The 57,671-nt window shown below is 60.4% G+C and carries 54 protein-coding genes (2 of these 54 cut by a window edge); 14 read left to right on the forward strand and 40 right to left on the reverse strand.

The genetic code is table 11. From position 1 onward, the window contains the following. The 3 genes from OP495_RS02355 to OP495_RS02365 form a co-directional block, all read left to right on the forward strand. Positions 1-33: the 3' end of an agmatine deiminase family protein gene (locus tag OP495_RS02355; RefSeq protein ID WP_280566942.1), read on the forward strand. The gene continues 1,050 nt to the left of window position 1, outside the view; the window shows 33 of its 1,083 coding nt (coding positions 1,051-1,083); its start codon lies beyond the left edge, outside the window; its stop codon occupies positions 31-33. A 4-nt stretch (positions 34-37) separates the two neighbouring features. Beyond that, positions 38-937 carry a carbon-nitrogen hydrolase gene (locus OP495_RS02360; RefSeq protein WP_280566944.1) on the forward strand — a complete coding sequence of 300 codons (900 nt, stop codon included), beginning with the start codon at positions 38-40 and terminating at the stop codon, positions 935-937. 139 nt (positions 938-1,076) lie between these two features. After that, positions 1,077-1,937, forward strand: a complete 861-nt coding sequence (locus tag OP495_RS02365; protein ID WP_280566946.1) for a DNA replication terminus site-binding protein — start codon at positions 1,077-1,079, stop codon at positions 1,935-1,937. Positions 1,938-1,942: 5 nt separating this feature from the next. On the opposite strand, the gene OP495_RS02370 is transcribed toward OP495_RS02365, so the two are convergent. From OP495_RS02370 to OP495_RS02420, 11 genes are all read right to left on the reverse strand, one after another. Next, the gene (locus tag OP495_RS02370) at positions 1,943-2,227 is read right to left on the reverse strand and encodes a YrhK family protein (protein WP_280561329.1); all 285 of its coding nucleotides are present in this window, start codon (positions 2,225-2,227) and stop codon (positions 1,943-1,945) included. 132 nt (positions 2,228-2,359) lie between these two features. Further along, on the reverse strand, positions 2,360-3,778 hold the full coding sequence (gene sthA / locus OP495_RS02375; protein WP_280561330.1) for a Si-specific NAD(P)(+) transhydrogenase: 1,419 nt from the start codon (positions 3,776-3,778) through the stop codon (positions 2,360-2,362). 174 nt (positions 3,779-3,952) lie between these two features. Further along, positions 3,953-4,210: a (Na+)-NQR maturation NqrM gene (gene nqrM / locus OP495_RS02380; protein ID WP_280561331.1), complete on the reverse strand. Its 258-nt coding sequence runs from the start codon at positions 4,208-4,210 to the stop codon at positions 3,953-3,955. Continuing rightward, complete coding sequence (locus tag OP495_RS02385; RefSeq protein WP_280566948.1) at positions 4,207-5,259, reverse strand: FAD:protein FMN transferase; 1,053 nt, start codon at positions 5,257-5,259, stop codon at positions 4,207-4,209. Before OP495_RS02385 ends, nqrM begins: the two co-directional genes overlap by 4 nt. Continuing rightward, on the reverse strand, positions 5,256-6,488 hold the full coding sequence (nqrF, locus tag OP495_RS02390; protein WP_280561333.1) for an NADH:ubiquinone reductase (Na(+)-transporting) subunit F: 1,233 nt from the start codon (positions 6,486-6,488) through the stop codon (positions 5,256-5,258). Before nqrF ends, OP495_RS02385 begins: the two co-directional genes overlap by 4 nt. A 22-nt stretch (positions 6,489-6,510) precedes the next feature. After that, positions 6,511-7,131: an NADH:ubiquinone reductase (Na(+)-transporting) subunit E gene (nqrE, locus tag OP495_RS02395; RefSeq protein WP_280561334.1), complete on the reverse strand. Its 621-nt coding sequence runs from the start codon at positions 7,129-7,131 to the stop codon at positions 6,511-6,513. Continuing rightward, positions 7,131-7,805 carry an NADH:ubiquinone reductase (Na(+)-transporting) subunit D gene (locus OP495_RS02400; protein WP_280561335.1) on the reverse strand — a complete coding sequence of 225 codons (675 nt, stop codon included), beginning with the start codon at positions 7,803-7,805 and terminating at the stop codon, positions 7,131-7,133. Before OP495_RS02400 ends, nqrE begins: the two co-directional genes overlap by 1 nt. Before the next feature lie 2 nt (positions 7,806-7,807). Continuing rightward, positions 7,808-8,584 carry a Na(+)-translocating NADH-quinone reductase subunit C gene (locus tag OP495_RS02405; RefSeq protein WP_280561876.1) on the reverse strand — a complete coding sequence of 259 codons (777 nt, stop codon included), beginning with the start codon at positions 8,582-8,584 and terminating at the stop codon, positions 7,808-7,810. Continuing rightward, positions 8,581-9,816 (reverse strand): NADH:ubiquinone reductase (Na(+)-transporting) subunit B, encoded by a 1,236-nt coding sequence (locus OP495_RS02410; protein WP_280566950.1) that lies wholly within the window; start codon positions 9,814-9,816, stop codon positions 8,581-8,583. Before OP495_RS02410 ends, OP495_RS02405 begins: the two co-directional genes overlap by 4 nt. Before the next feature lie 2 nt (positions 9,817-9,818). Further along, positions 9,819-11,168, reverse strand: coding sequence for a Na(+)-translocating NADH-quinone reductase subunit A (locus OP495_RS02415; protein WP_280566953.1), 1,350 nt, complete (start codon positions 11,166-11,168; stop codon positions 9,819-9,821). Positions 11,169-11,487: 319 nt separating this feature from the next. Beyond that, positions 11,488-12,942 (reverse strand): glyceraldehyde-3-phosphate dehydrogenase, encoded by a 1,455-nt coding sequence (locus tag OP495_RS02420; RefSeq protein ID WP_280566955.1) that lies wholly within the window; start codon positions 12,940-12,942, stop codon positions 11,488-11,490. Between the two features lie 274 nt (positions 12,943-13,216). On the opposite strand from OP495_RS02420, the gene mfd reads away from it, so the two are divergent. Both mfd and OP495_RS02430 read left to right on the forward strand, forming a co-directional pair. Then, entirely contained in the window at positions 13,217-16,669 is a 3,453-nt protein-coding gene (mfd, locus tag OP495_RS02425; RefSeq protein ID WP_280566957.1) for a transcription-repair coupling factor, read from the forward strand. 159 nt (positions 16,670-16,828) lie between these two features. Then, complete coding sequence (locus OP495_RS02430) at positions 16,829-17,986, forward strand: L,D-transpeptidase family protein (RefSeq protein ID WP_280566959.1); 1,158 nt, start codon at positions 16,829-16,831, stop codon at positions 17,984-17,986. Here the strand turns inward: OP495_RS02430 and OP495_RS02435 are convergent. The 7 genes from OP495_RS02435 to OP495_RS02465 form a co-directional block, all read right to left on the reverse strand. Then, complete coding sequence (locus OP495_RS02435; RefSeq protein ID WP_280566961.1) at positions 17,968-18,504, reverse strand: L,D-transpeptidase; 537 nt, start codon at positions 18,502-18,504, stop codon at positions 17,968-17,970. The two genes, OP495_RS02430 and OP495_RS02435, sit on opposite strands and share 19 nt — an antisense overlap. A gap of 259 nt (positions 18,505-18,763) precedes the next feature. Further along, a complete protein-coding gene (locus OP495_RS02440) occupies positions 18,764-19,027 on the reverse strand; it encodes an Lpp/OprI family alanine-zipper lipoprotein (RefSeq protein ID WP_280561342.1) in 264 nt (87 codons plus the stop codon). A gap of 381 nt (positions 19,028-19,408) precedes the next feature. Then, entirely contained in the window at positions 19,409-20,521 is a 1,113-nt protein-coding gene (locus tag OP495_RS02445; RefSeq protein WP_280566963.1) for a cobalamin-independent methionine synthase II family protein, read from the reverse strand. A 189-nt stretch (positions 20,522-20,710) separates the two neighbouring features. After that, on the reverse strand, positions 20,711-20,956 hold the full coding sequence (locus OP495_RS02450) for a hypothetical protein (protein WP_280561344.1): 246 nt from the start codon (positions 20,954-20,956) through the stop codon (positions 20,711-20,713). A gap of 99 nt (positions 20,957-21,055) precedes the next feature. Beyond that, positions 21,056-21,517, reverse strand: a complete 462-nt coding sequence (locus OP495_RS02455; RefSeq protein WP_280566966.1) for a DUF6586 family protein — start codon at positions 21,515-21,517, stop codon at positions 21,056-21,058. Then, the gene (gene topA, locus OP495_RS02460) at positions 21,514-24,147 is read right to left on the reverse strand and encodes a type I DNA topoisomerase (protein WP_280566969.1); all 2,634 of its coding nucleotides are present in this window, start codon (positions 24,145-24,147) and stop codon (positions 21,514-21,516) included. The genes OP495_RS02455 and topA overlap by 4 nt, the downstream gene beginning before the upstream one ends. A 138-nt stretch (positions 24,148-24,285) precedes the next feature. After that, on the reverse strand, positions 24,286-24,417 hold the full coding sequence (locus OP495_RS02465; RefSeq protein ID WP_280566972.1) for a hypothetical protein: 132 nt from the start codon (positions 24,415-24,417) through the stop codon (positions 24,286-24,288). 144 nt (positions 24,418-24,561) lie between these two features. Here OP495_RS02465 and pyk point away from each other — a divergent pair, with 144 nt between their 5' ends. After that, positions 24,562-26,031: a pyruvate kinase gene (pyk, locus tag OP495_RS02470; RefSeq protein ID WP_280566975.1), complete on the forward strand. Its 1,470-nt coding sequence runs from the start codon at positions 24,562-24,564 to the stop codon at positions 26,029-26,031. A gap of 145 nt (positions 26,032-26,176) precedes the next feature. Here pyk and oadA read toward each other — a convergent pair whose 3' ends face one another. Then, positions 26,177-27,991, reverse strand: a complete 1,815-nt coding sequence (gene oadA / locus OP495_RS02475) for a sodium-extruding oxaloacetate decarboxylase subunit alpha (RefSeq protein ID WP_280561348.1) — start codon at positions 27,989-27,991, stop codon at positions 26,177-26,179. 13 nt (positions 27,992-28,004) lie between these two features. Beyond that, entirely contained in the window at positions 28,005-29,420 is a 1,416-nt protein-coding gene (locus OP495_RS02480) for an acetyl-CoA carboxylase biotin carboxylase subunit (RefSeq protein ID WP_280566978.1), read from the reverse strand. 176 nt (positions 29,421-29,596) lie between these two features. On the opposite strand from OP495_RS02480, the gene OP495_RS02485 reads away from it, so the two are divergent. The 3 genes from OP495_RS02485 (at position 29,597) to lipA (ending at position 33,000) form a co-directional block, all read left to right on the forward strand. Beyond that, positions 29,597-30,571, forward strand: coding sequence for a LysR family transcriptional regulator (locus OP495_RS02485; protein ID WP_280566981.1), 975 nt, complete (start codon positions 29,597-29,599; stop codon positions 30,569-30,571). Positions 30,572-30,659: 88 nt separating this feature from the next. Next, on the forward strand, positions 30,660-31,682 hold the full coding sequence (locus tag OP495_RS02490; protein WP_280566984.1) for a zinc-binding alcohol dehydrogenase family protein: 1,023 nt from the start codon (positions 30,660-30,662) through the stop codon (positions 31,680-31,682). A gap of 265 nt (positions 31,683-31,947) precedes the next feature. Beyond that, positions 31,948-33,000 carry a lipoyl synthase gene (gene lipA, locus OP495_RS02495; RefSeq protein ID WP_280561353.1) on the forward strand — a complete coding sequence of 351 codons (1,053 nt, stop codon included), beginning with the start codon at positions 31,948-31,950 and terminating at the stop codon, positions 32,998-33,000. Between the two features lie 134 nt (positions 33,001-33,134). On the opposite strand, the gene lipB is transcribed toward lipA, so the two are convergent. The 11 genes from lipB to OP495_RS02550 all read right to left on the reverse strand — a co-directional run bounded on the left by lipB (position 33,135) and on the right by OP495_RS02550 (position 43,510). Beyond that, entirely contained in the window at positions 33,135-33,791 is a 657-nt protein-coding gene (gene lipB / locus OP495_RS02500) for a lipoyl(octanoyl) transferase LipB (RefSeq protein WP_280561355.1), read from the reverse strand. 6 nt (positions 33,792-33,797) lie between these two features. After that, complete coding sequence (locus OP495_RS02505) at positions 33,798-34,091, reverse strand: DUF493 domain-containing protein (protein WP_280561356.1); 294 nt, start codon at positions 34,089-34,091, stop codon at positions 33,798-33,800. 118 nt (positions 34,092-34,209) lie between these two features. Continuing rightward, positions 34,210-35,412 carry a D-alanyl-D-alanine carboxypeptidase family protein gene (locus tag OP495_RS02510; RefSeq protein WP_348521290.1) on the reverse strand — a complete coding sequence of 401 codons (1,203 nt, stop codon included), beginning with the start codon at positions 35,410-35,412 and terminating at the stop codon, positions 34,210-34,212. A 24-nt stretch (positions 35,413-35,436) separates the two neighbouring features. Beyond that, positions 35,437-36,354: a septal ring lytic transglycosylase RlpA family protein gene (locus tag OP495_RS02515; RefSeq protein WP_280561357.1), complete on the reverse strand. Its 918-nt coding sequence runs from the start codon at positions 36,352-36,354 to the stop codon at positions 35,437-35,439. After that, a complete protein-coding gene (mltB, locus tag OP495_RS02520; RefSeq protein ID WP_280567008.1) occupies positions 36,351-37,382 on the reverse strand; it encodes a lytic murein transglycosylase B in 1,032 nt (343 codons plus the stop codon). The genes OP495_RS02515 and mltB overlap by 4 nt, the downstream gene beginning before the upstream one ends. A 58-nt stretch (positions 37,383-37,440) precedes the next feature. Beyond that, on the reverse strand, positions 37,441-38,538 hold the full coding sequence (gene rodA, locus OP495_RS02525) for a rod shape-determining protein RodA (protein ID WP_280561879.1): 1,098 nt from the start codon (positions 38,536-38,538) through the stop codon (positions 37,441-37,443). Between the two features lie 34 nt (positions 38,539-38,572). After that, positions 38,573-40,474, reverse strand: a complete 1,902-nt coding sequence (gene mrdA, locus OP495_RS02530) for a penicillin-binding protein 2 (protein WP_280561359.1) — start codon at positions 40,472-40,474, stop codon at positions 38,573-38,575. Positions 40,475-40,537: 63 nt separating this feature from the next. Then, positions 40,538-41,005 (reverse strand): 23S rRNA (pseudouridine(1915)-N(3))-methyltransferase RlmH, encoded by a 468-nt coding sequence (gene rlmH / locus OP495_RS02535; RefSeq protein WP_040243747.1) that lies wholly within the window; start codon positions 41,003-41,005, stop codon positions 40,538-40,540. Beyond that, positions 41,002-41,373 (reverse strand): ribosome silencing factor, encoded by a 372-nt coding sequence (gene rsfS / locus OP495_RS02540; protein WP_280561360.1) that lies wholly within the window; start codon positions 41,371-41,373, stop codon positions 41,002-41,004. The genes rlmH and rsfS overlap by 4 nt, the downstream gene beginning before the upstream one ends. A gap of 141 nt (positions 41,374-41,514) precedes the next feature. Beyond that, the gene (gene nadD, locus OP495_RS02545) at positions 41,515-42,174 is read right to left on the reverse strand and encodes a nicotinate-nucleotide adenylyltransferase (RefSeq protein WP_280561362.1); all 660 of its coding nucleotides are present in this window, start codon (positions 42,172-42,174) and stop codon (positions 41,515-41,517) included. Continuing rightward, entirely contained in the window at positions 42,161-43,510 is a 1,350-nt protein-coding gene (locus tag OP495_RS02550) for a glutamate-5-semialdehyde dehydrogenase (RefSeq protein ID WP_280561363.1), read from the reverse strand. Before OP495_RS02550 ends, nadD begins: the two co-directional genes overlap by 14 nt. Positions 43,511-43,573: 63 nt before the next feature. Between OP495_RS02550 and OP495_RS02555 the strand changes: the two genes are divergently transcribed. The 3 genes from OP495_RS02555 to OP495_RS02565 are packed head-to-tail and all read left to right on the forward strand — an operon-like array spanning position 43,574 to position 46,777. Continuing rightward, a complete protein-coding gene (locus OP495_RS02555) occupies positions 43,574-44,443 on the forward strand; it encodes a hypothetical protein (RefSeq protein WP_280561365.1) in 870 nt (289 codons plus the stop codon). Then, positions 44,436-45,371 carry a diguanylate cyclase gene (locus OP495_RS02560; RefSeq protein WP_280561366.1) on the forward strand — a complete coding sequence of 312 codons (936 nt, stop codon included), beginning with the start codon at positions 44,436-44,438 and terminating at the stop codon, positions 45,369-45,371. The genes OP495_RS02555 and OP495_RS02560 overlap by 8 nt, the downstream gene beginning before the upstream one ends. Before the next feature lie 2 nt (positions 45,372-45,373). Further along, a complete protein-coding gene (locus OP495_RS02565; RefSeq protein ID WP_348521291.1) occupies positions 45,374-46,777 on the forward strand; it encodes a bifunctional DedA family/phosphatase PAP2 family protein in 1,404 nt (467 codons plus the stop codon). Between the two features lie 25 nt (positions 46,778-46,802). Here the strand turns inward: OP495_RS02565 and OP495_RS02570 are convergent, their stop codons facing one another. Genes OP495_RS02570 through mpl form a run of 3 tightly spaced genes read right to left on the reverse strand, consistent with a single transcriptional unit; the run spans position 46,803 to position 49,409 of the window. Beyond that, on the reverse strand, positions 46,803-47,426 hold the full coding sequence (locus tag OP495_RS02570; RefSeq protein WP_280561368.1) for a LysE family translocator: 624 nt from the start codon (positions 47,424-47,426) through the stop codon (positions 46,803-46,805). Next, on the reverse strand, positions 47,423-48,049 hold the full coding sequence (locus OP495_RS02575) for a flavin prenyltransferase UbiX (RefSeq protein ID WP_280561370.1): 627 nt from the start codon (positions 48,047-48,049) through the stop codon (positions 47,423-47,425). The genes OP495_RS02570 and OP495_RS02575 overlap by 4 nt, the downstream gene beginning before the upstream one ends. Next, positions 48,039-49,409 (reverse strand): UDP-N-acetylmuramate:L-alanyl-gamma-D-glutamyl-meso-diaminopimelate ligase, encoded by a 1,371-nt coding sequence (gene mpl, locus OP495_RS02580; protein ID WP_280561372.1) that lies wholly within the window; start codon positions 49,407-49,409, stop codon positions 48,039-48,041. Before mpl ends, OP495_RS02575 begins: the two co-directional genes overlap by 11 nt. Positions 49,410-49,551: 142 nt before the next feature. Between mpl and OP495_RS02585 the strand changes: the two genes are divergently transcribed. Then, complete coding sequence (locus OP495_RS02585) at positions 49,552-50,811, forward strand: 6-phosphofructokinase (RefSeq protein ID WP_280561373.1); 1,260 nt, start codon at positions 49,552-49,554, stop codon at positions 50,809-50,811. Between the two features lie 125 nt (positions 50,812-50,936). Here the strand turns inward: OP495_RS02585 and OP495_RS02590 are convergent, their stop codons facing one another. From OP495_RS02590 to hemA, 6 genes are all read right to left on the reverse strand, one after another. Next, a complete protein-coding gene (locus OP495_RS02590) occupies positions 50,937-51,482 on the reverse strand; it encodes a glycine zipper 2TM domain-containing protein (RefSeq protein ID WP_280561375.1) in 546 nt (181 codons plus the stop codon). A gap of 246 nt (positions 51,483-51,728) precedes the next feature. Further along, positions 51,729-52,499, reverse strand: a complete 771-nt coding sequence (locus OP495_RS02595) for a HesA/MoeB/ThiF family protein (protein WP_280561881.1) — start codon at positions 52,497-52,499, stop codon at positions 51,729-51,731. A gap of 56 nt (positions 52,500-52,555) precedes the next feature. Next, positions 52,556-53,053, reverse strand: a complete 498-nt coding sequence (locus OP495_RS02600) for an Lrp/AsnC ligand binding domain-containing protein (RefSeq protein ID WP_280561377.1) — start codon at positions 53,051-53,053, stop codon at positions 52,556-52,558. Between the two features lie 152 nt (positions 53,054-53,205). Continuing rightward, entirely contained in the window at positions 53,206-54,063 is an 858-nt protein-coding gene (prmC, locus tag OP495_RS02605; protein WP_280561378.1) for a peptide chain release factor N(5)-glutamine methyltransferase, read from the reverse strand. Further along, positions 54,063-55,148 carry a peptide chain release factor 1 gene (gene prfA / locus OP495_RS02610; protein ID WP_280561379.1) on the reverse strand — a complete coding sequence of 362 codons (1,086 nt, stop codon included), beginning with the start codon at positions 55,146-55,148 and terminating at the stop codon, positions 54,063-54,065. The genes prmC and prfA overlap by 1 nt, the downstream gene beginning before the upstream one ends. Continuing rightward, positions 55,145-56,419 (reverse strand): glutamyl-tRNA reductase, encoded by a 1,275-nt coding sequence (hemA, locus tag OP495_RS02615; protein WP_280561381.1) that lies wholly within the window; start codon positions 56,417-56,419, stop codon positions 55,145-55,147. Before hemA ends, prfA begins: the two co-directional genes overlap by 4 nt. A gap of 257 nt (positions 56,420-56,676) precedes the next feature. On the opposite strand from hemA, the gene OP495_RS02620 reads away from it, so the two are divergent. Continuing rightward, on the forward strand, positions 56,677-57,671 hold the 5' portion of the coding sequence (locus OP495_RS02620; RefSeq protein WP_280567011.1) for a tetratricopeptide repeat protein. 784 nt of this gene lie beyond the right edge of the window; the window shows 995 of its 1,779 coding nt (coding positions 1-995); its start codon is at positions 56,677-56,679; its stop codon lies beyond the right edge, outside the window.

Here is a 57,671-nt window from a genome sequence, read left to right on the forward strand (position 1 = left end):
CCCCATGACAACGTTACCAATAACAAGGAGTGACGCCATGCCTTCGACGCTCAAGGTAGGACTCGTTCAGCAACGATCCTGGCCCGACAAGGCCCGTAGTCTGCAAGAAAGCGACGTTGGCATTCGTGAGCTGGCGGAGAAAGGCGCCGAACTGATCCTGCTTCAGGAACTGCATGCCACGCACTACTTCTGCCAAACCGAAGACGATAGCCTGTTCGATCTGGCCGAACCACTCGACGGCCCCAGCGCCCAGCATCTCGCTGCCCTCGCCGCCGAACTCGACGTCGTGCTCGTCGGATCGCTTTTCGAACGCCGCGCTGCGGGACTCTACCATAATACTTCCGTGGTATTTGACCGCCAGCGAGGCCGCGTGGGCCACTATCGCAAGATGCATATTCCCGACGATCCAGGGTTCTACGAAAAATTCTATTTCACGCCCGGCGATGCCGAAGAAAATACCGGATTCGAGCCCATCGAGACGTCCGTCGGCCGGCTCGGTGTCTTGGTCTGCTGGGATCAATGGTACCCGGAAGCCGCGCGCCTGATGGCCCTCGCCGGGGCCGAGCTCTTGCTCTATCCCACCGCCATCGGCTGGAGCCAGTCCGATGACGACGCCGAGAAGCACCGCCAGAAAGACGCCTGGACATTGATTCAGCGCTCGCATGGCGTGGCCAATGGCCTACCGGTCTTGGTCGCCAATCGCGTCGGTCACGAAGCAGACCCTTCGCATGCGACGTCGGGCATCGACTTCTGGGGCGGTAGCTTCATCTGCGGTCCACAGGGCGAGATATTGGCCCAGGCCGGCGATGAAACGACGCATCTATTGGCCGAGCTCGACATGACACGTAGCGAACAAGTGCGGCGAGCTTGGCCATACCTGCGTGACCGACGCGTCGATGCCTACGCCGATCTCACCAAGCGTTACCGCGACCGTTGAGTGGCGGGCCGTACTGGCCCGCCATCCATGGGCAGGCGCGGCCCATCTCACACGACCGACATTGAACGCCAGGCATACTTGCCAAGACGCACCAAGCTTGCCACTATAGGGCCATTAGAATGGATATAACGGTATAAAAATGGAGCGGCAATATCACCTCCTGGCCCGACTCGAGCACGACTTCGATCATGTGATCGAAGCCTGCGAGGCACTCATCGAGCATGTCGAACACGCTCCCCCGAGAGGCTGGGTACTGGGCGATACTCCCTTCGATATCGCATGGCTACGCCATGCACTACTCGACTTCTGGTATCAAGATGGACAAGACGGTCGCGCGACGCGCAATTACATCGGCCTGATCGCCGCCACCCCCACATTGCTGGCATACGTCGCCGACATCAATCACGCCAAGCAGACATTCGCGGCGACACTGGCCGAGATTCGTCAAGACGCACCGAACCTGCTCCACGAGATCAAGGCCGTGCTGCCCTTTCGTCATCCCACACTGCACAGCCATCTACGCGGCCAAGGCTTGGCACGTCTGCACCTCAAGCAATGCTGGCGACACCTACCCGTGGCGGACGCGCCGCTGTCGCGCGTGCGTCTCGCCTGGTATACCAGCGGGCGCTCCATCAAGCGCTTGAGCGTACGTGATGCCGAACGGCGGCTTTTGGAAATGGATACCGAAAGCCCACATATTCGCATTCAGCTACGCCACTTGGCGGATATTCCCGACGGCGAGCCATTGGCACAGGTACAAACTCAGGCCCCCGTCATGCGCGCCAACCTGTTCTTTCATGAAGCGCTGGCCGATGGGCGCATGCGTCGTGCCATGAATCTACCACTGCCTCTATTCATTCCCAGCGAAGACGCTCGCCTGCCTTCGCACAACGCTCCGAAGGCAAAGCCGCCCGACAAGCGAACTCGCGCCCAACGTGCCGACACGAAGCTCGAAGACACGCCCTTCCTGCCCAGCTTGCGGGTCTATCGCTACCGCTAGTCGCTTCAGAATTCCTGACTACTTGCAGGCAACTGCTTGAGCGTGATCTGGCGATGCAAACGAATCAACGGACGGATAAGCAGTTGCACGCTGCCCAACACGAATAGCCAGACGCCCGCCTCCTTGACGCTGCCTTGGTAGAAGAAACATACGCTGCCGATCGTGAACCACAGCCCCAGCAAGAGGTCGTTTATCGTGCTGGCCAATTCGTGGCGATGGTGGATGGTCAACTCTTCGCGTCCCAACGTAAACGTCGTTTCGTCGCTATGCTGCTTGTCCTCCCGATACATAAAACCTCCTTGTGCTCATGTGACGATAGATGCCCCAATGCAACGAGCCGGCAAAAGTGCCGGCTCGTCGAATGCCGATCCAGGCCGGCAAATGCCCGAGGCCTTCGACCGCAAGCCCCCTATTGGCGCGTATCAGAATATACGATTCAGTCCGTTTTGCGCCGCAACGCGATACGCCTCGGCCATGGTCGGATAGTTGAAGGTGGTATTGATGAAATACTTCAGGGTATTGGCCTCGCCCTTTTGCTGCATGATGGCCTGGCCGATATGCACAATCTCGGAAGCCTGGTCGCCGAAGCAATGAATGCCCAGAATCTCGAGTGTCTCGCGATGGAACAGAATCTTGAGCATCCCCACCGTGTCCCCGGTGATCTGCGCACGCGCGGTGTCCTTGAAGAACGCCTGCGCTATCTCATAAGGCACCTTGGCTTCGGTCAACTCGCGCTCGTTCTTGCCTACCGAGCTGATCTCGGGAATCGTGTAGATACCGGTGGGGATATCCTCGACGAAGCGGAAGTCTTCTTCCAGGAAGTCATCGCTGGCACTACGCCCCTGGTCGTAGGCGGCACTGGCCAGACTCGGCCAACCGATGACATCCCCCACGGCATAGATATGCGGCACCATGGTGCGATAATGGTCATCGACCTGTAGCTGCCCGCGCCCATTGGGTTCGAGCCCGATGTTTTCCAGCCCCAATTGATCGGTATTGCCGGTACGCCCATTGGCCCACAGAAACGCATCCGCGCGCAGACGCTTGCCGGACTTGAGCTTGACGATCACCCCGGACTCATCGCCTTCGATGCTTTCGTATTCTTCGTTATGGCGCACCAATACACCATTCTGGCGCAGATGGTAGGAAAGCGCGTCGCTGATCTCATCGTCGAGGAACGACAGCAAACGCTCGCGCATATCGATCAAGTCGACCTTGACACCGAGTCCTGAAAAGATCGACGCATACTCGGAGCCGATGACCCCGGCCCCGAAGATGATCAAGGTACGGGGCGTATGAGAAAGCCCCAGGACGGTGTCCGCGCAATAAATGCGTGGATGCCGGAAGTTGATATCGGCGGGACGATAAGGGCGAGAGCCCGTGGCAATCACGAACTGCTGAGCGCACAACTCCTCGACGCCTTCCTGATTGTCTCGCACGATCAGAGTGTGCTCGTCACGGAAGTTCGCCACGCCGAAGAAAAGATCGATGCGATTGCGTGAATAGAACTGGGTGCGCATCTCGACCTGCTGGTCAATGGTCACCTTGGAACGTTCGAGCACACGAGGAAAGGAAAACCAGCGCGGTTCGCCGATATCGCGGAACATGCGGTTGGTATTGAACTGCATGATCTGCTTGACCTGGTGGCGTAGCGCCTTGGAGGGAATCGTGCCCCAGTGAGTGCAGTTGCCGCCCACCGCTTGTTGCTTCTCGACGATGGCCACACGCTTGCCATGCTTGGCCGCGTTGATCGCCGCGCTTTCTCCTGCGGGGCCCGAGCCAATCACCACCACATCATAATTGTGAACTGCCATTAGGTTCGCCTGCTCCTCTCGATGCATGAGGAACCGCTGCGATAAGCCTCAACGCAAGACTGGCCACGGCAAGCGGGAATGACGGGACGTGCCGCCTACAGGGCGCATACCCGGATTTCCCGCGATATCATGTCGGGACACGCCCTAAGGCGCCTTGGACTCAACCAACGATTCCACGTCAGTATTGATTGACGAGTGCAATCAGCGTCGAACGGCGTCGTAGCCGAGGTCGGCGCCCCGATTCTCGTCGCTGGAACGACGCCCACTCTTGCGGCGCTTTTGATTCTCTTCTTCGCAGGCCTTGTCGTCCCCGCCACAGATATCGCATCCCTCCTTGAGGCCCAACTGATTGAGTCCCCCGCACGAACCTGCGATGGGCTTACGGCCGAGAATGACGCCGATGGCCATGCCGGCCAACAGCAACAGCATCAATGCGAATACCAAAAGCCATACTGTCATTGCTTTTCCCCTTCGGACGACTCATCCGCAAGATAGGTATGAAACGCCTCGCTGAGCTCTGTCTTGAAACCCTCATCGGTTTTGACGATGAAATACGCCGCAATATCCTCGCGGTTGGCCAACGCCATGCCTTTTTCGGGCCCCAGGACCTCCAGAGCCGTCGCCAGCCCATCGGCCGTCGCACTACGCTCGGAAACGACCGTCACCGAGGCAAGGTGATGCGTGATCGGGCGACCGGTACGCGGATCGATGGTATGCGAAAAACGCTGCCCATCTTCTTCGTAATAATTGCGGTAATCCCCCGATGTCGCCACCGCCACGTCTTCGAGTTCGAGCACGCGTTGTACGCTACGTTCCCGAGAAACCGGTTTTTCCACGGCGATACGCCAAGGCTCGCCATTGGGCTTTTCCCCCCGCGTGCGGATCTCGCCGCCGACTTCCACGAGATAAGACGTCACGCCCAGCGCATCCAGGCGAGCCGCCACTTGGTCGACCCCGAACCCCTTGGCGATGCCCGAAAGATCGACATACACTGGCTTGGTCTTGGTCAGGTGATTGCCTTTCAACTTCAACGCCTGGTAATCGACCTTGTCCAGCGCCTGGGCGATTTTATCATCGCTGGGCACTTCGTCCGGACGCATCTCGGGACCGAAGCCCCACAGGTTGACCACGCTACCGATGGTGACATCGAAAGCGCCATTCGAGAGATCGCCGATGTCGATGGCTTCCCCGATCACGCTGGCCGTCGACGATGACAGCTCGAACGGTTCATCCACTGGCGCGGCATTGAAACGCGACAACTCCGAGTCGGCCTTGTAGGTCGACATCAAGTTGTCGACCTTGTCGAGCGACTCCTTGATTCCATCATCCAGCGAGGCAAGTTGCTTATCGCTGAAGTCGCCATAGACGGTCACATGATACCCCGTCCCGAAGATGGGGCCCTCGAAGCGATGCGCCTGCGGCGGTTGATCGCAACCAGCCAGCACCAATAATACAAACAGGACCAGCCCTTTCCAGGCCGGCCCTGCACAGTGTGCTGTCAGTCTCATCCGCCGAAGTCATCCAGCATGATGTTTTCAGGCTCTACACCCATGTCGGTCAGCATCTTGATGACGGATGCGTTCATGATCGGCGGGCCGCACATATAGTATTCGCAATCTTCCGGCGCCGGATGATCCTTGAGGTACTTCTCGTAAAGTACGTTATGGATGAAGCCGGTGTCGCCTTCCCAGTTATCCTCTGGCAAGGGGTCGGAGAGCGCGAGATGCCATTCGAAATTCTCGAACTCTGCAGCCAACTGATCGTATTCTTCATTATAGAAGGTCTCACGCCAGGAGCGGGCACCGTACCAGAACGAGATCTTGCGCTTCGATTCAAGGCGCTTGAGCTGATCGAAGATATGGCTGCGCATGGGCGCCATGCCTGCACCACCACCGATGAAGATCATTTCCGCATCGGATTCCTTGGCAAAGAACTCACCGAAGGGTCCCATCACCGTCACCTTGTCACCCGGCTTGAGCGCGAAGGTATACGTCGACATGACCCCAGGGGGATGATCGGTATTGGGCGGCGGCGTAGCGATACGAATGTTGAACTTGAGGATACCCTTTTCATCCGGGTAATTCGCCATCGAGTACGCGCGGATGATCTCCTCGTCGCTCTTGTGGGAGGTATCGAAGAGATTGAACTTGTCCCAATCGCCGCGATATTCATCTTCGATCTCGAAGTCAGAGAACTTGATGTCGTAAGGCGGCGCCACCAGTTGGACATAGCCCCCGGCCCGGAAAGCCACATCCTCGCCTTCAGGAAGCTTGAGGTTGAGCTCCTTGATGAAGGTGGCGACGTTGGGATTCTCGGTGACCTCACATTCCCACTTCTTGACGCCGAAGACCTCCTCGGGAACCTCGACCTTCATGTCCTGCTTGACCGGGACCTGACAAGACAGCCGCCAGCCCTCCTTCTTCTCACGCAGGGTGAAGTGAGACTCTTCGGTGGGCAGAATCGAGCCCCCGCCATCCGCCACGCGGCATCTGCACTGTGCGCAGGAACCGCCACCGCCGCATGCGGAGGAAAGAAAGATGCCATTGGCGGCCAGCGTTTGCAGCAACTTGCCGCCTGCCTGGGTCGTCAAGGTGTTCTCGGGATCGCCGTTGATCTCGATGGAGACGTCGCCACTGCTGACCAGACGACTGCGCGCCGTCAGGATCACGACCACCAGACCAAGCACGATCACGGTGAACATGACGACGCCGAGCACGATGATGGATGTATTGACCATGTCGGTTTCCTATTTCCGTTGCCTAGAGCTGGATGCCGGAGAAGGACATGAAGCCCAGTGACATCAGTCCGACGGTAATGAAGGTGATCCCCAACCCTTGGAGGCTGGCCGGCACGTCACTGTACTTGAGCTTTTCACGAATCCCCGCCAATGCAGTGATCGCCAGCGCCCAGCCGAAGCCAGCCCCGGCACCGTAGATCACAGACTCGCCGAAATTATAGCTACGTTCGACCATGAACAGTGAAGCGCCGAGAATCGCGCAATTCACCGTAATCAACGGCAGGAAAACCCCCAGCGCGTTATAGAGCGAGGGGACGAACTTATCGAGAAACATCTCGAGGATCTGCACCAGTGCTGCAATGACCCCGATATAACTCAAAAGTCCCAAAAACGACAGGTCGATATTTTCGGCGCCTTCAAGGCCCGTCCAGGTCAGAGCCCCTTCCTTCAACAGATACGTCAGGATCAGGTTATTGACCGGCACGGTGATGGTTAGCACCACCACGACCGCGATCCCCAGCCCGATGGCCGAGGAAACTTTCTTGGAAACGGCAAGAAACGTGCACATGCCGAGAAAGAAAGCCAGTGCCATGTTTTCCACGAACACTGCCTTGACGAAGAGGCTCAGGTAATGCTCGAACATCACACGGACTCCTTAATCTTAGCCTTGCTGTTGGCCACGATTCGGTACTCGGCTTTTTCGACCTGCTCGGTACGAATGCTCCGCAGAACCCAGATCATCAAGCCAATGACGAAGAATGCCGAGGGCGGCAACAGCATCAGGCCGTTGGGCACATACCAGCCACCGTCCTGCACCGGCGTCAGCACAGTGAAGCCGAAGACGCTACCGGACCCGAACAGCTCACGGAAGAAGCCGACAACGAGCAGAATCATGGCATAACCCAAGCCGTTACCGACCCCATCGAGAAAGCTCATGACGGGGCCATTTTGCATGGCATAGGCCTCGGCACGGCCCATGACGATGCAGTTGGTGATGATCAGCCCGACGAAGACCGACAACTGCTTGGACATCTCGTAGGCATACGCCTTGAGCACCTGATCGACCACGATGACCAGCGAGGCAATGATGGTCATCTGCACGATGATGCGGATCGACGACGGAATATGCTGACGAATCAATGAAACGAACAGGTTGGAACACGCCGTGACCGCGATAACGGCCAGGCCCATGACCAACGACACACTCATGGAGTTGGTCACCGCCAGTGCCGAACAAATCCCCAGCACCTGCAGCGCGATCGGGTTGTTCTTGAAGACCGGCGAGAGAACAACGTCTTTTACGGAATCAGCAGCCATGTTCACGCTCCTTCGGAGTTGCCGTGGAAGCGGGCGAGATAGGGGCCGAAGCCACTCTCGCTCAGCCAGAAATGCAGCATATTGGTCACGCCGCGGCTCGTCAGCGTCGCCCCCGACAAGGCATCGACTTCATACTTGCTCTCGGCACCGCCCTTGACCAGGGAGATGTCGGGATTCATGCCATCTTCTGCATAAATCTTCTTGCCTTGCCACTTCGCCTTCCAACGGGGATTGTCGACCTCGCCGCCAAGCCCCGGCGTTTCGGAATGAGAGTAGTAGGACAATCCGACGATGGTGTTACCATCGCCTTCAATGGCGAAGAAGCCACGCATCAGCCCCCACAGCCCTTGTCCACGAATCGGCAGAATAATCTGGTCCGGGTCATCGGGGTCGTCACCCACCAGATAGACCGTCGAGTACATCTCTTCACGCCCGATGCCAGCGCTATCCTCTTCACCGGACAAGGTGCGTGATGTCGCCGGGTCTTTGGCGGCATCGAACTGATCGTAACTTTGCGGATCGAAACGATCACTGTACTCGCCGGTCTTCAAATTGATCACACGCGAGGTAATCAACTCATCGAACGCATCGTCGACGTCCATCCCCGGCTCATAGAGATTGGCCACCTGCAGGATGTTGCTCTTGCGGTCGAGCTCCTGGTTCTTCTGCTGGGTAGGCTGCAAGACCACAGCAGCAGTCGATACCACCACCGAGCACACGATGCAAAGCGCGAGTGCGACCGTTAGCGTCTTCTTGATGGAATTGTTACTGGCCATCAGGTGGCCTCCTCGGTCGTCGCGGTGGAGTACGCGGCATCACGCTTCTGGCGGCGCTTGATATTGGCCTGCACGAAGAAGTGATCGATCATCGGCGCGAACAGGTTGGCGAACAGAATCGCCAGCATGATGCCTTCCGGAAACGCGGGATTGACCACGCGGATCAATACCGTCATCACCCCGATCAAGAGGCCGAACAGCAACTTGCCACGATCAGTCATCGACGCCGATACCGGGTCGGTGGCCATGAACACCATACCGAAGGCGAAGCCGCCAAGCACGAAATGCCAGTACCACGGCATACCGAACATCGGATTGCTATTCGAGCCGATGGTGGTGAACAGCATCGCGGTCAGCGCCATGCCCACGAACACGCCCAGCATGATACGCCACGAGGCGATACGCGTGATCAGCAAGACCACCGCGCCGATGAGGATCGCCAATGTCGAGGTTTCCCCTACCGAGCCAGGGATGAAGCCCAGGAAGGCGTCCCACCAGCTATATGCCTGCTGCACGGCACCCATGCCGTTCTGGGCCGCCGCGGAGAGCGCGGTAGCGCCGGTATAACCGTCGGCAGGGACCCATACGCTATCGCCGGAGATCTGCGCCGGATAGGCGAAATACAAGAAGGCGCGCCCGGTCAGCGCCGGATTCAGGAAGTTCTTGCCGGTGCCGCCGAAGATTTCCTTGCCGATCACGACCCCGAAGGTAATCCCCAAGGCCACCTGCCACAATGGAATAGTCGCCGGCAGGATCAGCGCATACAGCACGGAAGTGACGAAGAAGCCTTCATTGACCTCGTGGCCACGCTTGACGGCGAACAGTACTTCCCAGAACCCGCCGACGACGAAGGTCATCAGATAGATAGGCAGAAAATAAGTGGCACCCAGTACGAAATTGGCCCAGATGCTGCCGGGATCGTGACTCCCCGCCAGCGCCATGGTGATGGCTTCACGCCATCCGCTCAGCGCACCGAAGCCGTCGCCGATTGCCATGTTGGCCTGCAGGCCGGCGTTGTACATGCCGAAGAACATCGCCGGAAAGGTACACAGCCATACCGTGATCATGATGCGCTTCAGATCGATGCCATCACGCACGTGCGCCGTGCTCTTGGTCACGTCCGGGGGGGTATAGAAGATCGTATCGACCGCTTCGTACAGCGCGTAGAACTTCTCGTATTTACCACCCTGGTGAAAGTGCGGCTCGAGCTTGTCGAGCGTATTACGAATTCCCATCGTCAGACCTCTTTCTCGATCATGGTGAGGTTATCACGCAGGATGGGGCCGTACTCGTACTTGCCGGGGCAAACGTAGGTACAAAGCGCGAGATCTTCTTCATCCAGCTCCAGACAGCCAAGCTCCATCGAACTCTCGATGTCGCCCACGATCAAAGAGCGCAATAACTGCGTCGGCATGATATCCAGCGGCATCACGCGTTCGTAGGCGCCCACCGGCACCATGGCGCGCTCGGAACCGTTGGTGGACGTATTCGGCGAATACTGATTGAGCCCCAAAAACTGAGAGACATAGATGCCCATCACCGAATGACGCCGCAACCCAAATGACAGCCATCCCAGGAAGGCACGCTTATTGCCCTCTTCGAGCAGCGAGAACTGGCGATGGAAACGCCCCAGGAAGCGCCGCGAACCTTCGGCGATCTCGCCACCGAAGACCGAGCCTGAAATCACGCGGGTGTCCTCGGGCGCTTCGATTTCGCCTTCCAGCAATTCACTGCTGCTCGCCCCGAGGCGCGTCCGCAACAAGCGCGGCTGCTTGGCGCGCGGACCGCCGACGGCCACTACGCGCTGTGTTTCAAGGCGCCCTTCGGCAAACATCTTGCCGAAGGCGATGACATCCTGATAGCCGAGATGCCATACCTGATGCGCAAGACTCACCGGGGAGAGATAATGGATATGAGTACCCACCAGCCCAGCGGGATGCCGGCCAGCAAAGGCCTCGAAATGCACGCCTTCGAGCTCGCGGCCCGGTAGCTCGGCGCCTTGCCCATGGCAGACGAACACCTGACCCGGCGTCAGGTGTTTGAGAACTTTGAGCCCCTGCTCGAACGCCGCGGCGTCCTCACCGATCACCACATTGGGGTCGGCGGCAAGGGGATGTGTATCGATGGCGGTAACGAAAATATCGGCGGGCGTAGCATCAGGTGCGGGCGTGCGAGAGTAAGGGCGAGTCCTGAATGCGGTCCAGAGCCCTGAATCAACCAGTTGATCGACGACCGTCTGGCGCTCCAACCGATCCAGCGCGTCCGCGCCATGCGCCGTGAAGGGTACGGCCTCTTCGTGATCATCGAGCTTGATGACGACCGACAGCAGGCGCCGCTTCTCGCCACGGTTGATCGCCACCACCTCGCCTGCGCCTGGTGCCGTGAACCGTACACCCGGGACTTTCTTGTCGGTGAATAATAGCTGGCCCAGTTTCACCTTGTCCCCCTCTCGGACCTCCATCGTCGGCTTCATGCCCACGTAGTCGGTGCCAAGAATCGCCACTTGCCGCACGCGCGGCGCATCGTATATGCGCTGCTCGGGCGACCCGGCGATGGGGAGATCCAGGCCTCGTTTGACTTCGATCATAGTCTCGCCCAGTTGTCGGATCTGATGTTTCGAAAGGAAAGGGGTCCATGAACGGCCACACGCTTGCCACGCGTCTTTTAACCATGCTGAACAGCGCGGGCAACCTTCACGGTGGTCGGATTCTTTTCTTATCAGACGATTGCTTCTTTCGGCCCATGGCCAAGGGCCGTCCCCAAAATCGAGCACCATTATAGAGAGACAAGTCCCGAATGACTACATAACACTACATAACCTTAGGAAGTGCAGGGCTTACGATGACGCATGCGAGACACGACTGCGCCCCGGTTCCGGGGCGCAGCGGAGATACGGCGGGGAATACTCAGCGCGTCTCGCGCGGCAAGTACACGAAACGCACGTTGGACATGTGTTGGAGGATACGCACGACCTGACAGCTATACCCGAATTCATTGTCATACCACACATAGAGCACGACCTGACGATCATCGGCGATCGTCGCCTGAGCATCGATGATGCCGGCATGGCGATTGCCCACAAAATCGGACGACACCACCTCCGGCGAGTCGACGTAATCGATCTGCTTTTGCATGCGTGAATGCAAGGCCATGTCGCGCAGGTACTCGTTCAGTGCCTCACGGTCAGTGGCCTTGTCCAGCGTAAGGTTGAGGATAGCCATGGACACATCAGGCGTAGGCACGCGAATGGCATTCCCGGAGAGCTTGCCCGACAGTTCGGGCAATGCCTTGGCCACGGCCTTGGCGGCGCCGGTTTCGGTCAACACCATGTTCAGCGCAGCACTGCGCCCCCGCCGGTCGCCCTTGTGATAGTTATCGATCAGGTTCTGGTCGTTGGTGTAGGCATGCACCGTCTCGACATGCCCATGCACGATACCGAACTCGTCGTTGATCGCCTTGAGGACGGGCACGATCGCATTGGTCGTACACGACGCCGCCGAAATCACGCGGTCGTCGTCGGTCATCTCGTCGTGGTTGATGCCTTGGACGATATTCTTGACATCGCCTTTGCCGGGCGCGGTCAGCAACACCTTCGCCACGCCCTTGGACGCTAGATGCTGGGACAGACCTTCCGCGTCACGCCACTTGCCGGTGTTATCGACGACTAGAGCACTCTGGATATCATACGCGGTGTAATCGATCTCACTGGGCGAGTCGGCATGAATGATCTGGATGTAGTTGCCGTTGGCGATGATCGCCTCGTTCTCATGATCGACCCGGATCGAACCGGCGAAAGGCCCATGCACGCTATCGCGACGCAACAGACTGGCACGCTTCTCCAGGTCATCGCCGCCGCCCCGCACCACAATGGCACGCAGACGCAGCAAGTTACCGCCACCCGCTTTCTCGATCAGGATACGCGCCAGCAAACGACCGATGCGCCCGAAGCCATAGAGCACGACATCCTTGGGCTCGCCACCCATGCCGGTATCGGCATGGCGACCCACGATATCGGCCAGTTCCGTTTCGAGGAAGGCCCTGATGTCGTCTTGCTCGGAGCGCTTGAACGCCACTCCCAACTTGCCGATATCGATGTGCGCCGGCCCCAGCTCGAGTTCGGTCATGGCCTCGACCATCGGCAACGTCTCGCGCACCGAAAGTTCGGTACCCTCGACCTTCTTGACGTAGCGATGATTCTTGAGAATGCGAATCACCGAGCGATTGATCAACGAACGACCAAACAGGGATGGTACGACATTGTACTTACGGTAGAGGCGTCCCAGCAGGGGGATCATCTCCTCGGCCAATGCTTCGTTTTCTTGCCAATCCTGAAAATAGCTCTCGAGCTTTTCTTGACTCACGGCGGGCCTCGTCACGGCAGCGGGGAACGAAAAACGAGCGCATTATCCGGAGCTTTTCATCTCCTTGGCAATGCTTGCTTGGTCGCATGCGGTGTAATTCCACTACACCAACAGGACCTTGACTACAGGGCCGAAAAAAGGCATTGAACGCCGATTCATGCCGCTATTTTCGACTACAAGGCCGATATCGGGCCTGGCTTTAAATCCCCGCGTATTGCCCCCATCCCTTGCTTTGCCTGCTATCATCATCTCGACACAGAAAATGAAGCACACCATGTCGTATTTTTCACCGCTCGATCCACCGCATCCTCAGGGCGTGCGTGACACCGTCTACTGGCAGCATCCGCACGCCGCCGCTGGCGCACTGGCGCTGGCACGCCTCGCCGACGACGCTCCGCTGATGGTGGTGACCCCCGATACCTCCAGCGCTCAACGGCTCGAAGGCGCACTGCAATTCTTCGCCGATCATCCCATCTTATCGTTCCCCGACTGGGAAACGTTGCCCTACGATAGCTTTTCGCCGCATCAGGACATCGTCTCGACACGCCTCAAGACACTGCGCCAGTTGCAAGAAGGGACGCGCGGTATCGTCGTGGTGCCCATCAATACCTTGATGCAACGACTCCCGCCCACCGATTACATCGCCGGTCGTGTACTCACCTTGCATACCGGCATGCAACTCGATCGAGAAGGATTCCGGGAGCGTCTATCGCGAGCTGGCTACCGCGCCGTGGAGACCGTTTACGAACCCGGTGAATACGCGCTGCGTGGTGCCTTGATCGACCTTTACCCGATGGGCAGCGATCATCCCCTACGTATCGATCTGTTCGATGACGAAGTCGATACCTTGCGGTATTTCAATCCCGACTCTCAGCGCTCCCTGGATAAGGTCGAGCGCGTAGAGTTGCTACCGGCACACGAATATTCGCTGTCACGCTCGGCAATCGCCTGCTTCCGCGAGGGGTTCGAGACATTGTTCGACGTCGACCCGCGCCAATGCCCGCTGTACAACGATGCGATCAAGGGCATTCCGTCACCCGGGCTGGAGCAGTACCTGCCGCTTTTCTTCGAGGACACCGCAAGTCTGTTCGAACATCTGAATGCGCATACGCGCATTGCGCTGATGCCCGGCGTCCACGACGCAGCCGAGCACCACTGGAGTGCCATCGAAAGTCGCTACGACAATCTTGGCGTCGACCCCACGCGGCCCTTGCTGCCGCCGGCACATGCCTTCTTACCCGTGCCCGAGGTATTCGCCTCCATCAAGCAGCACCCACGCGTGGCGCTGGTTGACGATGACGAACCGCATCCGCATGCCAAGGTACCGAACACGCACTCGCTCCCGGATGTAGCCATCCACGCACGTGGTCATCACCCCCTCGCCAAACTGGAGGCCTTTCTCGGTGCCTCCGACGCTCCGCGCGTCTTGCTGGTCGCCGAGTCGAGTGGACGCCGCGAAGCACTGGAAGAAACCCTCGCCCCACTGGGGCGCACGCTGGCCGTGGCCGATGGCTGGCAACACTTCATGGATGGTAGTGCGCCACTGGCAATTTGCGCAGGCGATCTCGATGAAGGGCTATGGCTCGATAGCCCCGCCACCTGCGTCATCACCGAAACCGAGCTGTACGGCGATGTCGTTCGCCAAGCACGCCGCCGTGGGCGGGTGACCGATGACAACGAGCTCGCCGTACGTCACCTGGCGGAATTGCGCCCCGGCTCTCCGGTGGTTCACCAAAGCCACGGCGTAGGTCGCTACCAAGGGCTCGAGACACTGGAAGCCGGCGGCCAGGCCGCTGAATTTCTGGCACTGGAATATGCCGGCGGCGCCAAGCTCTACGTTCCGGTAGACAGTCTGCATCTTATTTCACGTTATGCCGGCGCCACCGATGAACTGGCGCCGCTGCATAAACTCGGCTCGGAAACCTGGGACAAGGCTAAGCGCAAGGCGGCCGAGAAGGTACGCGATACCGCCGCCGAGCTTTTGGATACCTACGCCCGACGCGAGGCGCGCGAAGGCTTCGCCTGCGACGCACCCGGCGAGGAATACGCACGCTTCACGGCCAGCTTCCCTTTCGAGGAAACACCCGATCAACACGCTGCCATCGATGCGGTCATCGGCGACATGACCGCACCGCGCCCGATGGACCGCGTGGTTTGCGGCGACGTGGGCTTCGGCAAGACCGAGGTCGCCATGCGCGCGGCTTTTCTCGCCGTGCACTCCGATCGCCAAGTCGTGGTACTGGTCCCCACTACCCTGCTGGCCCAACAGCACTATGACAATTTCCGCGACCGCTTCGCGGACACTGCGGTGCAGATCGAGCTGCTTTCGCGCTTCACCGCCGGCAAAGGACAACAAGCGTCGCTGGAGCGCATCAACGAAGGCCGTGCCGATATCGTCATCGGCACCCACAAGCTGCTTTCCAAGACGATGTCGCTCCCCAATATGGGGCTGCTGATCATCGACGAGGAACACCGCTTCGGCGTTTCCCAGAAGGAAAAACTCAAGAGTCTGCGCTCCGAAGTCGATATTCTCACGCTCACCGCGACACCGATCCCCCGCACCTTGAACATGGCGATGAGCGGTATTCGCGACCTCTCGATCATCGCCACGCCCCCGGCACGCCGCCTATCGGTCAAGACCTTCGTGCAGCAGCGCAACGAAGGCGTCCTGAAGGAAGCCCTGCTGCGTGAAATTCTGCGCGGTGGCCAAGTCTACTTTCTCCACAACGAAGTCAAGACGATAGAGACCACTGCCGAACGCGTTGCCGAGCTGGTGCCCGAGGCACGCGTGGCCGTTGCCCACGGCCAGCTACCCGAGCGTACGCTGGAACGCGTGATGTCGGACTTCTATCACAAACGTTTCAATGTGCTGGTGTGCTCTACGATCATCGAGACCGGCATCGACGTACCGAGCGCCAATACCATCATCATCGAACGCGCCGATAAGTTCGGGCTCGCTCAGTTGCACCAGCTCCGTGGGCGTGTCGGTCGCAGCCATCATCAGGCATATGCCTATCTTCTCACGCCACCACCCAAGGCCATGACCCAAGATGCGCTCAAGCGCCTCGAAGCGATCGGCCTGGCGGAGGATCTCGGGGCCGGCTTCACCCTCGCCAGTCACGACATGGAAATTCGTGGCGCTGGCGAACTACTGGGCGATGAACAAAGCGGGCAGATGGAAACGGTCGGCTACAGCCTTTACATGCAAATGCTCGACCGCGCGGTCAAGGCCATCAAGAGCGGCAAGACGCCCAACATCGAGTCTCCGCTGGACGATGGTGTGGAAATCAGCCTCAGCTTGCCGTCATTGATCCCCAACGATTATTTGCCCGACGTACAGCAACGCCTGATCATGTACAAGCGCATCGCCAACGCCGAGGATGAAGCCGAGCTTCAGGAATTGCAGGTCGAAATGATCGACCGCTTTGGCTTACTACCCGCGCCTCTCAAGACGTTTTTCCGTCAGACCCGGCTCCGCCAGCGTGCCGAACGTCTGGGCATCGTGCGCCTTGAGGCCGGCGCCGAGCGTGGCCGCCTCACTTTCGGCACACAAACCGTCGTCGACCCCATGACGCTGGTCCAGATGATCCAGAAGAACCCAACGCACTACCGGCTGGACGGCGCGGATACATTGCGTTTCGAAGGCGATATGAGCGACGAGGAAAAGCGCTTTTCCTTGCTTGAAGCGTTACTCGAACAACTCAACCGCAAGACGGAAGCAGCATAACAGGCAGCATCCGCCATGCGGGTGCCCTGCCAGACCCTTACACAGACGCACGGATGCGCGTCATAAGCCCGCTGAAGGCTTGTGTCGGCATGAAAATACGCCAGAATGCAGGTGAGTGTGGCATCCGCCACTTGCCTGACCGAAAAAGAGTCTTTATCCATGCCGGTTACATCTCGTGGCCTATCCCCCTTTCTGCTGGCCCCCTTGCTGTCTCTGTCCACACTGGCACTTGCCGACGACGCGCCGGGCCCAGTGATCGACCCCGAGGCAGCGACACCTGCCGAATCCGCTCCGGGCCCCGTGATCGACCCTGAAGCGGCTAGTTTGCCGCAAACCGAGGCGGCCCCCCATGACCAGCGCGTCACGCGCTTCGAGATCGATGACAACAGCAATATCGTCGGCAAGATACGCGTCATCGAGGCCGAACAGGAGGATACGCTGCTCGATATCGGCCGTCAGTATGGCATCGGCTACGAAGAGATGCGCCGCGCCAACCCCGACGTCAGTGTCTGGTATCCCGGCGAAGGTACAGAAGTCACGGTGCCCACACGCTTCATTCTGCCCGATGCCGACCGCGAAGGCGTCGTGGTCAACATTCCCGAAATGCGCCTCTATTACTATCCCGAGCGAAAGGAGGGAGAACCGGCACGGATGGAGACCTATGCCATCAGCGTCGGACGCATGGACTGGTCGACGCCGTTGGGCAAGACACGGATTACCGAGAAGCAGAAAAATCCGCCCTGGTATCCGCCTCAGTCAATCATCAAGGAGCACGCCGAGGACGACCGGGAACTCCCGGATGTGGTGCCACCCGGCCCCGATAACCCGCTGGGCAAGTACAAGATGCGCCTGGGCATTCCCGGCTACCTGATTCACGGCACCAACCGACCCCAAGGTATCGGCATGCGCGTCACGCATGGCTGTATTCGCATGTTCCCGGAGGATGTGGAGCATCTTTTCGACAAACTGCCGGTGGGCACCCAGGTGAACCTGGTCAGCGAGCCGACCAAGTTCGGGTGGCGCGACGAGACACTCTACGTGCAGTCCTTCCCCCTGCTCGAGGAAGACCGCCGTTCACCAGTCATCAAGCGTGTGCTCGACGCTGACGAATCCCTCGTAGCCACCTTGAAACGCCACGCTATCGACACCGATATCGATCACCGGCGTCTAGCGGACGCGGTGTTGATTCCCGATGGCGCAGCGGTGGCACTGAACGTCGAGCCCGAAGAAGAGACTCCGCACGAACCATTGCCAGGCAGCCTGTATGACGCCCTGCCGATACTGCCGCACCTGCTTTATCAATCCGTCGAAATCTGAGTGCTTGCCTGAGGCTTGTCGCGCAGAGAATCGATCGGTGCATCGTCGTCTCCACGAATCACGACGCGTGTGCCGATCGAGACCAGGCGCGTCAATTCTTCGATCTGATCGTTGGTGACGGCCACACACCCTTCCGTCCAGTTAAAGCGCCGATGAATATCGGGGTCACTGCTCCCCAGCCCATGAATGCCGATGTAGCCGCCCAGCACCGTATCCTGCGGCGGCGCCCCATCACGGTAATAGGCATCCTGGAAATCGGCATACTCGGTTGGAGACATCAACCCGGCCCGCATCGCCTCGCGTGCAGTATCGAGCTTGGGATAATCCAGTCCCAGAAAGATATTGAACTTGCTGTCGCGATTGATACGGTTGATGTGAAATTCGCCGGTAGGCGTCATCCTGCTGCCTCGCTGGCGAACGCGCGCCGTTCCACCCCGCCCCAGCGCCACCGGCTCGAAACGCTCGATGCGTGTATCGCCGCGATAGATATCCAGCGTGGAATCATTATCGTCGATCAAGATCCAAACCTCGTCATCGGCGTTCGCCAGCGCGCATGACCCACTCCCAACCGCTAACGACAAAACACTCAAGGTCATTGCCAAAGCACGCGCCCATCGCCTCATGTTCCACTCCGAATGATCGTGACAAGGCGCTAGCGTACACCGAGAGCCCCGGGGGACGTCATCCCCGTCGGCTGCAAACGAAAAGGACCCCACCAATGGCGGGGCCCTTTTTCTGGACCAGACGCTGAAACGCCGGCCCCATACTGCCTACGCATTACTTGCGCATGGACTTCTCGAACATACGATCCATTTCGTCGCGATTGCGCTGAGTCGCTTCGAGAGCGGCATTCGCATCGCGCTGCGCTTTCTCGGCAGCATTCATTGCCTGCTGAGACATGCTCTTGGCTTCAGCCGCATCAGCCTGCGCCTGATCGATATCGCTCTTCATCTGTTCCTGGCCAGAAGCACAACCTGCCAAAACGGCCAGTGAGCCAGCGGCGACCAGAAGCTTGAGCGTGTTCTTGCTGTTGGACAACATCTGCGTTCTCCTTGAAAACCTTTCTGTGTGTGGTGATGAAGCCCTGATACATCAGGTCCCTCATGTACCGCCCACAGGATAATACGAATAACGCTAATCTCGCCAATATCAATTGCCTGAGAAACGATAAATTTTCCCACACTGCCCATGATCAAGGGGAAAAGACGCCCCCAATCGTCGCCGAATGGACACACCGCTGACGTCGATAAGCGTCATAATTCCTCCTCGTAGAAGCGATAACTTTCCGTTACATGGCAGGATGGCTTACCGACCAACGCGCAATCCGCCTCGCCTTCATTGAACTGGCACGCGAGCGCCAACCAATAAAACGCCCCCACATGCGAGCATGCAGGGGCGAACACCAGACCAGTACAGTAGAACTCAGTCTTGCCAGACGGCCTTGGCAATATCCACGACATGGCGCAGCTTGTCCCACTGCTGCGTTTCGCTGAGCAAATTACCTTCCTCGGTCGAGGCAAAACCGCACTGAGGGCTCAGGCAAAGCTGGGAAAGCGGCGCGTAGCGTGACGCTTCGGCGATGCGAGCACTAACTGTATCGGCGGGCTCGAGTTCGCCGCTCTTGCTGGTAATCAGCCCCAGGACAGCCTGCTTGTGACCTTCCGGCAGGAAACGCAGCGGCTCGAAGCCGCCCGCCCGTTCGGTGTCGTATTCGAGGAAGTAGGCATCGACATCGACGCGTCCCAGAAGCGTCTCGGCAACCGGCTCGTAGCCCCCCTCGCTGATCCACGTCGAGCGGAAGTTACCGCGGCAGACGTGCAGACTGACATGCAGATCGTCGGGACGATCTGCCAGCGCATGGTTGAGCACTTCGGCATAGATGTGTTGCAGACGATCGGCGTCCTCGCCACGCTCACGTGCTGCCGCGAGTTCCTTATCGGAACACAGATACGCCCACACCGTGTCATCGAGCTGCAGATAACGACAGCCTGCCGCATAGAAATGCTTGACCACGTCACGGTAAGTGTCGGCCAGGTCGGCGAAGAAGGTATCCAGGGAAGGATAGACACTACTGTCGATACTGCGGCGACCACCACGGAAATGCAGCACGCTGGGACTGGGCAGCGTCATCTTCGGCGTCGCCTTATCGACCGTGTCCGCCAGGAAGCGGAAGTGTCCGAGCATCGGGTGCTCAGGATCGAAACCCAGTTTGTCGGTCACGCGCACGCTGCGCGCCTGCGTCTGACGCCCCTGAAACTGGATCCCTTGATCCGCGCTATAACCTTCTACGCCCTTGAGACCTTCAAGAAAATCGAAATGCCACCAGGCGCGGCGGAACTCGCCATCGGTGACCGCCTTGAGGCCCAGCGCTTCCTGCTTGGCGACGACACGTCGAATCTCGGCGTTTTCGACATCGCACAATGCCGCATAGTCGATTTCCCCCGCTTGAAAACGGCGTCTCGCCTGTTTGAGCTCGTCGCTCCGCAACAGGCTACCCACGGTGTCGGCACGAAATGGAGGGTGATACTGGCTCATAGCGTTTTTCGACTCTCGTCTCGAAGATTAGGGCGCTTACTGTGCCGTGCCACAGCGGCCATGACCACTGCATATCCTTCAATCAAGCATGAAAGAAATTCATGGCGCTATATACGATGACGCTCGGCGCCTTATCGGCAGCCGGACATCATGGCGACAACACTCACATCGACCTTCAAGCAAAGCGCATCAATGCACCGTTTCCGGGGCCTCTTGCGACTCTTCCTCATTGCCTTCCCACAGGCGCGTGCGCGTGATCGCATGGTCGATCATCTGACGCGCCACCTCGAAGCGGCTCTGACGCAATAGATCCAGCGCCTCCTCCGAGAAGCGAATGCTTACCAATGCCTCGCCGTCGGCGTCGGCTTCGGAAGACCGCAGCACGACTTCACCATCGGCAAGTTCGACGATTTCCAGAATCGCGGTATCGGACACGCTATATTCTCCCGTTTGACCCAATAAAAAACGACCAAGGCAAACGCCATGGTCGTTTCTTTTCGTTACTTATCAGGATACCACCGCATGCATGCGTCGTCACCACTCCTCGCTGGTCTCGCGCAGTTCGTCAAGCTGAACCTTGAACGCCGCTATACATGCATCGAGCTCCTCGGGCAAGGCCATGCCCGAGGCGCTGGCGATCATGCCCGAACCACCGGTTCGGCGACGCGACGCGCCCTCGACGTCATGCAAAGACTCGAGACGCGCTAGCAATCGATCTAACCAGCTATCTTCCCGTCGCGCCAGCTCGCGCAACTGTACGACACCCGCTAGCGCCGGGCCCTGATCGGACAACAGCTCGCGCCAATCGTGGCGCGAGAGTTGCGCATGCTCTGTCAGCTCACGCAGCGCCGCGTTGAGCGCCAGCTCCAGCATGGCCAAGGCGCCTTCTTCATGCGCCATACGCCGGGCATCGGTATGCTCGTCGTCGTCCCAGGCGGTATCCAATAACAACTGGGCATGATAGAGCAGTTGATTGGTACGACCTCTCGGCGTCATTTGCGCTTATCCTCGATCCGCCACTTTCCGTCTTCGAATTCGGCCCGCCAGCCGCTCGCCTTGCCATCACGTTCACTCATCACGTACTGGCTTTTGGTCTTGCGCGAGAAGCGAATCTGCGCGTCACGCCCCTCGGGATCTTCCCCCGGCGCGTCGAGCAGGAAATGATACTTCTCGGGTAGCTCGTCGCGATGCGCCTTGAGCTCCTTGACCAAGGGAGGACGCGTTTCACGGTTCTTGGGAAACTGACTCGCCGCCAGAAACAGGCCGCTGGCGCCATCGCGCAAGACGTAATGATCCTCCACCTTCTGACAAGCCAGCTCGGGCATGGGGATCGGATCCATCTTGGGTGGCGCGACTTCGCCGCTCTTGAGAAGCTTGCGGGTATTCTTGCAGTTCTCGTTGGTACAGCCGAAGTACTTACCGAAACGCCCGGACTTGAGCTGCATCTCGCTACCGCACTTGTCGCACTCGATGACCGGACCGTCGTACCCTTTGATACGAAACGTGCCCTGCTCGATTTCATGCCCGCTGCAATCGGGACTATTACCGCAGATGTGCAGCTTGCGCGCCTCGTCGATCAGGTAGCTATCCATCGCCGTGCCACATTCCGGGCAACGGTGCTTGGCCCGCAAGGCCTCGGTTTCGGCCTCCTCATCGGCATCCGACGCCACGGCTTCGTCACCGGCGGTAAGATCGATGGTCGTCTTGCAACGTTCCTTGGGCGGCAGGTTATATCCCGAGCACCCCAGGAAGACACCGGTCGATGCCGTACGAATCTGCATCTTGCGGCCACAAGTGGGACAGTCGATGTCCGTCGGCACCGGCTGATTCGGCCGCATGCCTTCTTCGGCCTCGGCATGCTCGAGCTTGGCCTTGAACTCGGCGTAGAAGGCATCCAACAGCTCACGCCATTCGCGGTTGCCGGTGGCGATCTCGTCGAGGTGGTCTTCCATGCGTGCGGTGAAGCCGTAATCCATCAGGTCGCTGAACGATTCGGCGAGACGATCGGTGACGATATCGCCCAGCTTCTCGGCATAGAAACGGCGGCTCTCGAGCTTGACGTAGCCACGATCCTGGATCGTGGAGATGATCGAGGCATAGGTGGAAGGTCGCCCGATCCCCCGCTTTTCGAGCTCCTTGACCAGGCTTGCCTCGGTATAACGCGCCGTCGGCTTGGTGAAATGCTGCTGAGGATCGAGGGCCTGCAGAGTCATCGATTGCCCTTTCTCGAGATCCGGCAGTGCCTGATCTTCCTCTTTCTTGCCCGCCGGCTTCATCACCTTCGTGTAACCGTCGAATTTGAGCACTCGACCACGCGCCTTGAGCTCGAACTCTTCGGCCTCGACGGTCAGCGTCGTCGCCAGGTATTCCGCCGGCACCATCTGGCAGGCCACGAACTGGCGCCAGATCAACTCATACAAACGCTGGGCATCGCGCTCCACTGCAAGCTCGTCACCGTTTTGCGCCACCTCGGTAGGGCGAATCGCCTCGTGCGCCTCCTGCGCCCCCTCCTTGCTGGCATAACGGTTGGGCGACTCAGGCAAATACGCCTGGCCGAAACGTTCGTCGATATACGCCCGGGCACTCTCCACCGCGTCTTGCGAGAGGTTGGTCGAGTCGGTTCGCATATAGGTGATGTACCCCGCCTCGTAGAGACGCTGCGCCAGAGTCATGGTCTTCTTCACTGAAAACCCGAGACGTCCACTGGCGGCCTGCTGCAGGGTCGAGGTAATGAACGGGGCGTTCGGTTTGGAGCGTGTCGGTTTGGTCTCACGATCGGTGATCGCCAGCGCCGCCTCGCGAAGCGGCGCGATGCGCTCTAGCGTTTCCTGTTCAGAGGTAGGACGAAACGCCTGGCCTTCATGACGTGCTACCTCGAAACGAATCGGCGTCGCATCGCCCTTTTCAGCCACGAGATCAGCGTGGACATCCCAGAATTCTTCGGGAACGAAGGCGCGAATCTCACGCTCGCGCTCGACGATCAAGCGCACCGCCACCGACTGGACCCGGCCCGCCGACAGTCCCCGTGCGATCTTGCTCCACAGCAACGGCGACAGCATGAAGCCGACGACACGGTCCAGGAAACGCCGTGCCTGCTGCGCTTCGACGCGTGACAGGTCCAGCTCGCCGGGTGTCTTGAACGCCTCCTGAATGGCATTCTTGGTGATCTCATTGAAGACCACGCGACGATAGCGGGACGCATCGCCACCAATGGTTTCCTGCAGGTGCCAGGCGATGGCCTCCCCTTCACGATCCAGGTCGGTCGCGAGATAGACGGCATCGGCCTTTTCGGCGTGCTTCTTGAGCTCGGCAACGACTTTTTCCTTGCCCGGCAGTATCTCGTAGTTGGCGTCCCAGCCATGCTCAGGATCGATCCCCATGCGCCGTACCAGCTGGGTCCACTGCTTCTGCTTTTTATAGGTGGCTTTTTCATCGGGCGACATCTTGCGTGTCGCCGCCGCCTGGCGGGCTCGCTCTTTAGGATCGGTGGCGTTCTTGCCGCTGCCACTCGTCGGCAAGTCACGGATGTGCCCGACACTCGACTTCACCACGAAATCGTTGCCGAGATACTTGTTGATCGTCTTGGCCTTGGCCGGCGACTCCACGATGACCAGTGACTTGCCCATAACGCTCCGCTCGAATGGCCGACGCGCCCTAACATGGCGCCGGCAGTGATATCGTGACCGGGAACCGCCCGGCGAAAAATGCGCCTACCCTACCTTAGCGCCTCGTTGCGCGCCAGTCCGTCAAGTGCATGACTGTCTTTACGCCACTGGCTTGGAAAACACTAGACGCGACACCTGACTACCGGCAAGCACAACCCGCGCCCAAATCGACATGCTTCCCATGACCATGGCACTGGCAAGCATCTCCAGAGTCATCCAACCTAGGGGCATGTCCCGCATGCTAAAAGTGATAATCTGACGTTCACGACTTGGGGGCCATCGCACCTGTCGAGACGATGAGGCACAATGTCGTAAAATAACGACATGGCTCGCACAGAGCCGCTATTACCCTTTCATGAGGCCAAGGAGAATTCCATGCAGAATGCGTTTCACGGTCCGATGCGCCGCACCAAGATCGTCGCGACCCTGGGCCCGGCCAGCGACCGCGACGGGGTCCTCGAAGACATGATCTCCGCAGGCGTCGACGTGGTACGACTCAACTTCTCCCACGGCTCTGCGGACGACCATCGGCGGCGGCTAAAGGCGGTACGCGACGCAGCCGCACGCGTCGGACGTACCGTCGCCGCCTTGGGCGACCTGCAAGGCCCCAAGATCCGCATCGCCCGCTTCAAGGAAGGCGCCGTCACCCTCGAGCAGAACCAACCTTTCATCATCGACGTTTCCTTGGAACGCGATGCCGGCGACGCGAACCAGGTCGGCTGCGATTACAAGGACTTGGCCGCCGACGTCGCACCCGGCGATGTGCTGCTGCTAGATGACGGTCGCCTTGAGCTGCAGGTCGAGCGCGTCGATGCCCCAGCGATCCACACTACGGTCAAAGTCGGAGGCAAGCTCTCCAATAACAAGGGCATCAACAAGCAAGGCGGCGGCCTGTCCGCGGCCGCACTGACCGACAAGGACCGCGAGGACCTCAAGACCGCCATCGACATCGGTGTCGACTACCTGGCCGTGTCTTTCCCGCGGCATGGCGACGACATACGCCTGGCCCGCGACCTGCTCGGCGAAGCGGGTAGCGAGATCGGTCTTGTCGCCAAGGTCGAGCGCGCCGAAGCGGTCGCCGATGACGACACATTGAATGATATCATCCGCGCCAGCGAAGCCGTCATGGTCGCGCGTGGCGATCTGGGCGTGGAAATCGGCGATGCCCAACTGATCGGCGTGCAGAAGCGCATCATCCAGCATGCACGTAGCCTTAACAAAGTGGTGATTACCGCGACACAGATGATGGAGTCGATGATCGAGTCGCCACTACCGACCCGCGCCGAGGTCTTCGACGTCGCCAATGCAGTGCTCGATGGTACCGACGCCGTCATGCTCTCCGCCGAGACCGCTGCCGGCGACTACCCCGTGGAAACCATCAAGGCCATGGAGCGCCTCTGCCTGGGTGCCGAACGCGAGCGTGCCGCGCAGCAATCGCAGCACCGCATCCACGAAGGCTTCACCCGGGTCGATGAAACCGTGGCACTTTCGGCCATGTACGCCGCCAACCATCTCGATGGGGTCTCCGCCATCGTCTGCATGACCGCCACCGGTTATACGCCATTGATCGCCTCGCGCATTCGTTCCGGCCTGCCGATCGTCGCCTTGGCACATACCGAAATCGCGCAGCGCCGCATGGCATTGTATCGCGGGGTCGTCTCATTGCCCTTCGACACGCAAAGTCTCGCGCCCACTGAGTTCAATAACCACGCCGTCGACAATCTCGTCTCGCTGGGCATCGTCAAGCAGGGCGATCACGTCATCCTGACACGCGGCGATCATATGAATGCCCATGGCGGCACCAACACCATGAAGGTCATCCAAGTAGGCGACGAGATTGATTGATCAGCACCTTTGCCGGCGAGCTGCACATTGCTTGCCGCTTTGAAGGACCACGACGCATGCCACTTATTTGCGGCATGCGTCGATTTCACAGACCAGACTCGTAGCACCGAATCACGAGGCGCCACGGTCATGAGCGACGTTCCGATCAGGTGATCTCGATCAGCACCTCGCCTGGCGTCACGCGATCACCCTTGGCAACGTGGACCGCTTCGACGATACCCGAGACCCGTGCCTGGACTTCGGTTTCCATCTTCATCGCCTCGGTGATCAATACCGCCTGACCTTCCTCGACGCGATCGCCCTTGGCCACCAGCACATCGACGATGTTGCCGGGCATGGAGGTCGTGACGTGGCCGGGTTGCGAGGCACGCGCACGGCCCGAGGTCTCGCCGCCGACGAAGGCATCCTTGGCCTCGAAGACGACCTCTTCCGGCATGCCATCGAGCGTCAGGTACACCTGCCGCTTGCCACCGCTGTTACCGCCCACGCCGGTGATCTGCACTTCATAAGACTCGCCGTGCACGTCGATCACGAACTCGGTCGGCACGCCCTCGGTCACCGGGCGACTGGCGTCTCCCGCATCGGGCGCGGGAATCGGCTCCGAGACCAGCGTGCCATCGCACCGCCCCTGCAGGTAATCGCGCCCCAGCTCGGGGAACATGGCGTAGGTCAGCACGTCCTCCTCGCCCTCGGCCAGTTCACCGATATCCTTCTTCAACCTTTCCATCTCGGGGTTCAACCGGTCAGCGGGACGCGCCTCTTCCATCGGGGAGTTACCGATGGCCTGACGGCGCACATCGTCATCCACCGGCGCTGGCGGATGACCATACCCCCCCTGAAGATAGCGCTTCACCTCGTTGGTAATGGTCTTGTAGCGCTCGCCAGTGAGCACGTTCATCACCGCCTGGGTGCCGACGATCTGCGAGGTCGGCGTCACCAGAGGCGGATAACCGAGATCGGCGCGCACGCAGGGAATCTCGTTGAACACGTCGCGGATCTTGGACAACGCGTTCTGTTCCTTGAGCTGATTGGCGAGGTTGGACATCATGCCACCCGGGACCTGATTGATCTGTACCGAGACATCCTCGCGGGTGAACTCGCTTTCGAAGGCGGCATACTTCTGGCGCACGCCCCGAAAATAGTCGCCGCTCTCCTTGAGCGCTTCGAGATCCAAGCCGCTGTCGTATTCGGTGCCCTGAAAGGCAGCGACCATGGCTTCCGTCGATGGGTGGCTGGTACCGCCGGCAAACGCCGAGATACAGGTATCGATATGCCGGCATCCCGCTTCCACCGCCTTGAGATGGCACAGCGGGGCCAGCCCCGAGGTAGCGTGGGCATGCAGATGAACCGGCACGTCTACGGCCTCGACCAAGGCTGATACTAGCTCGCTCGTGGCATATGGCGTCAAAAGCCCCGCCATGTCCTTGATCGCAATAGAGTCGGCGCCCATATCGACCAGGCGCTTGGCTTGATCCACGTACATCGCCAGGGTGTGCACCGGGCTCACCGTGTAGCAGATGGTGCCCTGGGCATGCTTGCCACTGGCCTTGACCGCACGCATGGCGGTTTCCAGATTGCGCAGATCGTTGAGCGCATCGAAGACGCGAAACACATCGACGCCGTTATCCGCCGACTTGGCGACGAAACGCTCGACGACATCGTCGGCATAGTGACGATATCCCAGCAGATTCTGACCGCGCAGCAGCATCTGCAACGGAGTATTGGGCATCGCGTCCTTGAAGGCGCGCAGTCGCTCCCACGGGTCTTCCTTGAGAAAGCGCACGCAGGCATCGAAGGTTGCTCCGCCCCAGACTTCCAGCGAATGATAGCCGATGGCGTCCAGCTTGGCGCAGGCAGGTAGCATGTCTTCCGTGCGCAGGCGCGTGGCGATCAGCGATTGATGGCCGTCACGCAATACGACGTCGGTGATGTTGACTTGGGAAGATGATACGGCATTCATGATGGGTATCTCCTTATAGACCGGCGTGGGCGGCGATGGCGGCGGCAATTGCCAGAGCGACTTCCTCGGGATTGCGCTTTACCGAATAATTGAGTAGTTCGGGATGGCTGGGCACGAAACCGGTATCGAAGTGCCCGCTGCGGAAATCGGGGTGACGGAGAATTTCCTGGTAGTAAGGCGCAGTCGTCTTGACCCCCTGAAGGCGCATATCGTTTAGGGCACGAATCCCACGATCGAGGGTTTCCTCCCAGCTCATGCCCCATACGATCAGCTTCAAGCACATGGAGTCGAAATACGGTGGAATGGTATAGCCGGTATAGATCGCGGTGTCGGTGCGCACTCCTGGCCCACCCGGCGCGTAGTAACGCGTGATGCGTCCGAAGGAAGGCAGGAAATCGTTCTTGGGATCTTCGGCATTGACGCGAAACTGAATGGCATAGCCGTGGTGGTGAATATCCTCCTGGCGGTAGGCGAGCTTCAGCCCTGCGGCGATGCGCAGTTGCTCGCGCACGATATCCACCCCGGTGATCGCTTCAGAAATAGTGTGTTCGACCTGCACGCGCGTATTCATCTCCATGAAGTAGACCTCGTTACCCTTGACGAGGAACTCCACGGTGCCCGCGTTTTCGTAACCCACGGCACTCGCCGCACGTACGGCCATTTCGCCGACGTAGGCACGTTGCTCGGGCGTTAGCTGAGGGCTCGGCGCGATTTCGATGAGCTTCTGGTTACGGCGCTGGATCGAACAGTCGCGCTCGAAGAGATGGATCACATTGCCAATGCTGTCGGCGAGAATCTGCACCTCGATGTGATGCGGCTCAACGACGCATTTCTCCATGAACACATCGGCGCTGCCGAACGCCTTGGTCGCTTCGGAGATCACGCGCTCCCAGGCCTGCTCGAGTTGCGCCGGCGTATCACAACGGCGAATGCCGCGCCCACCACCGCCCGAGGTCGCCTTGAGCATCACTGGGTAGCCGATGGTCTCGGCCAGCGACAAAGCTTCTTCACAGGTGTCGAGATTGTTTTCCGAGCCCGGCGTGACGGGAACGCCAGCGTCGCGCATCGCCGTACGTGCCGCCGTCTTGTCTCCCATCCGCGCGATCACCTCGGCGCTCGGTCCGACGAAAGCAATGCCAGCATCTTCGCAGATGCGTGCAAAGTCGTCATTTTCCGAGAGAAAGCCGTAGCCGGGGTGAATTGCGTCACAGCCGGTCTCTCGAGCCAGGTCGACGATACGCCGCAGATCGAGATATCCCGCCAGCGGGTCTTCGCCGACGAAATGCGCCTCATCGGCGCGCTTGACGTGCAGCGCGAAGCGATCGGGCTCGGTGTAGATCGCCACCGAGCGGATGCCCATCTCAGCGCAGGCGCGTACAATGCGTACAGCAATTTCGCCACGATTGGCGATGAGAAGTTTTTTGAACACCGTCTGCCCTCCGGTTGTGGACGTCGCGTTGACATAGCGTGTCATCGTGGCGCCCTTTGGGTCGCTGAGTGCTTGTCATTATCGTACTCTCACGCTACCCACCGAAGGATCAATAGAAAAATTGATATTTTTTTGCCAAGCTATAAACAATAGCTTATGACAACGCCGGGGGCGTCATGTCACGACCCAATCTGCTCAATCGTCTGACCTTTCGCCAGTTGCAGGTTTTCCAGGCCGTGCACCGGCAGCAGTCCTATTCGCGTGCGGCCGAACAACTGGGCCTCACACAGCCCGCCGTCAGCGCACAGATCCGCCAACTCGAGCAAGCGCTCGAGCAACCACTCTTCAAGTACGCGGGCAAGACGCTGCATGTGCTGCCGGCCGCCGATGCGCTGGCCGCCTCAGTACAGTCGATCTTCGGTCAGGTTTCGAGCTTACAGATGGAACTTTCCGAATTGGCAGGGACCATACGCGGCGAGCTCAATCTCGCCGCCGTCAGCACCGCGCAGTATGTCGTGCCGCACATCCTGGCCCGCTTTCGCGCACGCTACCCGGAGGTACAGGTCCGCCTGCGTGTCTGCAATCGCGGCCAGGCGCTGGAGCGTCTTGCCGAGCGGCGCGACGACCTGGTGATCATGGGCATGGTGCCCGAGGATGCCAATCTCGCCTTCATGCCGATCCTCGACAACGAGATGATTCCCGTGGTGTGGCCCGGGCATCCGCTGTTGACGGACGACGCGCCCACACTCGAGGATTTCACGCGCTATTACGTCTTGATGCGCGAGCCCGGCTCAGGGACACGCACCGCGTTCGAGGATTTCGCCGCCCGTGAGCGGGTATCGCTGCGCCATACCCTGGAACTTGGCACCAACGAGGCGATCAAGCAGGGTGTCATGGCGCATCTCGGGGTCGCCGTGCTGCCGCGCCTGGCGGTCCAGCTCGAGCTCGCTTCGGGTCTGCTGGCGTCACCGACGCTACCCGGTTTCCCGCTGCGTCGGTCCTGGTGCACCGTACACCCCAAGGATCGCTACCCTACGCCCGTGACCGAGCTTTTCCTGCGCTTCGTCCGTGAACTGTTGCCCGAGCTGAATGCGCACTTCAAGGCACCACTGGTGCCCGCGCCTGGCCCCAGCTTCGCCTGCACGCCCTGAATCAGCCGCGCTTGACTTGACTCCGATCTAGACGGTCCTCATTTAATAGGCAGCGCCATCACGTTTCGCCTTTTATAGGGAGTCAATCATGCAAGTAGTCGCCACCACCAGTCAGCCTCAAGCAGCGCCCCTGGACGCTTTCGAGCGCCACGAACGCGAGATGCCCACCCCCGGCGAACGGGACCTTCTCGTGCGCGTCGAGGCGATCTCGGTCAATCCGGTGGATACCAAGATTCGCCAGGGCGCGTTCCTGCCCAGCGACCAGCACAACGTCCTCGGTTGGGATGCCGTGGGCCGAGTGGAACGTGTCGGTGCCAGCGTCGAGCACTTCGCCCCAGGAGATCGCGTGTACTATGCCGGCGAAGTCGAGCGCCCCGGCTGCAACGCCGAATACCAGCTGGTCGATGCGCGCCTTACCGCCAAGGCACCGAGCAAATTAAGCGCCGAAGAAGCGGCCGCCATGCCGTTGACGGCACTCACCGCCTGGGAAGCCCTTTTCGACAAGCTCAAGCTCTCGCAAGGCGACGATACGCACCGCGACCAGACCCTGCTGATCATCAACGGCGCCGGTGGCGTCGGCTCGATCGCGACGCAAATGGCTCGCCAACTCACTGGCATCAAGGTCATCGCCACGGCGTCGCGCGATACGTCCATCGAGTGGTGCCGACGCATGGGTGCGCATGAGGTCGTCGATCACCACGATCTCGTGTCGAACATGCAACATGCCGGTCACGAGCAGGTCGATTACATCTTCAATTGCCACGATATCGGCGACCACTGGGAGAACATGACCACGCTCATTCGCCCCTTGGGTCACATTGTGGCCATCGCCGAGACCCAGAAGAGCGTCGACCTCAACGCCCTGCAAGGCAAGGCAGTGACGTTCAGTTGGGAATTCATGTTCGCGCGGCCGCTGCATGGGGCCGATATCGCCCATCAGGGACAGATCCTGGCGACGCTGGCCGAGCGTTTCGACGCCGGTCATCTGCGCAGCACGCTCAGTGATATCGTCGGCCCATTGACCCCGGCCAATCTCGGGGAGGCCCATCGCCGCCTCGAAACCGGCCATACCACGGGCAAGCTGGTATTGAGTGCCATGCCCGAGGCGTGACATTCAGCACTGACTCGCCCCTGCGTAATACGACACGCTCGGCATTGGCCGAGCGTGGTATCGCGTGCGGCCAGGCGTCGTCCTTGGCACTGACGCGCCATTGACAGCCTGTCCAGCACTACGCCTTTTGTGGTATGTTGAAGACATCAATTCACGCATCATCAGACGTGCCAGGCCCCCCGGAAACGTCGACCGACGCCCTTCCCCTCCTTCTGTGGTAGCGTCGCCTCGGCGCCGTCGGCCGGCTTGCAGAGAGGCTCACGCTATGAGCGACACTCCTACCCACCGCATCACCAGCGGCAAGAAATACCGCAACGACCAGGGCATCGCCGCCATCAAGGATGGCATGAAATCACGCGAGCAATCCGCAGGCGATGGCGTCGGCGGCCGCAAGCCCTCATGGCTACGCGTCCAGATGCCCGGCGGCGAACGCTTCGAGGCGGTCAAGCGCAACGTGAAGGAGCACCGGCTCAGCACCGTCTGTGCCGAGTCTCACTGTCCGAACATGGGCGAGTGCTGGAGTAACGGCACTGCCACCATCATGCTGATGGGATCGGTATGTACCCGAGCCTGTCGCTTCTGCGCCGTCGACACCGGCAACCCGCGTGGCTGGCTGGACTCCGAGGAACCGGCGAACACCGCCGAGTCGGTGGAGCTGATGGGGCTGCGTTACGTGGTACTGACCTCGGTTGACCGCGACGACCTATCCGACGCTGGCGCTGGCCACTACGCCGACTGCATTCGCGCGATCAAGGCGCGTACGCCCCAGGTGGCAGTGGAAGCGCTGACCCCGGACTTCGATGGCATCCCCAGTGCCGTCGAGCGCGTGGTGGATTCCGGCCTAGAGGTATTCGCCCAGAACGTCGAGACCGTGGAGCGCCTGACCGGGCGCGTGCGCGACCCGCGTGCCGGTTATCGCAAGACCCTCGACGTGCTGGCGCATGCCAAGCGTCACCGCCCTGAGGTGATCACCAAGACCAGCATCATGCTGGGCCTCGGCGAAACCGAAGAAGAGATCCTCGAGACCTTCGACGATCTTCGCGCTATCGGTGTCGATATCGTGACACTGGGTCAATACCTGCAACCGACCCACAACCACCTGCCGGTGGAACGCTGGGTAACGCCCGACGAATTCGAACACTACCGCCAGCAGGGCCTGGCAAAAGGCTTCATGGAAGTGCCGTCAGGGCCGTTGGTACGCTCCAGCTATCGCGCCGACAGAGTGTTCGAGAAGAACAATCTGGGGTTGGCGGCACCCGCTGAGGTGCCCGGCCAATCGCCCGATCCCGACCGCATCGCAGCCGTCAACGTCAGCTAGACACGACGCTTTCCAGGCCCAGGCCTTGGAAAACCATGAAAATGGCCCGCCGTGGACTCAGTCCACGGCGGGCCATTTTCATGGAGACGCGTCGTTCAATCTTGAAGGACGGCGACACGCTCAGGCACTGGCTGTCAGGCGTGCTCGTTGGTAGCCGGCACCAGCGTTCGTTCCAGCGTTCGTGCCAGACGCTCGGCCAGCTCGACGGCGACCGTATCGCTATCCGGACAGGCGTCAATCAAATCGGCAAGCCGCGTCATGGTCATGCCGGCATAACCACAGGGATTGATGCGCTGGAAGGGGGCTAAGTCGCCATCGACGTTGAGCGCAATGCCATGAAAGCTGGCACCGCGCCGAATACGCAAGCCTAGCGAGGCAATCTTGGCCTCGCCGACATAGACACCCGGCGCGTCAGGGCGCGCATGCGCCTCCACGCCATACGCGGCCAGCAACGCGATCGCCGTGTTCTCGAGCGCCGATACCAGCTCCCGTACGCCCAGCTTGGCACGACGTACGTCGATCAGTGGATAAAGCACGACCTGGCCCGGTCCATGATACGTCACCTGCCCGCCACGATCCGTGACAACGACCGGAATATCGCCGGGCATTAGCAGGTGTTCGGGCTTTCCAGCCTGCCCCTGCGTGAACACTGGCTCGTGCTCCACTAGCCATAATTGATCAGGCGTTGTGGCATCACGTTCATCGGTGAGCTTGCGCATGGCCTGCCACACCGGTTCATAGGCACGACGCCCCAGGCGGTGCAACTGCACCGGCGAACATTCGTCGCTCATCGCCACCTACAGCACCATATGCACACGGCCCGTCGCCTTCAGCGAATGGAACAGTGCATTGAGCTGGTCTTGTCCAGTGGCGTGAATCACTACACGCACGGATTGAAAGCGGCTATTGCGGCTATCGACCATGCGCACGCTACGACGATCAAAACCAGGCGCGTGTTGCTCGACGATGTCGACCACGGTGACCTTGAAGTCCGGTTCCGCGTCACCGACGATCTTGATGGGATATTGACAGGGAAACTCGATCTTGGGCGCATCTTGTGCACCCTGCTCGGTGGGTGAAGTCTTTTGCATGGAGAACGGCCTCACATGGGCTCTGCATGATATTTCCGAGTATTCTACTCAACCTTATCATATCGACCAAGGGCGAAGCCTTCGCAACGCTTCGCCCTCAAAACCGAACTACAGTGAATCAGTCGAAGAATCCATACATGAATTGCAGTACGCTATCCCAGACTCGCTTGAAAAAACCACCTTCGGAGACTGATTCCAACGCTACCAGAGGCCGCTTATCGAGTACTTCCCCGTTGAGCTTGATCTTCAATGTGCCGAGCTGCTCTCCCTTCTCGATCGGCGCATCGATGGTTTTCTTGATGTCGAGCTGGGCGTTCAATTCGTCGCTATGACCACGCGGCATGGTCAAATACACGTCGTTGGCCACGCCCAGACGCAGCTCGTCCTTTTCGCCTCCCCAGATACGCGGCTTATTGAGCACAGCGCCACTTTCGTAGAGACGCTGTGTCTCGAAGAAGCGGAACCCGTAGCTCAACAGCTTCTGGGTCTCTTGCGCCCGCGCCTCGTCGGAATCGGTCCCCATCACCACGGCCACAAGGCGTGTGTCGTCCTTCTTGGCAGATGCCACCAGGCAGTAACCCGCTGCCTTGGTATGCCCTGTCTTCAAACCATCGACATTGGGATCGCGCCATAACAGGCGGTTACGGTTGGGCTGCCGAATATCGTTCCAGGTGAAGTACTTCTCTGCATAGACCTCGTAGTGGTCGGGATAGTCCTCGATGATGTGCTGCGCAATGACCGCCAGATCGTGGGCCGAAGAATAGTGGTCATCATGCGGCAAGCCGGTGGGGTTCATGAAATGCGTATGCTGGAGGTTCATACGCGAGGCCTGCTGATTCATGAGATCGGCGAAGGCGTCTTCACTGCCCGCGATATGCTCCGACAGAGCAACGCTGGCATCGTTGCCCGACTGAATCACGACCCCTCTGAGCAAGTTGTCGACGCTTACCTTGTTTCCCGGGTTGAGAAACATCCGCGAGCCGCCAGTGCGCCACGCATTCTCGCTAATCGTTACCTTGTCGTCGGCATCGATATTCTCGGCATCGATTTCACGCTCGACGATATAGGCGGTCATCATCTTGGTCAGGCTGGCCGGCGGCAGCTCCTTGTCGGCATTGTGCTCGACCAGGATCTTGCCACTATCGGCATCCATCAAAACCCAGGAAGACGCTGCCAGATTCGGCGCCGACGGCACCATAGACGACGGCACCGGCGAGGGCTCGGGGGGATCCTCGGCTTGCGCCATAGGGATGAGACCACCGACACCTAGCGTGACCAATAAAACAATGCGTAACAATGACGATCGGGCGAACACTCTCATGACAACTTTTCTCGCTAAGCGGGGTTACTCGGTAGCGGAAACGACGAACGACTGGTCAAAACCCGCCGCTTGCAATTCCGCTTTGATGGAATCGATATGCGACGCATCATGCACAGGCCCTACCTGAACACGATACAAGGACGCCTCTTCCCTTACGCGTACCGGACGCGATACTTGTCCTTGCAAGCGCTTTTCCAGCGCCTTGGCCCTGGCCGCGGAACTCAGTGCCGCGACCTGAACATATTGTCCCGTGCCACCCTGGCGCTCAGTGACACGATCTTGCCGGGGCGCCTCGGCGGTCGAGGCGTCATCCACTGCCCCCTGCATCGACTCTCGAGCCGATACGCCCGAGGACGCCTTGGCCACATCCTCTGGGGAAGCTGACTCGGTGGAACGCTCATGCTGCTCGGCCCATTGCTCGGGGTCAATGGCCTCCACACGCACATGCCCCGTTCCGTGTCCCAGGATATCCAGGCGTGCTGCGGCGGCATAAGACAGATCGATCAGCCGATCGCCATGAAACGGGCCACGATCGTTGACGCGCACGATGACACTGCGCCGATTGTCGAGGTTGGTCACGCGGACATAAGTCGGCAGTGGTAGCGTGCGATGTGCCGCCGACATCTTGTACATGTCGTAGGTTTCCCCGCTCGCGGTATCGTAGCCCTGGAACTTGGTGCCATACCAGGACGCATCGCCTTCTTCTACATAGCCGCTGGGATCCGACAGCACATGATAGGTCTCGCCCCATACCTCATATGTGGAACGATTACCGCTCTTGGCAAGTGGCTCGTCCTTGGGCACCGCATCGGGAACATCCGACACATCGGGCGGCGCGTCCGGATAAGCATCGTTTTGCTGCGCATAACGACCGCCGCCGTCACTGGCGCATCCTGCCACCAACAGCATCAACAGACATACAAGTACACCGCCGACTCTCATGCATCATCCTTGTCGAGCGCTGTCTGGATACCTGCCGCGAGCTCTGTGACAGCCATCGCATATAGATAACTGTGGTTATAACGCGTGATCACATAGAAGTTTTCATGTCCCAGCGCGTAGCGGTAATTCCCCGACTCGAGTGCCAAGGAGAGCGGAATGACACGTGACGCGTCGAGCTCACCACGCGGATGAATACCGACATCGGCAAGAGTCGCCAATTTCACGTAAGGCTCACGCGTGCGGTTGAAATCGATCGCTTGCGGAGGCTTCTCGGGGCCATCGACGGGCGTCACGACTGGCCCCCCTCGGCGCCACCCATGCTCGGCGAAGTAGTTGCCCACGCTGCCGATCGCATCCACGGGATCGTCCCACAAATCGCGCCGCCCATCGTCATCGAAATCGACGGCATAGGCGCGGTAACTGGTCGGAATGAATTGTGGGTAGCCCATGGCACCGGCATAGGAGCCTTTAGGGGCTTCCGGCGAAATCCCCTGATCCAGGGTGATTTCGAGAAACGCCGCCAATTCGCCACGAAAGAAGTCGCCGCGTGAAGAGTGATGAAAAGCCAGCGTAGCGAGCGAATCGAGCACACGATGACGCCCTTTGTGCTGGCCATAGCGTGTCTCGACACCGATGATCGCAGCAATATAGGCGGGCGGCACACCGTATTCGCGTTTGGCTCGCGCGAAAGCGTCACGGTGCTCGCGAATGAACGCAACGCCTTCTTGAATACGCTTGGGTTGCACGAAGATGTCGCGATATTCATGCCAACTCAGGCGACGCTCTGCCGCCCCCTGCATGGCGTCCAGCACTTCCTGGCGAAACTGGGCGTGGTGCAATGCCTGAGTCACGTCATCGCGAGAAATCCCGTCCCCCGATACGTCCTCAACCCACTCGCGGATATCAGCGTGTGAGGCAGGATCGAATTCCTCGGCCGCATGCGACGACGGACACAGGGCCAACCCAAACAGCAACAACGCTGCCGGGGAGAACCCTCGCCAATGGGACCGCACACTACTCCACTTCATCAGGCTCTGACTCCTTGGCCCAGGGGCTGTCGTCGCATCCTTTCCGCGTCTCGCCCTACTAGCGAGGCAACAACCGGCGATGGGTATGAACGGACATGAGGATACCGAAACCGACCAGCAAGGTCACGCTGGACGTGCCGCCAAAACTGACCAGTGGAAGCGGCACACCAACGACGGGCAAAATGCCGCTGACCATGCCGATATTGACGAAGACATAAATGAAGAATGTCAGCACGATGCTGCCCCCGATCAGACGCCCAAAAGTATCCTGGGCGGTATTGGCGAGAAACAACCCGCGCCCTACGATGAGCACGTAGAGGGCCAGGAAGACCAGCATCCCGATCAATCCCAATTCCTCTCCCAGCACAGCACCGATGAAGTCAGTATGACGTTCGGGAAGAAATTCCAACTGAGACTGAGTCCCCAAGCCCCACCCCTTGCCGAAGACGCCCCCACTACCGATGGCCGTTTTCGACTGGATGATATTCCAGCCCGACCCCAGCGGATCGCTTTCGGGGTTGAGAAAGGTCAGTACGCGCTGGCGTTGATATTCATGCATATTGAACCAGAGCAATGGCAAGGCAGATGCAAGCAGCACCGCCAGCAAGCCGATTACTCGCCATGACAAGCCCGCGAGAAAGATAACCAAAACCGCCGCACAGGCCACCAGCAATGACGTCCCCAGGTCGGGCTGGCGCATGATCATCATTACCGGCACGCCGATGATCAAGGCACAGATCAGCAGGTCGCGTATGCTCGGTGGTAGCGATCTCTTGTAGAGGTACGCCGCCACCATCATGGGTACCGCCAGCTTCATCAACTCCGAGGGCTGAAAGCGAATCACCCCGGGAATCTCGAGCCAGCGCTGCGCCCCCATGCCGATATCCCCCATGATCTCGACGGCAAGAAGCATCGCGATTCCCAGGCAGTAAGCCAGTGGCGTCCAGCGATACAAGGTACCCGGAGAAAACTGGGCGATCACGAACATAGCGAGCAATGCCACACCAAAACGTGACGCCTGCCCCAGCGCGACGGCGAGACTCATGCCACTGGCACTGTACAAGACGACCAACCCTGCCCCCATTAGACTCAGCAGCAGCAAAAGCAGCCAAGGGTCGAGATGAAGGCCTGACCAGAAGGAGCGCTTACGCCCCATGCCCTCCGACGGTGCCCGACTGAAGCGACGCCATTCAAGTCCCTTCAACTTCGACGTCCTCCTTGATGAGTTCTTCGGCTTGATGGGTGTTCTCGTCATCGGACAGAAGCCATTCGTCTGCCAGGGCGCGGGCCAGACCTGCAGCATGCGAACTACCGCCCCCTGCGTTTTCGACGATCACGGCGATGGCTATCTGCGGATCGTCCACTGGCGCGAACGCCGTGAACAAGGCGTGATCACGCAAGCGTTCCTTGAGCTCGTCGGCGTCGTATTTCTGATCCTGCCCCAAGGAAAACACCTGTGCTGTGCCCGACTTGCCCGCCATTTCATACTGCAGCCCCTGGCCGATGTGGCGCGCCGTCCCCTCGCGGCCGCTGACGACTTTCTGCATGCCGTTGAAAACGTCATCCCACCAGACATCCTTGTCGAGCTTCACGTCGGGCTTGGTATTCTTGAAAGGCGGTTCGACCGAAGCCTCACCGACGCGCTTGGCCAAATGTGGACGCACCCAGTTCCCACGGTTGGCCAGCGTTGCCTCGGCCGTTGCGAGCTGCAACGGCGTGACCATCCAGTAGCCTTGTCCAATGCCTGCCGAGAGCGTTTCGCCGGGATACCACGCTTCTCCATACTTTTCGCGTTTCCACTCACGTGAAGGCACGGTGCCCGATGAAGCACCTTGCACATCCAACGAGGTGACTTCCCCAAACCCGAACTTGTGCATGAAGCTGGATAAGTCATCGATGCCAAGGCGATGCGCCATGGTGTAGAAATAGGTGTTGTTGGAAACGGCAAGAGCGCGCTCCAGATCGACACGCCCATGTCCCCAGCGCAACCAGTTGCGGTAATGACGCGTCCCATTAGGCAGTTTGTAATACCCCGGGTCATAGATAACTTCCTCGGGCGTTACAACCCTGTTTTGTAGCGCCGCCAAGGCTTCGAAGGGCTTGATGGTAGAGCCGATCGGGTAATGGCCATGTGCGGCCCGGTTAAACAACGGCAGGTCCGGATCCTGCTGCAGCGACTGATAGTCCTTGTAGGAGATCCCGGTCACGAACTCGTTGGAATCGAATCCTGGAGCGGAGACCATCGCTAGAATGTCACCGGTCTGGGGTTGAATCGCGACGATGGAGCCGCGCTGCCCATCCAGTAAATCGTACGCCATCTGTTGCAGCTGCGTGTCGATGGTCAGCGTCAAGTCCTTGCCCGGTTCTGGCGGTGTACGCTCGAGCTCGCGTAGCACACGCCCCCGGGCATTGGTTTCCACCTTACGCAGGCCAGCCTGCCCATGTAGCGCTTTTTCGTACTGCTTCTCGATACCGGTCTTGCCGATATAATGCGTGCCCGCATAGTTGCCGCTATCAAGCGAGGCCAGCTCTTGGTCGTTGATTCGCCCTACATAGCCCAGCACATGCGACATGATCTTGGGGTCGGGATAGTGACGCAGCCACTGTGCTTCGACCTCGACCCCTGGAAGGCGGTAACGATTGACGGCTAACCGCGCGATTTGCCGCTCGTTGAGATCGCTCATCAACAGTGCCGGTTGATAGGGTCTTTGACGCTGACGCGACCGTTTACGAAACGCTTCAACCTGCGTTTCGTCCAGCCCCAGGATATCGACCAATCGATCAAGAGTGGCATCAATATCCTTGACCCGCTCGCGGACGATGGTCAAATTGTAGGTTGGGCGGTTTTCAGCCACCAATTTCCCTTGGCGGTCGTAGATGAGCCCACGCGTCGGTGGCAACGGTTCGACGCGCACACGGTTCTTCTCGGAACGCGTGGTAAAGACATCATGCTCGACAACCTGAAGATAGAAAAGACGAGCGCCCAGCCCTCCAGCCATCAACAATACGAGCAATGCCGCCAATAGCGAGCGGGCCCGGAATACACGGACTTCTCGAGCGGTATCCTTGATTGGGTCGCGTCGTTTACGCATGGGTCCCCGATAACAGGCGGGAAGGTGGAAGGTAGCCGCTGAGCAGGTGCCGAGCCCCGTTGCTCATCGGTGATAGGGATGACCCGCCAGCAAGGTCCAGGCGCGATACAACTGCTCGGCCAGCAGAATACGTACCAGTGGATGAGGCAACGTCAATGCCGAAAGCGACCAGCGTTGCTCGGCCCGCGCCAAAAGACGTGAGTCGAGACCGTCCGGCCCGCCCACCAGGCACGCCACATCGCGACCGTCCTGGCGCCATTGCTCGGCGTTGGCGGCCAATCGTTCGGTACTCCAACTTCGTCCCTCGACATCCAATGCGATGACACGCTCCTGGTCACGCAGCTTCGCCAGCATGGCATCGCCTTCGCCCTGAATCGCACGGGCCACATCGGCGTTCTTTCCCCGCTTGCCGGGCGCAATCTCGACGATATCCACGCTGAAATCACGCGGCAGTCGCTTGAGGTATTCGTCAACGCCTTGCGTGACCCAGTCGGGCATGCGAGTCCCCACGGCGAGCACACGCAGCTTCATCCACGCACCTCGCCAAGGGCCCCCACAACGGATACCCCATCGCTGGGCAGATCCGACCACAAGCGCTCAAGATCGTACAGCTGGCGGGTCTCGGGCAGCATGATGTGGACCACGAGATCGCCCAGATCGACCAGAACCCAATCGCTTCCCTGTTGCCCTTCGACACCCAAGGGGCGGCATCCTGCTTCCTTGACTTTCTCCACCACGCTCTCGGCCAGGGCACTGATGTGTCGGCTCGAGGTCCCGCTAGCGACGACCATGGTGTCGGTGACGCTGGTCAGCGAGGCAACGTCGAGTTCGGCAACATCACGTGCCTTGAGTTCCTCGAGCGTGTCCATTACCAGCGTTTTGAGTGCTTCAGTCTGCATAGCTCCTCGTTCATATGTCATACCCCTTTAGGCAAGGCCCGCATTCTACCGCGCTGACACCAAACCGCCAGGGGCAAGGTTAAAAAGGCCTTCGGGTGGCACCACCACGCGCCGGGCTCCTTTCATTGATTGATGACGACATCATCGTCGATAAAGACGACGCGCCAGGAGATAGCGTTCCACAGCATCGGGCAGCAAGTAGCGCACGCTTTCACCGCGCTGCAATCGCTCTCGAATCGCCGTGGCCGAAATCGCCATGCGCGTGGGTAAGCTCAAATGCAGCACTCCCCCCGCAGGCGACTGCATCAGCGTATCGACACTCGTCACTTCACGGCCTTCGATCAGCGTCTCGAGCGCCGTCGGAAGCGGCTTTTGGTGATCGGGGCGATCGACGACGACGACATGCGCGAGCTCGAACAGACTCGTCGGCTCATGCCATTCGGCCAAGTGCAGATAGGCGTCGTACCCCAGCGCCATGACCAGGCGCGCCTGCGGGCCCAGTTCTTCTCGCAAGGACGCCAGGGTCGCGGTGGAATAGGAAGGTCCCTCGCGGCGGATCTCACGGTCATCCACGTAAAGGCCCGGCGTGTCAGCGATGCCCAACGCCAGCATGGTCGCGCGCTGCTCGGCGTCGACCCCGGGAGAGGCACGATGCGGCGGCACTCGCGCCGGGACCATATGAACGCGATCGAGCAACAAGGCTTCGCGCAGCTCGATGGCGCTACGCAGGTGCCCCACGTGCACGGGATCGAAGGTACCGCCCAGCATCGCGACACACGGCGGAGCCTCAGCTGCGCACATGGCCATCGCCGTATACAATGTATTTCTCGCTGGTGAGGCCTTCCAGGCCGACGGGCCCACGCGCATGCAGCTTGTCTGTGGAAATGCCGATTTCCGCCCCTAGCCCATATTCGAAGCCGTCGGCGAAGCGAGTCGAGGCATTGACCATGACCGAGCTGGAGTCGACCTCGGTCAGAAAGCGCCGTGCGTCGGTCAGATTTTCGCTGACGATGGCATCGGTATGGTGCGAGCCATAAGTATTGATGTGCGTAATCGCCTCTTCCAACGTATCGACCACGCGAATGGCCACGATCGGCGCAAGGTATTCGCTATACCAGTCATCCTCGGTCACGGCGACAGCGTCCGCCACCCAGGCCCGCGTCCGCTCGCACGCACGCATCTCGACACCCTTGCGGCGATAGATGTCAGCCAATTCGAGCAGTACCCGGGGCGCCGCCTCGGTGTGGACCAGCAGCGTTTCCATGGCATTGCAGGGCGAATAACGCTGGGTCTTGGCGTTGTCGGCAATGGCCACCGCCTTGGCCGGATCGGCGGCCTGGTCGACATACACATGACAGATGCCATCGAGATGCTTGATCACTGGCACGCGCGCGTCTCTCGAAATGCGTTCGATCAGTCCCTTCCCGCCGCGCGGCACGATGACATCGACGAACTCCGGCATGGCGATCAATGTGCCGACCGCTGCACGGTCGGTCGTCGCCACGACTTGCACGCAGGCCTCGTCGAGGTCTGCCGCCTTGAGCCCTTGTCGGATACAAGCCGCAATGGCGCGGTTGGAATGGATCGCCTCGGAGCCGCCGCGCAAGATCGTGGCATTGCCTGATTTCAAGCACAGGCTGGCGGCGTCCACGGTCACGTTGGGACGCGATTCGTAGACGATGCCCACCACGCCCAGCGCGACGCGCATCTTGCCCACCTGAAGTCCCGAAGGGAGATAGCGCATGTCACGAATCTCACCAATTGGGTCGGACAAGGCAGCCACTTGCCGCAAGCCTTCGATCATCGTGTCGATACGCGCCGGCGTCAGCGCCAGACGATCCAGCAGTGCCTCGGCGAGGCCGTTGTCGCGTCCCGCCTCTAGATCACGACGATTGGCGGTTTCCAATGTCTCGCGCGCCTCGTCCAGGGCACTCGCCATGGCGAGTAGCGCGCAGTTCTTTTGCGCGGTAGTCGCGCGGGCCAGAACGCGTGACGCACCACGCGCCCGTTCGCCCATCGCATGCATGTAAGCATCGACGTCGGCGATCTCGGACTCGGAAGTTTCAAGGGCCATTCGGGCAATTTTCTCCTGGGTATCCGCCGGGAAGCATATGATAATCGGTGCTTTCCGAAGCATGATGGCAGAGGCACAACGGCTATACTGCCGGCACCGTTGGGAAAGGAATCACTATACGGCACCATGCAGAGCAAATACAAAACACCTCTAACCGGGCTTTTCCTGCTGGGCACGGGACTGGTGACCATCACCGCCTGGCGGGAAGACGATCCGATCACGCAAGGCCTGCTCATCGCTGCCATTATAGGGTTGACGACGCTTGCGTGGCGTCACTTATCGCGCCGCGCCTGGACATGGACGGTCCCGTTGTGTGCCTTGCTCTTGCTGGCGCTACTCTGGCATGCGCCGATGACGTACGCCATCGGCGTATGGCTGTGGCCGATCATGCTGCTCGCACCGCAACCTCGGCCCATGCGCTACGCACTCCTGGTGACCGCCACACTCGGCTGGTGGCACATTCAAGCCCCCCTGGGTGTGGCACAAACCGCCTTGAGCGGCGCGCTGCTTACCGCCCTCATGGCATTGGGGTTTGCCAAAGCCATCGAACACAACCGCCTACGCCTGGAACTGGAACGCCGACACCGCCTGACGCCGGAGAACTCGCTCTGGTCACTCCATCGTCTACGTCAGGACTTGAACGTCGAATGGTCGCGGCGCCAGCGCGAAAACGTCTACGCGGAGCTGCTGGTAGTGCGTCCGCGGCAACGCGGCCACAATGCGCGACGGCGTCTCAAGGAGCGCCTGGCCGCTCTTATCTACGTCTTCGAAGGATGTTACCACGTGGATACACAGACCTTTGCGGTACTCCTGATTTCAAAGGACGAGCATCACGCTGCCTTACGTCGTGACGCGATCTCGACCGAGCTTCAGGAGCACTGCCGTATACGCATCGCGCCCGTCGCCCCCCATCTCGATCCCGTCAAGCTGGGCCATGAACTCTCGGTGCAAGACAGCGGCCTGCATGTTCGACAGGAGACAACCGACCATGCCTGAACGTCTCTCGTCGTCACGCCTGCACGCCGTGGCGTATGCCTGCGGGGCGCTCGTGCTCGCTAGCCTCGCAATCTGGCACTATCTAATGGGCCATTACCCGCGCATTCTGCCGGCCACCATCCTGGCGCTCATGGTGTCCGCTGCTGCCCTGATGTCAGAAAAAGCTTACGCTCGCCGGCTACCTGTCTATCTGGTGCTGATCAGCGGCTATCTGGCAATTGCCGTGGAAGCGCCTTACCTCGAGGCGTCCGGCGCACTCTGGATGGGAATCCCCCCGATACTCGCCACGCTGCTATTACCACCTGGTGCCGCGCTACTCCTCAACGTGTTACTAGCGCCCATGTGGCTGTTCCTGGTCACCCCTGTGCTATCGATGCCCACGGGTGGTCTGCAGTACTTCACGCTGGTCATCATCTCGATACTGCCTCTCGGGTGGTACATGCAACAGGCCCGCCTGCTCAAGACCACCGACCAGCTCGATACGCAAAGCGGTATGCTATCGCGCGACGACCTCAGCGAACGACTTATCGCTGAGGTCGCCCGCGCCCGCATATTGAACCAATCGCTGAGTGCACTAGTCATTCATTTACCTCAGCTCGACATGGCCAACGAGCAGTTCGGCCAAACGGCACAAGACACGCTATTGACGACCTTCTGTGAGGTGGTACAACGCAACTCTCGACGTGGTGATGCCATGGGCCGGCATCGCCATAGCGTCTTTTGGCTGCTGCTTGCCGACACGGGAGAGGCCGGCGCCCTCATCGTCCGTGAGCGCTTGACGCATGCGCTCGGGGAAACGCCGCTCCCCGAAATCGGTACCCTCGAGGCCCAAGCTCGTATTTGCCGCCTGGCGGATGACGAATACGCCGAACGTTTCGAGCAACGGCTGATCAAGGGTGGACTCAACTTGCTGGAGCCCGATACTTGAACGTGACCGAGTGGCTGTACCAATTTTCCCCCTCGCCGACATTACTGATCTTGATCGTGCTGCTGGTGGCGTTGCTCGAGTCGCTCGCCGTGGTTGGTCTGCTGGTGCCCGGCATCGTGCTACTGACGGCCGCCGCATCATTGGCCGGACATCAACACCTTCCCCTCCCGTTATTGCTGGCGGCGGCCTTTGCGGGCGCGACCCTCGGTGATGGCCTGAGCTTCTGGCTGGGCTATTCTCAGCGCGAACGCATGCATCGACTATGGCCGTTCACCCGTCACCCCGAATGGCTGGCGCGCGGCATCGATTTCTTCAAGCGCTATGGTGATTTTTCCATCCTCTTCGGTCGCTTCGTGGGACCGGTACGCCCCATCGTGCCGATGGTCGCCGGCATGCTGCACATGTCGACATGGCGCTTTGTCACCGTCAATGTCGCGTCCGCCCTGCTTTGGGCACCCGCCTACCTATTGCCCGGCTATCTGCTCGGCCATTCATGGGACAAACTACTCGCCTTACCTGAAAGCAGCGAACGATGGCTCGTCACCCTGGGACTCATCCTGATAACACTGGGGGTGGGGTTTTCCTGGTTTCGTCATCATCTCGGACGCGGCGGCTGGGTCTACATGCGCCTGGCCCGTTTTTCCCGTGCGACACCGCGTCGGCGACGCCTATGGCTGGCCCTGGGCGCCGCTCACCCGCGCAACGAGATCCCTCTGGCGTCGCTCGCACTTCTCGTGGTCAGCCTGATCGCACTCTGTGGATGGACGCTCTGGGTACTCGAGCACCCCGCGCCTTCGTTGCCGATGGACCGACAGATCCAGACATTGCTGGCGCCCCTCGCGGGTAGCGAGCTAGCGGAGTTCAGTACCTTCATGGCGCTGAGCGGGGATGCCCTGGGCATCATAGCGCTGACCACGCCATGGCTGACGTGGCTACTGCTTTCACGGCGTATCGCAGCCTTCGTGCATATCAGTAGCGCATTGGCGGGTGTCGGGTTTGCCAACCTGGTCTTCAAGCACCTCGCCGGGCGGGCTCGCCCCGATACACCGGACTATCTCATGGGATCGTTTTCTTACCCCAGCGCCCATACCTCGACGAGTGTCGTGTTGATCGGCCTGGCGGCAGCGTTCACGGCCGAGGCGCTGCCCGCGCAAAGACGGATGTGGGCCTACTGGGGGGCGACGCTGATATGCCTGCCGATGGCCCTGTCACGCCTTGTACTTGGCGTGCATTGGGCCAGCGACCTGATCGGTGGCGCGCTTCTCGGTCTGGTGGTGTGCGCCATCACGCGCCTCAGCTATCAGCGCTTCGTACACGTACCGATCACGCCCTGCCCCTGGGCACCGCTGGTCGTTGCCTCCTTGCTGTTGCTAACGGCACGCATTGTCTGGCTACCCTACGTCTAGGCGGAGGCCCCGCGACGGAGAACGTTCAGCCCAACGCCAGCCAGATGCCGACGCCCACCATCAGACTGCCCGCCACCCGATTCAGCAAGCGCACGTTGCCGTCGCGACGCAGGAAGCGACTGGCGGTGCGACCGCCACCGGCATAGATCAGCAAGCAGGTCAGCTCCAGGCTGAGAATCACCCCTACCAAGACCGCCAGTTGCGGTGCCATCGGCCGACCGGCGTCCAGAAAGGGCGGCAGCAGTGCGATGAAGAACGCCCAGCCCTTGGGATTGGCGACCGCCGTGACGAACCCCTGAACCACCAACTGCAACGACGACACGCTGGGCGCTGCATCGTTGGCGTCCGGGATCGCCATGCGCCCCTTGGAACGCCACATCATCACGCCAAGATAGATCAGGTAGGCGCCCCCGAGCCACTTGAAGGCCGCGAATATCTCGGGGTAGCGCAGCATTAGCGTCGCCACGCCGATCACCGCCGAGACCGCTACCAGGCCGACACCCACCAGCTCGCCGAGCATCATCCACAGGGCGCGGCGCACGCCTATCGTCATGCCCAGTGTCATGGAAAGCGTCATGCACATGCCCGGTGTCAACGAGACCATGAAAAAGGTAGGTACGAAGACCGACAATACTGACAAGTTGATCATGTCGACTCCCCCCAGCGCGGCATCAACGTGTGAGCGATGTCCAACTGGTTGAGAATCCGTGCCACGATGAAGTCGATCATGTCATCGAGTGTCTGCGGACGATGATAGAACCCCGGCGCTGCGGGGAGTATCACTGCCCCCATGCGGGTCAGCGTCAGCATGTGCTCGAGATGAATGGCCGAAAACGGTGTCTCGCGAGGCACGAGAATGAGCTGGCGACGCTCCTTGAGTGCCACGTCTGCGGCGCGTTCGATCAGGTTGTTGCTCGCGCCTGTGGCGACCGCTGACAGGGTGCCGGTCGAACAAGGGCAAATCACCATGGCGCTCGGCGCGCCGGAACCCGAGGCCACGGGCGCCATCCAGTCCTCACGGGCGAAGCAGCGAATCTGCCCCGGCACGGCACCGCTTCGCTCTCTCAACGCCTCGCTCAGACGCTCGGGATTTGACGGCAAACTCACGTCGGTTTCGGTGGCGATCACCATCTGCGCAGCTTTGGAGATCAGCACCAGGACCCGATGGCGTGCCGCCACCAGGCAATCGATGAGTCGCAATCCGTATTGCGCGCCGGAAGCACCCGTCAACGCCACCGTCACGGGTTTCTGGAACATCGTCTCATCCGCCATGCCGCACCTCCAGCGCCGCAAGCAATTTCTCGTGGATGCCCTCGAAGGCACCGTTCGACATCACCACGATACGATCACCCGGCATGGCATCGGCGATCACCGCCGCCACCAGGGTGTCGATGTCATCGCATACCGCTGCAGGAACAGGACAAGCGTCGGCCAGGGTGTCCAGCGACCATGACAGCGTCGGCGGCTGGTACCACCAGACGCGATCCGCCGCCGCGACACTTGTCGACAAACGTTCATGCATGGCTCCTAGGCGCATGGTGTTGGAACGTGGCTCGACCACCGCCAGTAAACGCCCCGGGTGCGTTCCCGCCCCCAGGCCTTTGAGCGTGGCGGCGATGGCCGTGGGATGGTGAGCAAAATCGTCGATCACCTGAATACCGCCGACCTCACCACGGACTTCCTGACGCCGCCGGGGCGATTCGAAACGCGATAACGCCGCTGCGGCCTCCTCCAGCGCTACACCGCATGCCGCAGCGGACGCCAGAGCCGCCACCGCGTTGGCGATATTATGGCGCCCGCTCAGCGCCCATTCGACAGACGCATGATGCTCGCCGTGACGCACCTCGAAATGGCGTCCATCGTCGCTGAGCATGCGCCATTGCCAGGCGGCTTCGCCTCCCTCGCCGAAGCGGACGACAGGGCTCCAGCAACCTTGCGCCAGTACACGCGCGAGCGCCGGCTCTCCAGCCGCCACGATCAACTGGCCATTACCGGGCACGGTGCGCACCAGATGATGAAACTGACGCTCGATGGCGGCCAAATCAGGAAAGATATCCGCGTGATCGAACTCGAGATTGCCCAGCACCGCGACATCCGGGCGGTAATGGACAAACTTGGAGCGCTTGTCGAAGAACGCCGTATCGTATTCATCCGCCTCGACCACGAACGGCGCACCGGGCTCTCCTAAACGCGAGGACACGCCCAGGTTGCGCGGAACGCCGCCAATCAAGAAGCCCGGCGCGTGGCCGGCCGCTTCCATGATCCATGTCAACAGACTGGCGGTCGTGGTCTTGCCGTGAGTCCCCGCCACCGCCACTACTTGCCGCCCAGGCAAGACATGCTCGGCCAGCCATTGCGGCCCCGACACATAAGGCAGTTTAGCGTTGAGGACCGCCTCTACCTCGGGGTTGCCGCGCGACAGGGCATTACCGATGATCACCACGTCAGGACGCGGCATCAGATTGTCGGCGGTATAACCTTCACAGAGCGCGATCCCCGCGTCCTCGAGCTGCGTGCTCATCGGTGGATATACATTGGCGTCCGAACCACTGACATGATGATCAAGGGCCCTGGCCAAGCGCGCCAGACTGCCCATGAACGTACCGCAAACCCCTAGAATATGGACGTGCATCTAAGCCTCCTGCCATGATGCCGCGAGACTAGCATGACACCGCGCGACCCACCAGCCGAATGCCTTGGCATAGGCATCGCAGGCCGATGTCGGCTATCATTCGCCCCTTCATGCGCCCAGACTCAGGAGCACGAGAAGCCCCATGGCCCAGCACAATGCCTTTTACGCCCAATCCGGTGGCGTCACCGCCGTCATCAACGCCAGCGCCTGCGGCGTCATCGAAACCTGTCGTCGCCACTCGGACAAGATCGGCAAGGTCTACGCCGGCCATAACGGCATCATCGGCGCCCTGACCGAAGACCTGATCGATGTCTCCCAGGAAAGCGACGAAGCGATTGCCGCACTACGCCACACCCCGGGCGGCGCCTTCGGCTCCTGCCGTTACAAGCTCAAGGACATCGAAACCCACCGCACGCAATACGAGCGTCTCATCGAGGTCTTCAAGGCGCATGACATCCGCTACTTCTTCTACAACGGCGGCGGCGACAGCGCCGATACTTGCCTCAAGGTCTCACAACTCTCCGAGAAGATGGGCTACCCGCTGACCGCAATTCACGTGCCCAAGACCGTCGATAACGACTTGCCGATCACCGACAATTCTCCCGGCTTCGGCAGCGTGGCCAAGTACATCGCCACCTCGACCCGGGAAACGGCGCTGGACATCGCCTCGATGTGCGCCACTTCCACCAAGGTCTTCGTGCTCGAAGTCATGGGGCGCCATGCCGGCTGGATCGCTGCAGCCGGCGCGCTGGCAGGCAATGGCGAAGGCGAGCCTCCCCACCTGGTCATCTTCCCCGAGCTGCCCTTTCAGCGCGCGCAGGTCATGCAACGCGTCGATGAGGCCGTCAAGCAATACGGCTACTGCGTCATCGTCGTCTCCGAGGGCGCTCACTACGAGGACGGCACCTTCCTCGCCGACGCCGGCAACACCGACGCCTTCGGCCACCGCCAGCTGGGCGGCGTGGCGCCGACGCTCGCGGGGATGGTCAAGCAGGATCTGGGCTACAAGTATCACTGGGCGGTCGCCGACTACCTGCAACGCGCGGCGCGCCACCTGGCCTCCAAGACCGATGTCGAGCAAGCCTATGCCGTGGGCCAGAAGGCCGTCGAGCTGGCTCTGGACGGCAAGAACGCCATGATGCCGACCATCAAGCGCGTCAGCGAAACGCCTTACGAATGGCGTATCGAAGCGGCGCCGCTGGCGGAAGTGGCCAACAAGGAAAAGTTCATGCCCCGCGAGTACATTCGCGAGGACGGCTTCGGCATCACCGAAGCGGGACGGCGTTATCTCTCGCCGCTGATCCAGGGCGAAGATTTCCCACCGTTCGAAAACGGCCTGCCTAAGGTGGCCACGCTCGAAAAGATCAAGGTCGCACGCAAGTTGCCCACCTTCGAGTTCTGAAGAAACACGGTCCAAAGGCTTCTTCCGCCCTTCACGACAGCGTCCGGCTTGGTATCAAGCCGGACGCTCATCATGACGTATCATATACTGCGACTAACGACTCGCGACGCCGAAATATCGGCGCCTCATGACGCCGACACTTCTCCCCAGCGCGGCTTGCCATCGCGCATCAGGACACGCTCACCCTCGGGTCTTTCGTCGAGTCTGGCCTCATGTACCTGGCCATTTGTCCGGTACTGAACCTTGAAGCCCATGGTTTCTTTTTGCGTGTCGGTCACGGTCTCGCATCGCTGCTGCGTGCTCGTATAGGTGTCGCCACTCTGCAAGCGCTCCTGCACCTTGTTTCCGGCATAGCCACCGCCAAGTGCACCGGCCACGGTTGCCAACGTCTTGCCGCTTCCACCACCGACTTGATTGCCGACCACGCCGCCCACCAGGCCGCCGATAGCCGACCCCGCCAACTGGTTCTCATCCTGAACGGACCGGCGCTTGGTGACGGTCACATCGCGGCAGACCTCACGTGGCACTTGCCGTGTTTCGACGATAGGTTCGACATTGACGATATCGGCGTACTCGGGACCATTGTCACTGCCTTGGTAAGCCCCGATCGCTACGCCCCCCGCAATGCCCATTACCGCAATTACACCGCCAATGATGATGGGCTTATTCATTTCTCGCCTCCTTGTTTGCACGCGACGCTCGAGACACCCCGCCGACCTCCTGTCAGTGGCTTGGTGCATCGAACCATGGCTATCGCGCCTACTCGGTAAGCGATGTGTGACTGAGACGGAGTGAATGTTACACGAAGTACAGGATGGATGGGAGCGCAGCGAGCATTGACGAACAGCATTTCCACATTACCTGCGCATTTACTCCTACTCGTTGCCATTCGCCGACAGCAGACGCATTGCCAGGACTCAAGCTGGAGATGACGACGACTGCACCGAGGCTCCGCAAACGGGACACGCCGGATCGCGCCCCACTTTGAAGCGTCGCCACTCTCCGCTCAGGCCATCGAAGGTGGCCAGGCCGCGATGCGGCTTGCCGACGTCGGCGAGAAGCTTGAGCGCCTCGAGCGCCTGAAAGGTACCGATGATCCCTACCAGAGGGGCGATCACGCCGTTTTCGGCGCAGCGCAGTGCATCGTCGTCGCCGTCCTCGCCGTAAAGGCAGGCGTAACAGGGCGAGGCCGCGTCACGCGCATCGAAGACCGCCAACTGCCCCGAGAAGAGAATCGCCGCTCCCGAGACCAGCGGCGTCTGCGCCGCGACGCAAGCACGATTGATGGCATAGCGACTGGAAAAACGATCCGTGCAGTCAAGCACGACATCTGCCGCCGCTACCGCACGCGCGAGCGCTTCCCCCTCGAGCCGCGAGGCGATGACCTCTATCTCGCAACCGGTGTTAAGGCGTCGTGCCGCCTGCGCCGCCGATTCCGCCTTGGCATGTCCTACGTCGCTCTCGCCATGCGCGATCTGACGCTGCAGATTGGAAAGCTCAACGACATCGTCATCGGCGATCGACAACCGGCCCACCCCCGCAGCGGCCAGATACAGCGCCACCGGCGAGCCCAACCCACCGGCACCGACGACCAGCGCATGGCCGTCCAACAAGCGCTGCTGGCCGTTCACATCGAGCTGTTCAAGCATGATCTGGCGGCTATAGCGCAGCAGTGCGGTATCGTCCATTTCCTTCATTTGCGTCATCGCCTCCCGAGTAGAGAGTGCCTCCCGGCCTGCGTCGGTCAGGTGTCGAGCTGCTCGGTATCAGGCACATGCAACGAGACATCTTCCTTGACCTCTTCCATGACCACGTAGCTCTTGGATTCCTTGACGCCAGGTAACGTCAGCACGACATCGCCGAGCAACTGACGATAGGCCGACATCTCCGGAATCCGGCACTTGAGGATGTAATCGAACTGCCCGGAGACCAGATGACATTCCTGAATCTGCGGCAGCTCGGCCACGGCCCGGCGAAATTCGTCGAATACCGCCGGCGATTGCGTCTCCAGGCTGATCTCGACGAACACCAGCAAGTTGGCCTTGAGCGCCTTGGGGTCGAGCAGCGCCTTGTAACCCCGAATGATACCGGCCTTCTCCAGGCGTTTGACGCGCTCCAGACACGGCGTGGTGGACAAACCGACCTGGGACGCCAGATCGACATAGGAAATGCGCGCGTTGTCCTGCAGGCAGCGCAGAATATTGAGATCGATACGATCCAGCGAACGGGTCTTGGCTTTCATTATATTGTTGTTCCGAGACAATGAATGACAAAAGAAATCGTAATCAGGCCCTATTGGGAGTAAGGCTTACCCAGGGGCCATCGATGCGAGACGTATTACTACCATAACCACCGCCCGCGCCTCCAGGCATCCAGCGGTGTTGTTTACTGCAGTCAATGTTGGCCATCCTGAACCGCTGGCGCACGCGCTAGCGTCAGGCGTTCACGTGCACCGAGATCGGCCTCGCTGACGACGTCCTCATAGCCAGCCCGCGCAAGTGCCTCACGAACTCGAGAGGCCTGCTCCCAGCCATGCTCCAGCGCCAGCCAGCCTCCCGCCACGAGATGCGTGCGCGCAGCCATCGCCAGATAGCGCAAATCGGCCAGCCCATCATCGCTCGCCACCAGCGCCGAACGCGGCTCGAAGCGTACATCGCCCTGCGCGAGATGCGGGTCATCCTCGGCGAGATAGGGCGGATTGGCAGCAATCACGTCGAAGGTCGCACCCTCCAGTGCAGCAAACCAGTCGCTGACGAGGAAGGTGGTATTGGCGATCCCCAGACGCCGGGCATTGTCCTGGGCCCCGGCCACGGCCGCCTCTTCCCGGTCGACGCCGGTGACGTGCCATGCCGGCCGCTCGGCGGCGAGCGCCAGAGCAATGGCCCCCGTTCCCGTGCCCAAATCGAGCGCTCTTCCGGGTCCATGCGGCATCTTCGCCAATAATGTCTCGACCAGGCACTCGGTATCGGGCCGTGGGATAAGGGTCGATTCATCGACACGCAGACGTAGCCCCCAGAACTCGCGTTCGCCGATGAGGTACGCCACGGGATGGCCCAGCGCCCGCGCCGCCACCAACGCCTCGAAACGTGCCCGGGGCACGCCGGTGAGTTCGCGGTCGCCCCAAGTATATAGCCAGGCGCGCGCCACCGAGGCCGCGTGCATCATGAGCACCTCCGCATCCAGACGCGGCGAGATACTGCCCACCGCCTGCAGCCGCCGCGCTGCACGCACCAGCAAGGTATCGTAGGTCATCAGGCCGTCTGCAGCGCCGAGAGCTGCTCGGCCTGGTACTCATGAATCAGGGGATTGATCACTTCATCGAGCTCGCCCGCTATCACGTCACCCAGTTTGTAGAGGGTCAAATTGATACGGTGATCGGTGATCCGCCCTTGGGGAAAATTGTAGGTCCGGATACGCTCGCTACGATCGCCCGAGCCGATCAGCGACCGGCGCGTGTCGGCCTGCTCCTGGCGCTGTGCGTCCACGGCGGACTGCTTGAGACGCGCCGCCAGCAGCGACATCGCCTTGGCGCGATTCTTGTGCTGGCTACGTTCCTCCTGGCACTCCACCACCACACCGGTCGGCAAGTGTGTGATGCGAATCGCCGAGTCCGTGGTATTGACGTGCTGCCCGCCGGCGCCACTGGAGCGGAACGTATCCACACGCAGATCGTTGCTGTTGATCTCCACATCGCCGACGGCGGACGCCTCGGGCATGACTGCCAAGGTACACGCCGAGGTATGGATACGTCCCTGGGATTCTGTGGCCGGTACCCGCTGCACGCGATGCGCACCAGACTCGAACTTGAGCCGCGCATAGACGTTATCGCCACGCACCCGGGCAATCATTTCCTTGTAGCCACCTTGCTCGCCATGACTGACGTTGATCACTTCAATTTGCCAGCCCTGGTGTTCGGCGTAACGCGAATACATGCGGAATAAATCGCCGGCGAATAGCGCCGCCTCGTCGCCGCCTGTCCCGGCGCGGATTTCGAGAAACACGTTGCTGCCGTCATCGGGGTCCTTGGGCACCAGGAGCTGCTTGACGTCCGCCTCCAGCTCTTCAAGTCGCGCCTGTGCCAGACGCGACTCCTCTTCCGCCAGTTCGCGCATCTCGGGATCGCTATCCTCGCGCATCTGCTCGGCCGCTTCGATATCGCCTTCGGTGCGCCGGTAAACTCGCCACATCTCGATCAAAGGCTCGAGTTCGGCATATTCGCGCGAGTAATCGCGAAAGCGCGACTGATCGGCGATCACGTCGGGCTCGGCCAGCAAGGCGGCGAGTTCTTCGAAGCGTTCCTGGAAACCATCGAGACGTGTGCGCAGAGTCGCTTTCATGCGGGGTCCTGTGTCGAGGCGGCCGGGTCGATCAGCAACGTATCGGCCGCCTGGAGGATATCGTGCCGCTCTTCGCCCGATGCTTCGCGTAAGCGTAGCGTCGGGCCGTGCAGCAATTTATTGGTCAGTTGACGCGACAGCCGCTGCAGGACTTTTTCGGGATCCTCACCGCGAGCGAGTTGCGCGAGGGCTTGGCGCTCGGCTTCTTCACGCAGTGCCTCACCCTGCTCACGATAGCGGCGAATCAAATCACCGGCGCCACGCTCGCGGCGCTCACGCTGCCAATGCTGGATGCCGTGCTCGATCAGAGACTCGGCCTGGGCTGCAGCAACGGCACGCTGTTTGCGGTTTTCCTCGATCACTTCCTGCAGATCATCGACGCTGTACAGGAAGACATCATCCAGCTCGCCGACCTGGGACTCGACATCACGAGGCACAGCGATATCGACCATGAACATGGGACGATGGCGACGCTTCTTCAGGGCGCTCTCGACCATGCCCTTACCGAGAATGGGTAACGGGCTCGCCGTGGAAGAGATGACGATATCGGCTTGCGCCAACGCCTGGGGGATCTCACCCAATGAAATCGCTTCAGCATCGAAAGCATTGGCCAAGGTCTCGGCGCGCTCACGGGTACGGTTGGCGACGGTCAGCCCGCGAATACCCGCTTCGCGCAGATGCCGCGCAACCAGCTCGACGGTTTCGCCCGCGCCGATCAACAGCGCGCGGGCGCGCCCGAAATCGTCGAAGATATGGCTGGCGAGATTAACGGCAGCATAGGCCACCGAGACCGGATTCTCACCGATACCGGTTTCGCTGCGCACCTGCTTGGTCACGGAAAAGGTATGCTGGAAAAGCCGTTCCAGCTCTCCCCCCAGGCAAGCGTTATCCCGCGCGAGCTGATAAGCCTCCTTGAGCTGGCCCAGGATTTGCGGCTCACCCAGTACCATGGAGTCGAGCCCTGCCGCCACGCGCATCAAATGACGAGCGGCCTCGCCATCCAGATAGCGGTAGGCGCTTTGCATCAGGGTCTCGGGCGGCAGCCCATGGAAGCGCCCCAACCAGTCAAGCACCGAACGCTCTCCCTGGGCGTCGGTCACACAGTAGAGTTCGGTACGGTTACAGGTCGACAGCATCGCCGCTTCGTTGACGCCGGGCAGCGACTTGAGTTCGGCCAACGCACCCGCCAGCTCGGCCGGCGTAAAGGCGACCTGCTCGCGAACCTCGATGGTCGCTGTCTTGTGGTTTATCCCCAGGGCGAGAAGCGTCATGAAATCATGGTCATCACATCGGTCTATCGGCAGCGTCCGGCCTTTGCTTTCGGGCGCGGCGGACAATGTGGGGGCGACGCAGCCGGAATACCAGCCCCGCCCAACGCGCTGCAGGATCGATATCCTAGCATATGACTGAGACATTTGGGCATGGGGCGGCAAGTTGCCGCGCAACGCGAGGTTTCACGTGCCTGACGCTTTGCCCGGCCTGATCGAGCCGGTATGCTGATGCTTTCAAACGCACATTCGAGGATGGCATGCGCATTCGCTTGACCCTGGCTTCCGTCCTGGCATTGCTGCTGACGGGCTGCCAAAACGCTCCGACAACGCCCAACGCCATCCCGCTCGATGACCCCATGGAAAACGCGCCACCGGTGACCCACGGCTTCGATGCCGATGGCCTGTCATCGTTGCTGCTTGCCGAACTCGCGGGGCAGCGCGGCGATTACCGGCGCGCCGCCGAGGGCTATCTGGATGTCAACGAACGCTACGCATCGCCGGCCCTGGCAGAACGCGCCACCCTCGCGGCGCGCTACGCCGACGACAGTGCCCTGCTCGAACGTACCGCACTGCGCTGGCAACAGCTCGATGACGACGCCACCACACCGCGCCATGTCCTCGCCAGTCTCGCGGTACAACGTGGCGATTGGGAAACCGCCCTGGCCCAACGCCTGCGCATTGCCGACCAGGAGCCCGAGGCGGACCTTGCCGCGCTGGCCGAACTCGCCATCGAGCAAGATGCTGACATCCCCCCGCTACTGACACCTTTGCATGACTTCGTCGAACGCCACCCCGACCACCTCGATGCTCAGCTAGCCACCGCCCAACTCGAGGCGGCGAACGGCGACACCGAAACCGCCGACTCGCGACTCGCACGCCTGGCCGACAGGGCAGAGGCGCCCGCCGCGGTATGGCTGACGCGCAGCATGATTGCCCTGCATAGTGGCGCTCTGGACGATGCTAGGCGCCATGCCCGACAAGGGCTCGAGCGCTTTCCCGACGACAGCCGCCTGCGCCTGACCCAAGCGCAAGTGCGCCTCGCCGATGGCGATATCGACGCCGCCGACGAGGATGTCGAACGCTTGCTCGCTCGCCATGACGACACCGCGTCGCTACGCTTGGAGCTCGCCCAGCTGTATCTTGATGCCGCGCATCCCGATGGCGCCAGGCGCATCCTTCTTCCCCTTCTCGACCGGGGAAATACGCCTACGGCCGCTTATCTGATGCTGGGCAGCATCGCCGAGCAAGCCGG

Origin of the sequence: Chromohalobacter sp. 296-RDG (assembly GCF_029889885.1) — a bacterium.
GTDB lineage: Bacteria > Pseudomonadota > Gammaproteobacteria > Pseudomonadales > Halomonadaceae > Chromohalobacter.

Coding starts and splice junctions, on each gene's coding strand:
- OP495_RS02360 (WP_280566944.1), top strand. CDS start 38: ATGCCTTCGACGCTCAAGGTAGGACTCGTTCAGCAACGATCCTGGCCC.
- OP495_RS02365 (WP_280566946.1), top strand. CDS start 1,077: ATGGAGCGGCAATATCACCTCCTGGCCCGACTCGAGCACGACTTCGAT.
- OP495_RS02370 (WP_280561329.1), bottom strand. CDS start 2,227: ATGTATCGGGAGGACAAGCAGCATAGCGACGAAACGACGTTTACGTTG.
- sthA (WP_280561330.1), bottom strand. CDS start 3,778: ATGCATCGAGAGGAGCAGGCGAACCTAATGGCAGTTCACAATTATGAT.
- nqrM (WP_280561331.1), bottom strand. CDS start 4,210: ATGACAGTATGGCTTTTGGTATTCGCATTGATGCTGTTGCTGTTGGCC.
- OP495_RS02385 (WP_280566948.1), bottom strand. CDS start 5,259: ATGAGACTGACAGCACACTGTGCAGGGCCGGCCTGGAAAGGGCTGGTC.
- nqrF (WP_280561333.1), bottom strand. CDS start 6,488: ATGGTCAATACATCCATCATCGTGCTCGGCGTCGTCATGTTCACCGTG.
- nqrE (WP_280561334.1), bottom strand. CDS start 7,131: ATGTTCGAGCATTACCTGAGCCTCTTCGTCAAGGCAGTGTTCGTGGAA.
- OP495_RS02400 (WP_280561335.1), bottom strand. CDS start 7,805: ATGGCTGCTGATTCCGTAAAAGACGTTGTTCTCTCGCCGGTCTTCAAG.
- OP495_RS02410 (WP_280566950.1), bottom strand. CDS start 9,816: ATGGGAATTCGTAATACGCTCGACAAGCTCGAGCCGCACTTTCACCAG.
- OP495_RS02415 (WP_280566953.1), bottom strand. CDS start 11,168: ATGATCGAAGTCAAACGAGGCCTGGATCTCCCCATCGCCGGGTCGCCC.
- mfd (WP_280566957.1), top strand. CDS start 13,217: ATGTCGTATTTTTCACCGCTCGATCCACCGCATCCTCAGGGCGTGCGT.
- OP495_RS02430 (WP_280566959.1), top strand. CDS start 16,829: ATGCCGGTTACATCTCGTGGCCTATCCCCCTTTCTGCTGGCCCCCTTG.
- OP495_RS02440 (WP_280561342.1), bottom strand. CDS start 19,027: ATGTTGTCCAACAGCAAGAACACGCTCAAGCTTCTGGTCGCCGCTGGC.
- OP495_RS02445 (WP_280566963.1), bottom strand. CDS start 20,521: ATGAGCCAGTATCACCCTCCATTTCGTGCCGACACCGTGGGTAGCCTG.
- OP495_RS02455 (WP_280566966.1), bottom strand. CDS start 21,517: ATGACGCCGAGAGGTCGTACCAATCAACTGCTCTATCATGCCCAGTTG.
- topA (WP_280566969.1), bottom strand. CDS start 24,147: ATGGGCAAGTCACTGGTCATCGTGGAGTCGCCGGCCAAGGCCAAGACG.
- OP495_RS02465 (WP_280566972.1), bottom strand. CDS start 24,417: ATGCCCCTAGGTTGGATGACTCTGGAGATGCTTGCCAGTGCCATGGTC.
- pyk (WP_280566975.1), top strand. CDS start 24,562: ATGCAGAATGCGTTTCACGGTCCGATGCGCCGCACCAAGATCGTCGCG.
- oadA (WP_280561348.1), bottom strand. CDS start 27,991: ATGAATGCCGTATCATCTTCCCAAGTCAACATCACCGACGTCGTATTG.
- OP495_RS02485 (WP_280566981.1), top strand. CDS start 29,597: ATGTCACGACCCAATCTGCTCAATCGTCTGACCTTTCGCCAGTTGCAG.
- OP495_RS02490 (WP_280566984.1), top strand. CDS start 30,660: ATGCAAGTAGTCGCCACCACCAGTCAGCCTCAAGCAGCGCCCCTGGAC.
- lipA (WP_280561353.1), top strand. CDS start 31,948: ATGAGCGACACTCCTACCCACCGCATCACCAGCGGCAAGAAATACCGC.
- lipB (WP_280561355.1), bottom strand. CDS start 33,791: ATGAGCGACGAATGTTCGCCGGTGCAGTTGCACCGCCTGGGGCGTCGT.
- OP495_RS02505 (WP_280561356.1), bottom strand. CDS start 34,091: ATGCAAAAGACTTCACCCACCGAGCAGGGTGCACAAGATGCGCCCAAG.
- OP495_RS02510 (WP_348521290.1), bottom strand. CDS start 35,412: ATGAGAGTGTTCGCCCGATCGTCATTGTTACGCATTGTTTTATTGGTC.
- OP495_RS02515 (WP_280561357.1), bottom strand. CDS start 36,354: ATGAGAGTCGGCGGTGTACTTGTATGTCTGTTGATGCTGTTGGTGGCA.
- mltB (WP_280567008.1), bottom strand. CDS start 37,382: ATGAAGTGGAGTAGTGTGCGGTCCCATTGGCGAGGGTTCTCCCCGGCA.
- rodA (WP_280561879.1), bottom strand. CDS start 38,538: ATGGGGCGTAAGCGCTCCTTCTGGTCAGGCCTTCATCTCGACCCTTGG.
- mrdA (WP_280561359.1), bottom strand. CDS start 40,474: ATGCGTAAACGACGCGACCCAATCAAGGATACCGCTCGAGAAGTCCGT.
- rlmH (WP_040243747.1), bottom strand. CDS start 41,005: ATGAAGCTGCGTGTGCTCGCCGTGGGGACTCGCATGCCCGACTGGGTC.
- rsfS (WP_280561360.1), bottom strand. CDS start 41,373: ATGCAGACTGAAGCACTCAAAACGCTGGTAATGGACACGCTCGAGGAA.
- nadD (WP_280561362.1), bottom strand. CDS start 42,174: ATGTGCGCAGCTGAGGCTCCGCCGTGTGTCGCGATGCTGGGCGGTACC.
- OP495_RS02550 (WP_280561363.1), bottom strand. CDS start 43,510: ATGCTTCGGAAAGCACCGATTATCATATGCTTCCCGGCGGATACCCAG.
- OP495_RS02555 (WP_280561365.1), top strand. CDS start 43,574: ATGCAGAGCAAATACAAAACACCTCTAACCGGGCTTTTCCTGCTGGGC.
- OP495_RS02560 (WP_280561366.1), top strand. CDS start 44,436: ATGCCTGAACGTCTCTCGTCGTCACGCCTGCACGCCGTGGCGTATGCC.
- OP495_RS02570 (WP_280561368.1), bottom strand. CDS start 47,426: ATGATCAACTTGTCAGTATTGTCGGTCTTCGTACCTACCTTTTTCATG.
- OP495_RS02575 (WP_280561370.1), bottom strand. CDS start 48,049: ATGGCGGATGAGACGATGTTCCAGAAACCCGTGACGGTGGCGTTGACG.
- mpl (WP_280561372.1), bottom strand. CDS start 49,409: ATGCACGTCCATATTCTAGGGGTTTGCGGTACGTTCATGGGCAGTCTG.
- OP495_RS02585 (WP_280561373.1), top strand. CDS start 49,552: ATGGCCCAGCACAATGCCTTTTACGCCCAATCCGGTGGCGTCACCGCC.
- OP495_RS02590 (WP_280561375.1), bottom strand. CDS start 51,482: ATGAATAAGCCCATCATCATTGGCGGTGTAATTGCGGTAATGGGCATT.
- OP495_RS02595 (WP_280561881.1), bottom strand. CDS start 52,499: ATGGACGATACCGCACTGCTGCGCTATAGCCGCCAGATCATGCTTGAA.
- OP495_RS02600 (WP_280561377.1), bottom strand. CDS start 53,053: ATGAAAGCCAAGACCCGTTCGCTGGATCGTATCGATCTCAATATTCTG.
- prmC (WP_280561378.1), bottom strand. CDS start 54,063: ATGACCTACGATACCTTGCTGGTGCGTGCAGCGCGGCGGCTGCAGGCG.
- prfA (WP_280561379.1), bottom strand. CDS start 55,148: ATGAAAGCGACTCTGCGCACACGTCTCGATGGTTTCCAGGAACGCTTC.
- hemA (WP_280561381.1), bottom strand. CDS start 56,419: ATGACGCTTCTCGCCCTGGGGATAAACCACAAGACAGCGACCATCGAG.